Source organism: Brevundimonas diminuta, assembly GCF_022654015.1.
GTDB lineage: Bacteria > Pseudomonadota > Alphaproteobacteria > Caulobacterales > Caulobacteraceae > Brevundimonas > Brevundimonas diminuta_C.
Genome location: NZ_CP073063.1, coordinates 559,910 through 615,259, shown reverse-complemented (window position 1 = coordinate 615,259; position 55,350 = coordinate 559,910). Strand labels below are relative to the sequence as shown.

General features: G+C 67.1%; 55 protein-coding genes and 1 tRNA gene (2 of these 56 only partly in view). 21 read left to right on the top strand and 35 right to left on the bottom strand.

Features of this window, described 5'->3' with window-relative positions; translation table 11 throughout:
- Window positions 1–218, top strand: partial view of a tRNA pseudouridine(38-40) synthase TruA gene (gene truA, locus KAK88_RS02950; RefSeq protein ID WP_242077810.1) — the 3' end only. The gene continues 526 nt to the left of window position 1, outside the view; 218 of the gene's 744 nt are visible here — the last part of the coding sequence; the start codon falls outside the window, past its left edge; its stop codon occupies window positions 216–218.
- A 9-nt stretch (window positions 219–227) separates the two neighbouring features.
- Here the strand turns inward: truA and KAK88_RS02945 are convergent, their stop codons facing one another.
- From KAK88_RS02945 to KAK88_RS02925, 5 genes are all read right to left on the bottom strand, one after another.
- Window positions 228–1,286, bottom strand: coding sequence for an aspartate-semialdehyde dehydrogenase (locus KAK88_RS02945; protein WP_242077809.1), 1,059 nt, complete (start codon window positions 1,284–1,286; stop codon window positions 228–230).
- Between the two features lie 87 nt (window positions 1,287–1,373).
- A complete protein-coding gene (locus tag KAK88_RS02940; RefSeq protein ID WP_242077808.1) occupies window positions 1,374–1,556 on the bottom strand; it encodes a hypothetical protein in 183 nt (60 codons plus the stop codon).
- 62 nt (window positions 1,557–1,618) lie between these two features.
- On the bottom strand, window positions 1,619–2,836 hold the full coding sequence (gene fabB / locus KAK88_RS02935) for a beta-ketoacyl-ACP synthase I (RefSeq protein ID WP_242077807.1): 1,218 nt from the start codon (window positions 2,834–2,836) through the stop codon (window positions 1,619–1,621).
- A 66-nt stretch (window positions 2,837–2,902) separates the two neighbouring features.
- Window positions 2,903–3,436, bottom strand: coding sequence for a 3-hydroxyacyl-[acyl-carrier-protein] dehydratase FabA (gene fabA / locus KAK88_RS02930; protein ID WP_055754351.1), 534 nt, complete (start codon window positions 3,434–3,436; stop codon window positions 2,903–2,905).
- 69 nt (window positions 3,437–3,505) lie between these two features.
- Window positions 3,506–4,078, bottom strand: coding sequence for an SH3 domain-containing protein (locus KAK88_RS02925; protein ID WP_242077806.1), 573 nt, complete (start codon window positions 4,076–4,078; stop codon window positions 3,506–3,508).
- 67 nt (window positions 4,079–4,145) lie between these two features.
- Between KAK88_RS02925 and KAK88_RS02920 the strand changes: the two genes are divergently transcribed.
- Window positions 4,146–5,132, top strand: coding sequence for a 2-hydroxyacid dehydrogenase (locus KAK88_RS02920; RefSeq protein WP_066553016.1), 987 nt, complete (start codon window positions 4,146–4,148; stop codon window positions 5,130–5,132).
- Window positions 5,133–5,144: 12 nt separating this feature from the next.
- On the opposite strand, the gene KAK88_RS02915 is transcribed toward KAK88_RS02920, so the two are convergent.
- Window positions 5,145–6,353: a DUF6880 family protein gene (locus KAK88_RS02915; protein WP_242077805.1), complete on the bottom strand. Its 1,209-nt coding sequence runs from the start codon at window positions 6,351–6,353 to the stop codon at window positions 5,145–5,147.
- Between the two features lie 119 nt (window positions 6,354–6,472).
- Here KAK88_RS02915 and KAK88_RS02910 point away from each other — a divergent pair, with 119 nt between their 5' ends.
- The gene (locus tag KAK88_RS02910; protein WP_039243907.1) at window positions 6,473–6,724 is read left to right on the top strand and encodes a hypothetical protein; all 252 of its coding nucleotides are present in this window, start codon (window positions 6,473–6,475) and stop codon (window positions 6,722–6,724) included.
- 3 nt (window positions 6,725–6,727) lie between these two features.
- Here KAK88_RS02910 and KAK88_RS02905 read toward each other — a convergent pair whose 3' ends face one another.
- Window positions 6,728–7,465, bottom strand: a complete 738-nt coding sequence (locus KAK88_RS02905; RefSeq protein WP_242077804.1) for a HesA/MoeB/ThiF family protein — start codon at window positions 7,463–7,465, stop codon at window positions 6,728–6,730.
- Window positions 7,466–7,519: 54 nt separating this feature from the next.
- Window positions 7,520–7,891, bottom strand: coding sequence for a BLUF domain-containing protein (locus KAK88_RS02900; RefSeq protein ID WP_242078549.1), 372 nt, complete (start codon window positions 7,889–7,891; stop codon window positions 7,520–7,522).
- A gap of 165 nt (window positions 7,892–8,056) precedes the next feature.
- On the opposite strand from KAK88_RS02900, the gene hslV reads away from it, so the two are divergent.
- Window positions 8,057–8,617, top strand: coding sequence for an ATP-dependent protease subunit HslV (gene hslV / locus KAK88_RS02895; protein WP_017504950.1), 561 nt, complete (start codon window positions 8,057–8,059; stop codon window positions 8,615–8,617).
- Window positions 8,618–8,630: 13 nt separating this feature from the next.
- Here hslV and KAK88_RS02890 read toward each other — a convergent pair whose 3' ends face one another.
- Together KAK88_RS02890 and KAK88_RS02885 are read right to left on the bottom strand one after the other, a co-directional pair.
- Window positions 8,631–9,212 carry a ClpP family protease gene (locus KAK88_RS02890; protein ID WP_242077803.1) on the bottom strand — a complete coding sequence of 194 codons (582 nt, stop codon included), beginning with the start codon at window positions 9,210–9,212 and terminating at the stop codon, window positions 8,631–8,633.
- The gene (locus tag KAK88_RS02885) at window positions 9,212–9,418 is read right to left on the bottom strand and encodes a hypothetical protein (RefSeq protein WP_242077802.1); all 207 of its coding nucleotides are present in this window, start codon (window positions 9,416–9,418) and stop codon (window positions 9,212–9,214) included. The genes KAK88_RS02890 and KAK88_RS02885 overlap by 1 nt, the downstream gene beginning before the upstream one ends.
- A gap of 152 nt (window positions 9,419–9,570) precedes the next feature.
- Here KAK88_RS02885 and hisS point away from each other — a divergent pair, with 152 nt between their 5' ends.
- The gene (gene hisS, locus KAK88_RS02880; protein WP_242077801.1) at window positions 9,571–11,061 is read left to right on the top strand and encodes a histidine--tRNA ligase; all 1,491 of its coding nucleotides are present in this window, start codon (window positions 9,571–9,573) and stop codon (window positions 11,059–11,061) included.
- 364 nt (window positions 11,062–11,425) lie between these two features.
- Here the strand turns inward: hisS and KAK88_RS02875 are convergent, their stop codons facing one another.
- Window positions 11,426–13,549, bottom strand: coding sequence for a M13 family metallopeptidase (locus tag KAK88_RS02875; RefSeq protein WP_242077800.1), 2,124 nt, complete (start codon window positions 13,547–13,549; stop codon window positions 11,426–11,428).
- Window positions 13,550–13,705: 156 nt separating this feature from the next.
- Between KAK88_RS02875 and KAK88_RS02870 the strand changes: the two genes are divergently transcribed.
- Window positions 13,706–15,541 (top strand): cation:proton antiporter, encoded by a 1,836-nt coding sequence (locus KAK88_RS02870; protein WP_242077799.1) that lies wholly within the window; start codon window positions 13,706–13,708, stop codon window positions 15,539–15,541.
- Window positions 15,542–15,732: 191 nt separating this feature from the next.
- Window positions 15,733–16,374, top strand: a complete 642-nt coding sequence (locus KAK88_RS02865; RefSeq protein ID WP_039243898.1) for a TetR/AcrR family transcriptional regulator — start codon at window positions 15,733–15,735, stop codon at window positions 16,372–16,374.
- 66 nt (window positions 16,375–16,440) lie between these two features.
- Here the strand turns inward: KAK88_RS02865 and KAK88_RS02860 are convergent, their stop codons facing one another.
- From KAK88_RS02860 to KAK88_RS02850, 3 genes are read right to left on the bottom strand one after another with little or no spacing between them, the layout of a single operon-like run.
- Window positions 16,441–17,022 (bottom strand): Smr/MutS family protein, encoded by a 582-nt coding sequence (locus tag KAK88_RS02860; protein ID WP_242077798.1) that lies wholly within the window; start codon window positions 17,020–17,022, stop codon window positions 16,441–16,443.
- The gene (locus tag KAK88_RS02855) at window positions 17,019–17,258 is read right to left on the bottom strand and encodes a helix-turn-helix domain-containing protein (protein ID WP_017504942.1); all 240 of its coding nucleotides are present in this window, start codon (window positions 17,256–17,258) and stop codon (window positions 17,019–17,021) included. Before KAK88_RS02855 ends, KAK88_RS02860 begins: the two co-directional genes overlap by 4 nt.
- Before the next feature lie 24 nt (window positions 17,259–17,282).
- Window positions 17,283–17,900 (bottom strand): DUF2975 domain-containing protein, encoded by a 618-nt coding sequence (locus tag KAK88_RS02850; protein ID WP_242077797.1) that lies wholly within the window; start codon window positions 17,898–17,900, stop codon window positions 17,283–17,285.
- 454 nt (window positions 17,901–18,354) lie between these two features.
- Here KAK88_RS02850 and rdgB point away from each other — a divergent pair, with 454 nt between their 5' ends.
- A complete protein-coding gene (rdgB, locus tag KAK88_RS02845) occupies window positions 18,355–18,957 on the top strand; it encodes an RdgB/HAM1 family non-canonical purine NTP pyrophosphatase (protein WP_242077796.1) in 603 nt (200 codons plus the stop codon).
- Window positions 18,950–20,110: a radical SAM family heme chaperone HemW gene (gene hemW / locus KAK88_RS02840; protein WP_242077795.1), complete on the top strand. Its 1,161-nt coding sequence runs from the start codon at window positions 18,950–18,952 to the stop codon at window positions 20,108–20,110. Before rdgB ends, hemW begins: the two co-directional genes overlap by 8 nt.
- Here the strand turns inward: hemW and KAK88_RS02835 are convergent.
- Window positions 20,107–21,762, bottom strand: coding sequence for a GNAT family N-acetyltransferase (locus KAK88_RS02835; protein ID WP_242077794.1), 1,656 nt, complete (start codon window positions 21,760–21,762; stop codon window positions 20,107–20,109). The genes hemW and KAK88_RS02835 overlap by 4 nt on opposite strands.
- Window positions 21,763–21,915: 153 nt before the next feature.
- Between KAK88_RS02835 and KAK88_RS02830 the strand changes: the two genes are divergently transcribed.
- The gene (locus KAK88_RS02830) at window positions 21,916–22,407 is read left to right on the top strand and encodes a hypothetical protein (RefSeq protein ID WP_242077793.1); all 492 of its coding nucleotides are present in this window, start codon (window positions 21,916–21,918) and stop codon (window positions 22,405–22,407) included.
- A gap of 142 nt (window positions 22,408–22,549) precedes the next feature.
- Here the strand turns inward: KAK88_RS02830 and KAK88_RS02825 are convergent, their stop codons facing one another.
- The gene (locus KAK88_RS02825) at window positions 22,550–22,804 is read right to left on the bottom strand and encodes a GlsB/YeaQ/YmgE family stress response membrane protein (RefSeq protein ID WP_039243891.1); all 255 of its coding nucleotides are present in this window, start codon (window positions 22,802–22,804) and stop codon (window positions 22,550–22,552) included.
- Window positions 22,805–22,992: 188 nt separating this feature from the next.
- Here KAK88_RS02825 and KAK88_RS02820 point away from each other — a divergent pair, with 188 nt between their 5' ends.
- The 3 genes from KAK88_RS02820 to KAK88_RS02810 all read left to right on the top strand — a co-directional run bounded on the left by KAK88_RS02820 (window position 22,993) and on the right by KAK88_RS02810 (window position 24,857).
- Window positions 22,993–23,373 (top strand): helix-turn-helix domain-containing protein, encoded by a 381-nt coding sequence (locus KAK88_RS02820; protein ID WP_372342831.1) that lies wholly within the window; start codon window positions 22,993–22,995, stop codon window positions 23,371–23,373.
- 53 nt (window positions 23,374–23,426) lie between these two features.
- A complete protein-coding gene (hisN, locus tag KAK88_RS02815; protein WP_242077792.1) occupies window positions 23,427–24,212 on the top strand; it encodes a histidinol-phosphatase in 786 nt (261 codons plus the stop codon).
- Between the two features lie 75 nt (window positions 24,213–24,287).
- On the top strand, window positions 24,288–24,857 hold the full coding sequence (locus tag KAK88_RS02810; RefSeq protein ID WP_242077791.1) for a hypothetical protein: 570 nt from the start codon (window positions 24,288–24,290) through the stop codon (window positions 24,855–24,857).
- Between the two features lie 4 nt (window positions 24,858–24,861).
- Here the strand turns inward: KAK88_RS02810 and KAK88_RS02805 are convergent, their stop codons facing one another.
- From KAK88_RS02805 to KAK88_RS02795, 3 genes are all read right to left on the bottom strand, one after another.
- Window positions 24,862–25,896: an alpha/beta fold hydrolase gene (locus tag KAK88_RS02805; RefSeq protein WP_242077790.1), complete on the bottom strand. Its 1,035-nt coding sequence runs from the start codon at window positions 25,894–25,896 to the stop codon at window positions 24,862–24,864.
- Window positions 25,893–26,813, bottom strand: a complete 921-nt coding sequence (locus KAK88_RS02800; protein ID WP_242077789.1) for a class I SAM-dependent methyltransferase — start codon at window positions 26,811–26,813, stop codon at window positions 25,893–25,895. The genes KAK88_RS02805 and KAK88_RS02800 overlap by 4 nt, the downstream gene beginning before the upstream one ends.
- Before the next feature lie 95 nt (window positions 26,814–26,908).
- Window positions 26,909–27,715, bottom strand: a complete 807-nt coding sequence (locus tag KAK88_RS02795) for a class I SAM-dependent methyltransferase (RefSeq protein ID WP_242077788.1) — start codon at window positions 27,713–27,715, stop codon at window positions 26,909–26,911.
- A gap of 271 nt (window positions 27,716–27,986) precedes the next feature.
- Here KAK88_RS02795 and KAK88_RS02790 point away from each other — a divergent pair, with 271 nt between their 5' ends.
- Entirely contained in the window at window positions 27,987–28,466 is a 480-nt protein-coding gene (locus KAK88_RS02790) for an Hsp20 family protein (protein WP_242077787.1), read from the top strand.
- 49 nt (window positions 28,467–28,515) lie between these two features.
- On the opposite strand, the gene KAK88_RS02785 is transcribed toward KAK88_RS02790, so the two are convergent.
- Together KAK88_RS02785 and KAK88_RS02780 are read right to left on the bottom strand one after the other, a co-directional pair.
- The gene (locus tag KAK88_RS02785; RefSeq protein WP_242077786.1) at window positions 28,516–28,992 is read right to left on the bottom strand and encodes an RNA pyrophosphohydrolase; all 477 of its coding nucleotides are present in this window, start codon (window positions 28,990–28,992) and stop codon (window positions 28,516–28,518) included.
- Window positions 28,992–30,182 (bottom strand): divergent polysaccharide deacetylase family protein, encoded by a 1,191-nt coding sequence (locus KAK88_RS02780; RefSeq protein WP_242077785.1) that lies wholly within the window; start codon window positions 30,180–30,182, stop codon window positions 28,992–28,994. Before KAK88_RS02780 ends, KAK88_RS02785 begins: the two co-directional genes overlap by 1 nt.
- A gap of 202 nt (window positions 30,183–30,384) precedes the next feature.
- On the opposite strand from KAK88_RS02780, the gene ppc reads away from it, so the two are divergent.
- On the top strand, window positions 30,385–33,084 hold the full coding sequence (gene ppc, locus KAK88_RS02775) for a phosphoenolpyruvate carboxylase (protein ID WP_347265341.1): 2,700 nt from the start codon (window positions 30,385–30,387) through the stop codon (window positions 33,082–33,084).
- Here the strand turns inward: ppc and KAK88_RS02770 are convergent, their stop codons facing one another.
- Window positions 33,085–34,050, bottom strand: coding sequence for a magnesium and cobalt transport protein CorA (locus KAK88_RS02770; protein WP_242077784.1), 966 nt, complete (start codon window positions 34,048–34,050; stop codon window positions 33,085–33,087). It abuts the gene before it with no gap.
- 174 nt (window positions 34,051–34,224) lie between these two features.
- Window positions 34,225–36,411, bottom strand: a complete 2,187-nt coding sequence (locus KAK88_RS02765; protein WP_242077783.1) for a M3 family metallopeptidase — start codon at window positions 36,409–36,411, stop codon at window positions 34,225–34,227.
- A 129-nt stretch (window positions 36,412–36,540) separates the two neighbouring features.
- Between KAK88_RS02765 and KAK88_RS02760 the strand changes: the two genes are divergently transcribed.
- On the top strand, window positions 36,541–37,398 hold the full coding sequence (locus KAK88_RS02760) for a glutamate racemase (RefSeq protein ID WP_242077782.1): 858 nt from the start codon (window positions 36,541–36,543) through the stop codon (window positions 37,396–37,398).
- 4 nt (window positions 37,399–37,402) lie between these two features.
- Here KAK88_RS02760 and KAK88_RS02755 read toward each other — a convergent pair whose 3' ends face one another.
- The 5 genes from KAK88_RS02755 to argH all read right to left on the bottom strand — a co-directional run bounded on the left by KAK88_RS02755 (window position 37,403) and on the right by argH (window position 42,119).
- A complete protein-coding gene (locus tag KAK88_RS02755) occupies window positions 37,403–38,392 on the bottom strand; it encodes a cation diffusion facilitator family transporter (protein ID WP_242077781.1) in 990 nt (329 codons plus the stop codon).
- A 78-nt stretch (window positions 38,393–38,470) separates the two neighbouring features.
- The gene (locus tag KAK88_RS02750) at window positions 38,471–39,127 is read right to left on the bottom strand and encodes a hypothetical protein (protein ID WP_242077780.1); all 657 of its coding nucleotides are present in this window, start codon (window positions 39,125–39,127) and stop codon (window positions 38,471–38,473) included.
- A gap of 49 nt (window positions 39,128–39,176) precedes the next feature.
- A complete protein-coding gene (gene lysA / locus KAK88_RS02745) occupies window positions 39,177–40,451 on the bottom strand; it encodes a diaminopimelate decarboxylase (protein ID WP_242077779.1) in 1,275 nt (424 codons plus the stop codon).
- A gap of 1 nt (window position 40,452) precedes the next feature.
- Window positions 40,453–40,683, bottom strand: coding sequence for a hypothetical protein (locus tag KAK88_RS02740; RefSeq protein ID WP_066628127.1), 231 nt, complete (start codon window positions 40,681–40,683; stop codon window positions 40,453–40,455).
- Complete coding sequence (argH, locus tag KAK88_RS02735) at window positions 40,680–42,119, bottom strand: argininosuccinate lyase (RefSeq protein ID WP_431307202.1); 1,440 nt, start codon at window positions 42,117–42,119, stop codon at window positions 40,680–40,682. Before argH ends, KAK88_RS02740 begins: the two co-directional genes overlap by 4 nt.
- Between argH and KAK88_RS02730 the strand changes: the two genes are divergently transcribed.
- Window positions 42,118–42,783, top strand: a complete 666-nt coding sequence (locus KAK88_RS02730) for a TlpA family protein disulfide reductase (protein WP_242077778.1) — start codon at window positions 42,118–42,120, stop codon at window positions 42,781–42,783. The genes argH and KAK88_RS02730 overlap by 2 nt on opposite strands.
- A 6-nt stretch (window positions 42,784–42,789) precedes the next feature.
- Here the strand turns inward: KAK88_RS02730 and KAK88_RS02725 are convergent, their stop codons facing one another.
- Together KAK88_RS02725 and KAK88_RS02720 are read right to left on the bottom strand one after the other, a co-directional pair.
- A complete protein-coding gene (locus tag KAK88_RS02725; RefSeq protein ID WP_091750925.1) occupies window positions 42,790–43,101 on the bottom strand; it encodes a hypothetical protein in 312 nt (103 codons plus the stop codon).
- 76 nt (window positions 43,102–43,177) lie between these two features.
- Window positions 43,178–43,254: transfer RNA gene (locus tag KAK88_RS02720), tRNA-Met, on the bottom strand.
- 188 nt (window positions 43,255–43,442) lie between these two features.
- Here KAK88_RS02720 and KAK88_RS02715 point away from each other — a divergent pair.
- From KAK88_RS02715 to KAK88_RS02700, 4 genes are all read left to right on the top strand, one after another.
- On the top strand, window positions 43,443–44,678 hold the full coding sequence (locus tag KAK88_RS02715; RefSeq protein ID WP_242077777.1) for a PQQ-dependent sugar dehydrogenase: 1,236 nt from the start codon (window positions 43,443–43,445) through the stop codon (window positions 44,676–44,678).
- A gap of 58 nt (window positions 44,679–44,736) precedes the next feature.
- Window positions 44,737–44,958: a hypothetical protein gene (locus KAK88_RS02710; RefSeq protein ID WP_039243873.1), complete on the top strand. Its 222-nt coding sequence runs from the start codon at window positions 44,737–44,739 to the stop codon at window positions 44,956–44,958.
- 204 nt (window positions 44,959–45,162) lie between these two features.
- Window positions 45,163–46,368, top strand: a complete 1,206-nt coding sequence (locus tag KAK88_RS02705) for an acetyl-CoA C-acetyltransferase (protein ID WP_161639913.1) — start codon at window positions 45,163–45,165, stop codon at window positions 46,366–46,368.
- Between the two features lie 17 nt (window positions 46,369–46,385).
- Window positions 46,386–48,578, top strand: coding sequence for a 3-hydroxyacyl-CoA dehydrogenase NAD-binding domain-containing protein (locus tag KAK88_RS02700; RefSeq protein WP_242077776.1), 2,193 nt, complete (start codon window positions 46,386–46,388; stop codon window positions 48,576–48,578).
- A 413-nt stretch (window positions 48,579–48,991) separates the two neighbouring features.
- Here KAK88_RS02700 and recA read toward each other — a convergent pair whose 3' ends face one another.
- From recA to KAK88_RS02675, 5 genes are all read right to left on the bottom strand, one after another.
- Complete coding sequence (recA, locus tag KAK88_RS02695) at window positions 48,992–50,074, bottom strand: recombinase RecA (protein WP_242077775.1); 1,083 nt, start codon at window positions 50,072–50,074, stop codon at window positions 48,992–48,994.
- 169 nt (window positions 50,075–50,243) lie between these two features.
- Window positions 50,244–51,884, bottom strand: a complete 1,641-nt coding sequence (locus tag KAK88_RS02690) for an MHYT domain-containing protein (RefSeq protein WP_242077774.1) — start codon at window positions 51,882–51,884, stop codon at window positions 50,244–50,246.
- A 79-nt stretch (window positions 51,885–51,963) separates the two neighbouring features.
- Entirely contained in the window at window positions 51,964–53,814 is a 1,851-nt protein-coding gene (locus KAK88_RS02685; protein ID WP_242077773.1) for a M20/M25/M40 family metallo-hydrolase, read from the bottom strand.
- Window positions 53,815–53,879: 65 nt separating this feature from the next.
- Complete coding sequence (locus tag KAK88_RS02680; RefSeq protein WP_242077772.1) at window positions 53,880–54,830, bottom strand: right-handed parallel beta-helix repeat-containing protein; 951 nt, start codon at window positions 54,828–54,830, stop codon at window positions 53,880–53,882.
- On the bottom strand, window positions 54,830–55,350 hold the 3' portion of the coding sequence (locus tag KAK88_RS02675; RefSeq protein WP_242077771.1) for a phosphatase PAP2 family protein. 277 nt of this gene lie beyond the right edge of the window; 521 of the gene's 798 nt are visible here — the last part of the coding sequence; the start codon falls outside the window, past its right edge; its stop codon occupies window positions 54,830–54,832. The genes KAK88_RS02680 and KAK88_RS02675 overlap by 1 nt, the downstream gene beginning before the upstream one ends.

Below are 55,350 nucleotides of genomic sequence, written 5' to 3'. Positions count from 1 at the left end.
GCGTGTCCCGCTTCGGCGAAGAGGTGCATCTGGTGTTCCAGGCGCGCAGCTTCCTGCACCGCCAGGTCCGATCCATGGCCGGCACCCTGGTCGAGGTTGGGCTGGGTCGCTGGAGCGCCCACGACGTCAAGGCCGCGCTGGAGGCGAAGGACCGCGCGCGGTGCGGCCCCGTCGCCCCCTCGGCAGGGCTCTATCTCAGCGGCGTGCGCTACGATTGAACTCGCCGGTCAGCCGCGCTGCTGGACCAGAACCTCGGCGATCTGGACCGCGTTCAGGGCCGCGCCCTTCCTCAGATTGTCGTTCGAGACGAATAGGGCGAGACCATGCTCGACCGTCGGATCGGGGCGAACGCGACCGACGAAGACCGGGTCCTGACCCGACGCCTCCAGCGGATTCGGCACGGCCGTCACCACCACGCCGGGCGCCTGGGCCAAGAGGTCCAGCGCCTGAGCCGCCGACAGCGGGCGCTCGAACTCGACATTGATCGACAGAGAATGGCCGGTGAAGACCGGCACCCGCACGCAGGTGCCCGAAACCGGCAGGCCGGGGATCTCCAGGATCTTGCGGCTCTCGTCGCGCAGCTTCAGCTCCTCGTCGGTATAGCCGTCCTCGCCGAGCGTATAGTTCAGGGCCACGACATTGGCGGCGATCGGCACAACCCACTTCTCTGGCGCGCCAAAGTCCACGGCCCGGCCGTCGTGGGCCAGGGCCGCGCCCTGCCCCACGGTCGCACGCGACTGCTCCTCCAGCACGCGGATGCCCTCGATCCCGCCGCCCGAGACGGCCTGATAGGTGGAGACCGTCAGACGCTTCAGGCCGGCCGCATCGTGCAGGGGCTTCAGCACCGGCATGGCGCCCATGGTGGTGCAGTTGGGGTTGGCGATGATCCCCTTAGGCAGGTCGGCCAGGGCGTGGGGGTTCACCTCGGCGACCACCAGCGGCACCTGGGGGTCAGACCGCCAGGCCGAGGAGTTGTCGATCACCACGGCCCCGGCCGCCGCCACCTTTGGCGCCAGGGCCCTGGACGTCTCGCCGCCAGCCGAGAAGAAGACGATGTCCAGACCGGCGTAGTCGGCGCTCGCCGCATCCTCGACCACGATGTCGGTCTGGCCGAAGCGGATGGTCTTGCCCGCCGACCGGGCCGAGGCGAACAGCCGCAGCGAGGCCAGCGGGAAGTTCCGCTCGGCCAACAGGCTGCGCATCATCTCGCCGACCAGGCCGGTGGCGCCGACTATTCCCACATGGACGGGGCCGACATGGGGAGTATTGGACGGGGAAAAGGACATTGAGGCGTCTCCTGGGAAGGGCGGAGGCGCGGGGTTCAGCCGGATCAACCGCCCCGCGCATCGGCGGGGCTTGGGATCGGGTTGTCGCTAGATCGCGCGCGCACCCGAAACCGCCCCGCCGAAGCCGGTGGTTTTCGAGGTCATCGCTTTAATCGGGCGCTTGATCACGGCGACGCTCTCTAAGGGTGAGAAACGGTCGTGTAAACGGCCGAGTTCGAAAAAATCGACGCAGCAAGCCTGAGATCTGACTTGTTTGCGCAATAAAGCCATCGACTTCGCTTCCGTCCCGTCATCCGCGGGTCAAGCCCGAGGATGACGGACGCGTGGAAACCTCAGACCTTCGACAGGATTAGCGTGCCGTTGGTGCCGCCAAAGCCGAAGCTGTTGGACATGACGTGGGTCAGTTCGCCGTCTTGGCGCTGGCGCAGGATCGGCATGCCTTCGAACGCCGGATCAAGATTTTCGATATGGGCGCTTTCGGCCGCGAAGCCGTTCTGCATCATCAGCAGGCAGTAGATGGCTTCCTGGGCGCCGGCCGCGCCGAGCGAGTGGCCGGTCAGCGACTTGGTCGACGAGATCATCGGCATTTGGTCGCCAAAGACGGCGCGCACGGCCTCCATCTCCTTGGCGTCGCCCACGGGCGTCGAGGTGCCGTGCGGGTTCAAATAGTCGATCTTGGGATTGCCGGCCTGTTCCAGCGCGATCTTCATGCAGCGCTGGGCGCCCTCGCCCGAGGGGGCGACCATGTCGTAGCCGTCGGCGTTGGCGCCATAGCCGGTGACTTCGGCGTAGATGGTCGCGCCGCGCGCCTTGGCCCGCTCATACTCTTCCAGCACCACGATGCCGGCGCCGCCGGCGATGACGAAGCCGTCGCGGTTGGCGTCATAGGCTCTCGAGGCGACCGACGGATTGTCGTTGAAGTCCGACGACATGGCGCCCATGGCGTCGAACATGTTGGACATGGACCAGTCGATGTCCTCGCAGCCGCCGGCGAAGACCACGTCCTGCTTGCCCCACTGGATCTGTTCGACCCCGGCGCCGATGCAGTGGGCGCTGGTCGCGCAGGCCGAGCTGATCGAATAGTTGATGCCGCGCATCTGGAACCAGGTCGACAGCACCGCCGACGGGCCCGACGCCATCGCCTTAGGCACGGCGAACGGGCCGATGCGCTTGGGCGCGCCCTTTTCGACCGTGGTCGCGGCCGCCTGCAGGATCACTTGGGTCGAGGGGCCGCCCTCGCCGACGATCAGGCCGATCCGGTCATCCTTGATCTCGTCCGCCGTCATGCCCGACGACTTCAGCGCCTCTTCGAAGGCGATGTGGCCCCAGGCGGTGCCGTTGGCCAAAAAGCGCGCGGCGCGACGATCGACCAGTTCTTCCCACGGGCCGATCTTGGGCGGCGCCCAGACCTGGCTGCGGAAGCCGTATTTGGCGTGGTCGGGGGCATGAACGACGCCCGAACGGGCTTCGCGCAGGGACTGGGTCACCTCCTCGGCGCCATGGCCGATGGAAGAGACGATGCCCAGGCCGGTGACGACGACACGACGCATGGTGTTTCCTTCTCGATGCTTCCTGGTCCGAGGACCGTCCGCCTTGTTCGCGGTTATATAGGGGCGTTAGCCGCCCGCCGCCTCATCCTTGGCGCCGAACAGGCCGACCCGCATGTCGTTGCAGGTGTAGATGACCTGGCCGTCGGCCTCCAGCACGCCGTCGGCGATGCCCATGACCAGCTTGCGGTTGATGACGCGCTTCAGGTTGATCTTGTAGACCACCTTCTTGATGTCCGGGGTGACCTGGCCGGTGAACTTGACCTCGCCGACGCCCAGGGCGCGGCCGCGGCCCGGACCGCCGATCCAGCCCAGATAGAAGCCGACCAGCTGCCACATGGCGTCCAGGCCCAGGCAGCCCGGCATTACCGGGTCGCCGATGAAGTGGCACTGGAAGAACCAGAGGTCGGGATGGATGTCGAGTTCGGCCTCGACATAGCCCTTGCCGTGCTCTCCGCCGTCCGCATTGATCGTGGTGATGCGGTCGAACATCAGCATCGGCGGGGCGGGCAGCTGGGCGTTGCCGGGACCGAACAGCTCGCCGCGGCCCGAGGCCAGCAGGGCCTCATGATCGAAGGACGAAGGATATTGGGACTGGGTCAAGGCGCTTCCGTTTCTTGATACGTTGCGCGCGGGTTACACGACCGCGCCGCTTCGCTCAACAGCGTGCGGTCAGTTGCGACCCGTGCCTGCGGGGCGATTTGCGTTGCACAGCGCCCGCTCTTGGGCGCCGAACACGGCCCGCTGGGCCACAAAACCCTCCAGCCGTCGCGCCCGGACCTTGCACCAGCCCTCTTCGCATTCGTCCAGCATCACCAGGGCGCGCGGCGACAGGCGCGCGCGAACCGACGCCGTCTCGGATCGGCCCGACCGGATCGGCACTTCCTCGGCGGTCGTATTGAAGACGTAACGCCGGCCCGACGACACCGTGCGGTGGATCCAGGCCACGGCCCCGTCGGGATCGCAGATCTTGCGCCATTCCGTCGTCTCGGCGATCACCTGAACCGGCAGGCCGGCGGCCCGATATTCCCACAGGATCGGATAATCCAGGCCCGGCCCCTGGCGCGCGCGAACGTGCGAGGACTTCAGCGAAATCCAGCGCGGCACCTCAAGCCCCGTGGGTGTCGGACGCCCATCAGGCATGGTCGCGCCGGCGCTGGCCATCACGCCGAGGCCGAGAATGGCTCCAACGAGAGCGATGCGACGTCGCAGGCTTTGGAAGATGGCGGCGGCTTTGCTAGACACTGATTGAAACGACCCGTCGTGCGGGCTTTGATCCGTCTGAATCGCCGCCCGCTAACCAAGGCCGAGAATGTCCCCCCGCAAGCTTAAGGTCGTATTAACCAGACGCCTGCCCGACGCGGTCGAAACGCGCATGCGCGAGCTGTTCGACGCCGAGCTGAACCTGAAGGATCAGCCGATGGACCGCGCCGCATTGCAGGCCGCCGTCCAGCGGGCCGAGGTTCTGGTGCCTACGATCACCGACGTCATCGACGCCGACCTGATTAATGGCGCGGGCGAGCAGTTGAAGATGATCGCCAATTTCGGCGCGGGGGTGGACCATATCGACGTCGAGGCGGCCGTGGCGCGCGGCATCATCGTGACCAACACGCCCGGCGTCCTGACCGAGGACACCGCCGACCTGGCCATGAGCCTGATCCTGGCCGTCAGCCGCCGCATCGTCGAGGGCGCCCAGGTGGTGGCCGAAGGCCGCTTCGAAGGCTGGACCCCGACCTGGATGTGCGGTCGCAAGCTGTGGGGCAAGCGGCTGGGCATCGTCGGCATGGGCCGGATCGGCCAGGCGCTCGCCCGCCGCGCCAAGGCCTTCGGGCTTCAGGTCCACTATCATAATCGTAAGCCCGTCCCCGCCCTGATCGAGGAAGAGCTGGGCGCGACCTACTGGGACGATCTGGACCAGATGCTGGCCCGGATGGACATCGTCTCGCTGAACTGTCCGGCGACGAAGGACACCCACCATCTGCTGTCGGCCGAGCGGCTGGCCCGGCTCCAGCCCCACGCTATCCTGATCAACACTGCGCGCGGCGAACTGATCGACGAAGCCGCCTTGGCCCAGGCCGTAGCCATGCGCGCCCTGTCCGGCGTCGGCCTGGACGTGTTCGAGAACGAGCCCGCGATCCATCATGGCCTGCTGGGCCAGTCCAATGTCGTGCTGCTGCCCCACCTGGGTTCCGCGACGCTGGAGGCGCGCCAGGACATGGGTGACCGCGTCATCGCCAACGTCATGACCTACCAGAACGGCCACCGCCCGCCGGATCGCGTCATACCGGCGATGCTCTAGGCCGGCGATGCTTTATGGCGCAGCTAGCAACTGCTCGGCCGCATCGGGATGTTTCTGCGCCAGCCGCGCCGCCCAGTCGGCCTTGAGCGGCAGCGGCGCGCGCACCTCGCGAATGCGGCGTTCGACCAGGGCGGCCGCCTCGCGGTGCGCTGGCCAATCCATCAGAAACCCCAGCGCCGTTTCGAAGTCCGCATAGGTCGCGGCGTGGGCCAGGGCGCGGTCCAGCGCCTCCACATCGTCGAAGTCCGGCAGGCGCGCCAGATAGGCCCGCAGCACCGGCGCGGACAGGTCGCGCTCGAACATCGCCCAGCGCAGGTCTTGCGCCTCGTCCTTGCGGCCCTCGGCTTCCAAAAGGTCGATCGAGGTCGCCTCCCACGCCGCCGTCAGGACCGGCGGTCCGGCCTGCGGCGATCGCCCGAAGGTCCAGCGCCGGTTGCCCGCCGACGGTTTCAGCGCCGCCTCCAGCGCCTGCCGCGCTTCTGGAATGCGATCGGCGACCAGCAGCCGCTTGGCCATCACCGCCGCAAAATCCGGCGAGCCCCGCTCCTCCGGCGTCGTCATCGACAGCCACAGGTCCAGATCGCCCGCCCGATCTGCCAGCCGACGCACGACCGTCCGCATGCCGCGCGCCATGGATGCGGTATCGAGACGATCCAGCAGCCGCCTGGCCAGGTCCGCCGTCAAATCATCGCCGCCCGCGCCGATCCACCGAGCGTATTCGAGCGGTTGCCGCGCCACCGCCTCCGCCAGCAAATCCACTGTGTTTTCATCCGTCCGAACCGCGTCCTCAGCGATCCGCCAAAAATCCTGGGCCGCCGTTTCGAAGGCTGCGGCCAGTTCGCCCTTCTGATCCTTGACCCGCGACGCCAAGCCGCGAAACAGATCGAACCAGCCGATCAATCGCTCCAACCCCATCGCCGGCGCGGCCTCGGCCAGATCCTCGACGATTGCAGCCCGCAGAATTTCCAGATCGCGCAGCAGGTCCGGCCGCTTTCGCCACGACACCCGCGCGCGGCTGGCGGCGATGGTCGTCAATCGCTTGTCGATCTCCAGGGCCAGCAGGTCCGGCCCGGCCTCGGCCGCCATCACCAGCCTGAGCCGCCGCTTCAGGATCGCATCCGCATCCGCCGCCTGCATCAGCAGTTCGCCCAGACGCTCAGCCCCCAAGCCGCTAAGATTTGCGGCGTTCAGGCGTTTGGGCGAGGCGGGACGTCGGGCCATCGGGCCTCCTTTTCACAAGTCTGTCGGACCGAACTCACACGGCTGTCGAAAACCGCTGGCAGGGGAGGAACCGTCGTAAACGCGCTTCGTTTCCGGCGTCCTGTTCGAGGAAGTGTGCGTTGGACTCCTACTACTGCATCGTCAACCTGCCCGGCGTTCCGGTGCGGGACATCTGCGTCCTCGACGCGGCGAACGACACGGCGGCCAATCAGGCGCTGGAGGGGATCGCCCGCAACTGGGTCGGGTTCGAAACCCTGTATCTCTATTGCGGCGAGCGTCTGGTGACGGTGCTCAGCAACCCGGCGCTGGGCTTCGCTCCGCCGTTGGCTGACCTGGATTTGGCCGACATCCGTTTCGCGACGGCCGCCTGAGCGTCAGCCGCCGCAGACCGGGCATTCTGGATCGGAGGCGACCCGCACGGTCCGCGCCGTGCCCGCCAGACCATCATAGAGCATCAGTCGTCCGGTCAGCGCCTCGCCCGCGCCGGTAATCAGCTTGATGACCTCCAGCGCCGCCATCGACCCAATCACGCCGGTCAGGGCGCCCACGACGCCGACCCGCGCACAGGTCTCCGCATCCGGCGGGATCTCGGGCACCAGGCATTGATAGCAGGGCTGGCCCGCAAACACCCCGATCTGCCCGTTCCAGCGGCCCAGCGCGCCCGACACCAGCGGCTTGCCCTCTGCAACACAGGCCCCATTGACCCACAGCCGGGTCTGGAAATCGTCGGTCCCGTCCAGCACGATGTCGAACGCCCCGATCCGCACCCCCGCATTCTCGGCGGTGATCCGCTCGGCGAAAGTTTCGACCGCGACATGCGGATTGAGGCCGACCAGCCGTTCCGCCGCCGCCTCGACCTTCGACCGGCCGACCTGCGCCGTCGAAAAGGCGATCTGCCTCTGCAGATTGGACACACCCACAACATCGTCGTCGATCAGGCCCAGCGTCCCGACGCCCGCCGCCGCCAGATAGAGCGCCGCCGGCGACCCCACGCCGCCCGCGCCGACGATCAGAACCCGCGCGCGCTTCAGCGCCTGCTGCCCCGGCCCGCCCACTTCGGACAGGACCAGATGGCGCGCATAGCGTTCGACTTCGTCTTCGGAAAAGATCACCACCCTATCTAGCGCCGCAGAGGTTCGGGCGCGAGGGGCCTGCCGCCTATCGTCTCAGGCGGCCATCCGCACGTGTTCGCACGACAGCAGCTTTTCCAGACCCGCGCTGGACAGATCGCTCAGGCGCCGTCCGCGCAAGATATCGGCGGCCTGCCGGTCGCTGAGGGCGCAAAGCCGTGCGGGTTCGCGCATCCGCCGCTGCATGACGGGCCGATCGTCCAGGACGCGTATTTTGTGATGACGCGGGTCGTTCCAGAGGCGCGACAGCAACCGGTCCACGTCCGCACGGGCCCCTTCGATGACCTGGGCCGCCTCGCCCTCGTGGAACAGCATGGCGCTGCCGATCTCGTCGCGGCGGTTGTTTCGCTCCGACGCGCCGAGGATTTCGGCAAGCGATTGGGTCGTGTGGTTGGCGCCACCGATCATTTCACTCACGAAAACGACGCGATAAAGCAAAACCTGTCCCTCGATTTCAAAGAAACCGCGAAAGCGGATTGCGCCTTCTAGCCAATATTGGGGTCAAAATAAGACAGCGTTATACCGAGGTGCGGCAGACTTGATGCCGGCGCCCGGCCGCGCCATCTGATCGTCATGACCCAGACCGCATCCAACTTCCCCGATTGGCACGGCACCACCATTCTGGCGGTGCGTAAGAACGGACGCACAGTAATCGCCGGCGATGGCCAGGTTTCGATGGGCCCGACCATCGTCAAGGGCGCGGCCCGCAAGGTGCGCACCCTGGCGGGCGGCAAGGTGCTGGCCGGCTTTGCCGGCGCCACGGCCGACGCCTTCACCCTGATTGAACGGCTTGAGGCCAAGCTGGAGCAGTATCCGGATCAACTGGCGCGCGCCTGCGTCGACCTCGCCAAGGATTGGCGCACCGACCGCTATCTGCGCCGGCTGGAAGCTATGCTGCTGGTGGCGGACAAGTCGTCCATCTTCACCGTGACGGGCGTCGGCGATGTGCTGGAGCCGGAGTATGGCGTCGCCGCCGTGGGTTCGGGCGGCAACTACGCCCTGTCAGCCGCCCGCGCCCTGATCGAGGAAACCGATCTGGACGCCGAACAGGTCGCGCGCAAGGCCATGAAGATCGCCGCCGAAATCTGCGTCTACACCAACGGCAATCTGACCGTGGAAACGCTCCAGGCCTGATCCGGCGGTTTGGTCAGATCACTTCGGCGATCAGGCCCAACGCCTTGGCCTCCTGGGCCTCGATATACCAGTTGGCGGGGGCGCGTTTCAGCACCTCCTCCATCGTCACCGACGATCCGCGCACTAGGTTCTCGAACCCCTCGTTCTGGATGGCGATGGAGTGTTCCAGCTCGTTCAGCATGGCGCGAACCGAGGCGATGCAGGTCGTCAGCGGCCCCGTGACGTGCAGTTGCTTGTCCATCTTGCGCTCATGGATCATCACCCGGGCGCCGCGCGTCAGATAGCGGTTCTCCACCGCAAAGAAGCTCATGAAGGTGGCGCCGGCGGAATAGATCGCCGCCTTGCCCAGAAAGACCAGCCGGCGGGACGGATTGATGTCGCTTTGAAAGCGCACGTCTTCGCCCATCATCCGCGCCACCTCCGGATCACCGCCCAGGGTGGACAGTTCGATGACGGTCAGCCCGGTGTCGGGCGCCTCCGCCATCTGCTGGCGGAAGCGGTCGTACATGGCGTAATCGACCGCGCCGGCGAGCAGGATGCGCGGCGTATCGAAAGCTTCGGCCGTCAGTATGCCGCTCGGCGCCGCCTCAGGCATCAAAGCTCGGCCGCGGCGGCGGCGTCGTCGCTGACGGGATAGCCCTGGGCCGACGCCCAGGATCGGGCTTCTCGGATCGAGAAGAAGGCTTGGTTCTGCATCCGCCGCGACCCCGCGTCATCGACCAGCTCGCACTCCCACCACCGGATCGTGCGACGATCGGAGGTGTTGCAGGTGCGCGGAACGAGAAGGGCGTGGGGCATCATGCGCCACTAACGAAACATTGTCCCGGCGGTTCCTTCGAAGCCGAGATTTCGCCTTTAGGAACAAATCATTGTGCGACGCACGAGGGCACGGCACCCGCACCGAGGTGATGGGACAATTTGCGATCAAAGGCCCCTTGGCTTAAGCGCGCGCCATGACCGACGCCGCGCCTCCCCGCCCCCTCGCCCGCAACCCGCGCGGCTTCGCCGACAAGCGCGGCCGTGACCTGACCGCCGAACGGCGCATCGTCGCCAGGGTGTCCGAGGTTTATGAGCGTTGGGGCTTCGAGCCGCTGGAAACCCCGGCCTTCGAATATGCCGATGCGCTAGGCAAGTTCCTGCCCGACGCCGACCGCCCGAACGAGGGCGTCTTCGCGCTTCAGGACGACGCCGGATCGGACGAGCCTGGCGAATGGATGGCCTTGCGCTACGACCACACCGCGCCCCTGGCCCGGTTCGCGGCCCAGACCTGGGAAACTCTGCCCAAGCCGTTTCGCCGCTATGCCTATGGTCCGGTCTGGCGCAACGAGAAGCCCGGCCCCGGTCGCTTCCGCGAGTTCTGGCAGTGCGACGCCGACACTGTCGGCTCGGACCGGCCCGAGGCCGACGCCGAGATCATCGCCATGGGCTGCGAAGGCCTGCGCGCCGCGGGTCTGGACGCCGGCCAGGCGCAGATCCGCGTTTCGAACCGCAAGCTGTTCGACGGCCTGTTCGACGCCGGCGGCGTGACCGAGGCCGGTCAACGGCTGACGGCGCTTCGCGCCATCGACAAGTTCGACCGCCTGGGCTGGGAAGGCGTGGTCCAACTGCTGGGCGAAGGGCGTCTGGACGACTCGGGCGACTACACCAAGGGCGCCCAGCTGCCCGCCAAGGTCACGGTCGCTATCGAGGCCTTCCTGGCCTCGGCCAACACCCCCGGCCTGTCGCGGGCCGAAACGCTGGACGCCGTCGCGCGCTCCGGCGACCTTGGCGCAGCGGGCGAGGCGGCGCTGAACGAGCTGGCCGCTATCGACCGTGCCCTGGCTGCCATGTCGGTCGGCCAGGACGCCGTGAAGTTCGATCCGACCATCGTGCGCGGCTTGGAATATTACACCGGCGCCGTGTTCGAGGCCGAGCTGCTGCTCGACACGGTTGACGACAAGGGCCGCCCCGTCCGCTTCGGCTCCATCGGCGGCGGTGGTCGCTACGACGATCTGGTCGCCCGCTTCACCGGCCAGAGTACGCCGGCGACTGGCTTCTCCTTCGGGGTTTCGCGTCTGGCCTCGGCCCTGCGCGCGGCGGGACGGGGCGCCGAGGACGCCGTGCGCGGCCCCGTGGTCGTCATCGTCTTCTCCGAGGACGACATGGCCCATTATCTGACCGCCGTCGCCGAACTGCGCGCCGCCGGGATCGCCGCCGAGCTTTATCTGGGTCGCGCCGGCATGAAAGCGCAGATGAAATACGCAGATCGACGCGGCGCCCCGGCTGTCGTCATCCTGGGCGGAGACGAGATCGCCGCCGGAGAGGTCACGATCAAGGATCTGGACGCCGGCCGCGTCGCCGCCGCCGCCATCACGGACAACGACGCCTGGAAAGCCCAACGTCCCGGCCAGATGAAAATCCCCCGCGAAGGCCTGGTTGCCGCCATCAAGTCCATTATCGAATAAGCTTCGATAATGACCGGCCCTTGAAATGGGTTATCAGTGATAAGTCGAAGAAAGTTCGACTCTTGCCAAACCGGGCGTTGACGACCGACCGGCCCTCGCGTCAAATGACCTCACTCGAGGGCAAGCGTTGCTCAAGCGCGCAGCACTCGAAGGCGTTTCGGGGAGGAAACGTCCGCTCTTTAAAGAGCGCGAAAGCCCGCTGCGATGTATCCCCCGCAGCGGGCTTTTTCGCGTCTGGCGCTCAGACAAACGCTTATGAAACCTCGACCAATTCTAGATACGGCGTCGAGATCGAGCAGCCCGGTCTCGATATGAAAAAGGCCGGGGCGAACCCCAGCCTTTTTATTCTCTAACAAGCGTCGCCCTACCAGAGGCGGACGCGTTCCTCGGGCGTCAGATAGTATTTCGTGCCCGGCTGAACGTCGAAGGCGTCATACCAGGCGTCGACGTTGCGCAGCGGGCCGATGACGCGGAACTGGGCGGCCGAGTGCGGGTCGGTGGCGACCTGCTGCTTCAGCGCCTCGTCGCGGTACTTCGACTGCCAGACCTGAGCCCAGCCGTAGAAGAAGCGCTGGTCGCCGGTCGCGCCGTCCAGAACCGGCGCCGGCTGGCCGTTCAGCGACAGGTGATAGGCCTCGAGACCGACAGCCACGCCAGATGCGTCGCCGATGTTCTCGCCCATCGTCAGGCCAGGGTTGATGTGATAGCCGGCGATCGGCTCATAGGTCGCATATTGCGCGCCCAGACGCGCCGTCAGGGCCTCGAAGTTGGCCTTATCCTCAGGCGTCCACCAGTTGCGCAGCACGCCGTCGCCGTCGGATTTGGAGCCCTGGTCGTCGAAGCCGTGGCCGATCTCGTGCCCGATCACGCCGCCGATGCCGCCATAATTGACCGCCGCATCGCCATTCGGATCGAAGAAGGGCGGCTGCAGGATCGCCGCCGGGAAGACGATCTCGTTGTTGGCCGAGTTGTAGTAGGCGTTCACGGTCTGCGGGGTCATGCCCCACTCCGACTTGTCGACCGGCTCGTTCAGACGGGCCAGATCATAGTTCCACTCGAACAGTCCGCGGCGCTCGGCGTTGCCGACCAGGTCGTTCGCGCGGATGTCCAGGCCGGAGTAGTCGCGCCACTTGTCGGGATAGCCGATCTTGACCGTGAATTTGCGCAGCTTCTCCTGCGCCGCCGCCTTCGTCTCGGTCCCCATCCAGGTCAGGTTGTCGATCCGATGCGACAGGGCGGTGCGCAGATTGGCGACCAGTTCTTCCATCTTGGCCTTGGATTCGGCCGGGAAATACTGGGCGACGTAGAGCCGGCCCGTAGCCTCGCCCAGCGATCCTTCGGCGAAGGAGATCGCGCGCTTTTCGCGGGTGCGCTGCTCAGGCTGACCCGACAGATCGCGCGAACGGAACTCCCACTGGGCGTCGGCGAAGCGTTTGGACATCAGCGGCGCCATGTCGTCGGCGGTGTGGAAGGCCTGCCAAGCCTGCAGCAGTTCGACCGGCGTCTCGGCGTAGATGGCCGCGATCTTGGGCATGGCCGTATCCTGACGCACGATCAGGCGCGGCACGTCGCCCAGCTTGGCCGCATCGTAGTAGGCCTGCCAGGCGAAGCCCGGCGCGTCCTCGGCCAGTTTGGCGATGGTGAACTCGTTATAGGTCCGGTCGCGGTTGCGGTTCTCGACCGGGGTCCAGTGGGCCTCGGCGATCTTGGTTTCCAGCGCGACGATCTGGGCGGCGGTCTCGGTCGGGTTGGTCCAGCCGATCATCTCCAGCATCCGGCCGACATAGGCCTGATACTTCTCTTTCTTGTCGGCAAAACGGGCGTCCAGATAATAGTCGCGGTTCGGCAGGCCGATGCCCGACTGGCCCGTCGAGACGACGTAGCGGGTCGGTTGCTTGGAATCGATCGTGATGCCGGTGCCGAAGAAGGACGAGCCGAAGCGGCCGGCCGTCTGGCCCATATAGACGGCCATCTTGTCATGGCTGTCGGCGGCGCGGATGGCGGCCAGATAGGGTTGCAGCGGCTGGGCGTCCAACTGCTCGATGCGCGCCTCGTCGATGTAGGAGCGATAGGCGTCGGCGACCTTGGCCTCGTCCGATCCTGGCGTCAGGTCGGTACGGTTGGCCAGGCCCAGCACCAGTTCCTTCATGCGGTTATCCGACAGTTCGCGCAGCAGGGCGAACGAGCCGTAGCTGGTGCGGTCCGACGGAATGACCAGTTTGTCCAGCGCCTTGCCGTTGGCGTACTGGAAGAAGTCGTCGCCCGGCTTCACCGAGGTGTCGCGGCCGGCCATGTCGAAGCCCCAGGTTCCGTAGCGGGGCGCGTCGACGCCCTGCCAACCGGCCGCCGTCTCTTCGCCCGAGAACAACGAAACGAGGGTGCAGGCGTCGTCGATGCAGGCGTGGTCGTGACCGATATCCTGAGCCAGAACCGAGCTGGCGGGCAGAAGAAGGGCGCCGACGGCGGCCCCGATAAGCAGACGTTTCATCACTATGTCCCTGTTCCCACCCGGCATCTGGATGGTTCGGCGCAGACCCTAGTCCGGCGAGGGGGGGTGTCGCCTTAAAAAAAGTTCATGATTCCGATGCGACCTCTCGCCACGGCGCGGGGATCAGGGTCAGATACGCCGAAGCGAGGAGGGCGGATGCACGGTCAGGGCGGCGACTATAAGGATCTGGTGGTCTTTCTGGCGGCCGCCGGCGTCATCGTGCCCCTGGTCAATCGGCTGAAGGTCAGCCCCGTTCTGGGCTTCCTCGCTGCGGGCGTTTTGCTGGGGCCGGACGGCCTGGGTCGATTGGCGCAAGGCCTGCCCTGGCTGTCGTGGCTGACCATCGGCGATCCAGACCAGCTGGCGCAGCTGTCGGAACTGGGCGTCGCCTTTCTCTTGTTCATGATCGGTCTGGAGCTGTCATGGGAGCGGCTGCGCGCCATGCGCCGGCTCGTGTTCGGCCTGGGAATGATGCAGGTCGTCGTCTGCACCGCCGTGCTGGCGGGCGGTTTCATGCTGATGGGACAGACCCTGGCCAGCGCCGTCGTGCTGGGCATGGGTCTCGCCCTGTCCTCGACCGCCGTAGTCATGCCGGTGCTGGCAGAGCGCGGGCGGTTGAAGGGGACGGTCGGCCGTTCCACCTTCGCCATCCTGCTGGCTCAGGATCTGTCGGTCGCGCCGATCCTGATCACCGTCACCGTCCTGGCGGCCCTGGCCCAGCAGGGCGGCGCGCTGGATCCCGTCGTGCTTGGGCGCGCCCTGTTCACCCTGGTTCCGGCCGCCATTGGTCTGGGTCTGCTGGTGCTGCTGGGGCGCGTGGTTCTGCGGCCGATGTTCCGGTCGGTGGCCAAGGCGCGCAAGGCCGACCAGGGCGGCGAACTGTTCGTCGCCGCCTCCCTGCTGGTGGTGGTCGGCGCCGGTCTCGCCGCCCAGGCCAGCGGCCTGTCGATGAGTATCGGCGCGCTTGTCGCCGGCGTGCTGCTGGCCGAGACCGAGTTCCGGCGCGAGGTCGAGGTTTCCATCGAACCGTTCAAGGGGCTTCTGCTGGGCGTCTTCTTCGTCGGCGTCGGCCTGGGTCTGGACCTGGACGCCATCGCCGCTGATCCGGTCGGCGTCTTCGGCCTGGCCTTGGCCCTGACGGTCGTGAAGACCGGCGTCATCTTCAGCCTGGCGCGTTTATGGGGCCTGGGCGCCCGCCCGGCGCTGGAGACGGCGCTCGTTCTGGCGCCGGCGGGCGAGTTCGCCTTCGTGGTCTTCGCCACCGGCCTGGTCGAGGGCCTCGCACCGCCGCAGTTGACCAACACCGTGGCCTTGTCGGCGACCGTCAGCATCTTTTCGATCCCCCTGCTCGCCCTGCTGGGTCAGAAGCTGGCGCGCAAGTCGTCCGCCGCAGGCCAGCCGGTCGCGCTTCCAAAGCTGGGGGCGGCCGACGGCGCGGTCATCATCGTCGGCTTCGGGCGTGTCGGCCGGCTGATCGGGGAAATGCTGAAGGCGCACGATCAGCCCTTCATCGCCCTGGACACCGACGCGGGCGCCGTCGCTGCGGGCCGACGTGACGGATTCGATGTTTTCTATGGTGATGCAGGGCGGCGAGAGATGCTCCAGCACTGCGGCGTCCAGTCCACCCGCGCCCTGATCGTCACCATGGACGCGCCGACCAAGGTGGACGAGGTCGTCACCACGGCGCGGTCGATGCGCGACGACCTGATCCTGATCGCCCGCGCCCGTGACGACCAGCACGCCATCCGGCTGTATGGGCTGGGCGTCACTGACGCCGTGCCGGAGACGACCGAGGCCAGTCTGCAACTGGCCGAAAACACTCTGGTCGATCTGGGCGTGCCCATGGGCCTGGTGCTCGCCTCGGTCCACGAACGTCGCGATCAGTTTCGCAAGGCCTTCCAGTCAGCCATCCCGATCGAGCGTCGCAATCGCCCCAGCCGCGCACTACGCCGCACGCTGCGCCCGACGCGGGTCGATCCCGCGCCGGAGTAAGGGAAGCCCCTTACAGACGGTCGCCGGACCCATTTTCGTCATGGTTCCGTGATGCAAGCGCGCCTCTCCATGACTGCATCTGCGGAGCAGAAGCGCCCTTTCGGTTCGATCCAGGGGCTCAGACATTCATTCGAGGTTGCTGCCGGGCTCGCCCCGACCAGAGACCGAAAGTAGAGTAAAAGCCTGATTATATGACAGATACCGTCGCCTCCCTCGCTGTCGAGCCCCGCTTGAACCGCCGCCAGGCCGCCAAGATCCGCACGCGACAAAAGGTTCTGGACGCCGCCCGCTCGCTCTTCGCCGAGCGCGGCTATGAGCCCGCCACGATCCGCGACATCGCCAAGGGCGCGGGCATGTCCACCGGCGCCGTGTTCGCCAACTTCCAGGACAAGGCCGAACTGTTCGAAGCCGTCCTGACCGAAGACATGACGCGTCTGGCAGAGGTGGTCGAGGCCGCGGCGCCCGAAGGCGAACCCGTCCGCCAGCGCCTGGTCAGCGCGCTGAGCGCCGGCTACCACTCGTCGCTGGACCAACTGCCCCTGTTCCAGGCCATCGTCGCCCGCTCGTGGTTCCAGCCCCTGGCCGCCGAAATGCGCGCCCGCGCCGCGACCAAGAACCTGCTGCTCGCCATCAGCAACATCCTTCAGGATGCGGTGGCCAAGGGCGAACTGTCCAAGGACGCCGACAGCCGCCTGCTGGTCGAGCTGATCTGGGACGCCTATCTGTCGAACTACCGCCGCGCCGCCTATGACGAATGGGACGCGCAGGCCCTGTCGGACCATATGGGCAAGCAGATTGACGTGATCCTGGCCGGCGCCATCGCCGCCAAATAGGCCAAAGCAAAGCCGCTTTTCGAAAGGCCGGCTCCGACAGCGCGGGTCCGGCCTTTTTCGTGAGCGTCAGGTCCGGCGTTTCAGGGTGACGTAGAAGGCGCCGTTTCCGCCGTGCTTCTGGTGGGCGATGGTGAAGCCCGACACCACGCCGCGCAATGCGGGCGAATGCATCCATTCCGCAAAGGCCGAACGGATCACCCCGCCGCCCATCCGACCCTGACCGGTGATGACCAGCACCGCCCGCATTCCGCGCGCCTGGCAGGATGTCAGGAAGCCTCGCAGCTGATCCTCGGCCTCGAACCGGCCGAAGCCATGCAGGTCGATGCGCGCCTCGATGGGGTCGCGTTCGCGCGACAGCCGCTGCTTGCGGCGTGGCTCCAGATCCTCGGGCGCGGGCTTGGGCTTGTTCGGCGATGGTCGCTTTTCCGTCGGCGGCGCGACAGCGGTGCGTTTGGGAGACGCCTTGACCAGCGGGCGCGGACGCTCGATCGGCGTCACTACGATCTCGGGCGGCGTTTCGGCGCCGGACGTGACGCGGGCGGCCTTGCGCGTCCTTGGCGTTACGACCGATCCGGCCACGCGGGTCCAGATGCGACGGTCCTCGGGCGTCAATCCGTTCTCGTCACGGCTCGGGCCCTTTCGCCTCATGCCTCGCCGTCGTCCTCGATGGTGTCGCCGGGGCCGGGCTCGTGCGCCAGTAGATCTCCCGGCTGGCAGTCAAGCTCGCGGCACAGGGCGTCCAGGGTCGAGAACCGCACCGCACGGGCCTTGCCGGTCTTCAGGATCGACAGGTTCGCCACCGTCACCCCGACCCTGTCGGCGAGTTCGGTCAACGACATGCGGCGTTCCACGAGGACGCGGTCGAGCTGGACGCGGATGGCCATGCGCAAATCCTACTTCGAAACGGCTCAGATCGTCAGTTCGGATTCGCGGCGCAGGCGCGCACCCTCGCGGAACACCTCCGCCAGCACGAAGACGATGAGCACGGAAAAGATGGGGGTCAGCAATTCGCCGAAGCCCTGCGGATCCATGACGCCGGGCGCCAGCCGCTTGGCGACGAAGCCCTGGGCCACCCAGACGCCGCCGGTCACGACCGCCAGCGTCAGGCCGATCTGGCGCAGACGGCGCACATTATCGGGCTGAAACGGATCGCCCACGGTCAGGGTGCGAATGATGCGGCGCAGGCTGCGCAGGATCAGCATGAACCCGCCGAAATAGGCGGTCGCGGCGCCCAGGCCGAACAGCAACAGGGTGCGCGTCAGCGGCAGCTGCTTGCCGCCGGAATCCCCGCTGACGGTGATGTTCACATTGTCCAGGGGAATGAAGATCGCGGCGATGACCAGCAGAAGCAGAATGCCGGTGATCAACCAGAGAAGGATGTAGGCGACGTCCAGAATCACCTTCAGCACGCTGGACACCGAACCTGGGCCCAAGGCTCTGAACGGGGCCTTGATCGGCGCGCCCAGCCAGTTCGGAACGCTTGCCTCGCCTCGCTTCAGCGGATTTGGCGGCAGGGGCAGGCGCATGGTCTTTTTGATCTCAAGCCGGGGAAGGCGGGGCGATGGCCACGCGGGGTCCGGCGAACCCGCGCGCGGCTCTATACATCGCGGTCTTCATGCAGGTCGTCAAAGCTCCAGTGATCGAAAAGAATGGGATCAAAGGGCTTGGAGCAGGGTGACGACCAGGGCGGTGGGCAGGGCGGCGATCAGAACGGTGGTGACAAAAGCAGCGCCGACCTTGTCGAGCCACATCGAGGTGTTCATCGTATGCATTGTGGTTCTCCGTCTTTCTTGTTTGGGCGATTATCGCCGTTTTGGATTTGTTAGCCGCATGATCATTCCCGGTTTTCCGGAAATCCTGAACGCTGCGACCTCGTTCCTGACGATCAATAGATAGGCCGTGCGGGCGAAAAAGGCACGTTACATATCGTTTAACGATATTAAACTTTGGCAATAGACTGTTTCAGGAGCGTGATCGACGATGAATCTCAAGCTTATCAAGGGGATGCGGATCGTCGTGGCGACGCATAACGCCGGCAAGGTTCCCGAAATCTCGGCGCTGCTGGGCGGAAGTTACGAACTCGTCACCGCCGGTCAGCTGAATCTGCCCGAACCCGACGAAACGGAAAGCACCTTCACCGGCAACGCCATGCTGAAGGCGCGCCACGCGGCCGAACTGTCGGGCGAGGTTTCGCTGGCCGACGATTCCGGTCTGTCGGTCGCCGCGCTGGATGGCGCGCCGGGCATCTTCTCTGCGCGCTGGGCCGGGCCGGGCAAGGATTTCGCCGTCGCCATGAAGAAGGTCGAGGAACGGCTGGAAGAGATCGGCGCGACGGACCGCACCGCCTGGTTCACCTCGGCCCTGGCGGTCGCGTGGCCGGACGGCCCCTGTGTGGTGGTCCAGGGCGAGGTTCACGGCCAGCTAACCTTCCCCCCACGCGGCGATCGGGGGTTCGGCTACGACCCGCTCTTCATTCCGAATGGCGGCGATCAGACCTTCGGCGAGATGGAGCCGGCGGCCAAGGACGCCATCAGCCACCGCACCGTCGCCTTCGCCAAGCTGAGAGCCGCCCTGATTGACTGATCCGCTTGATCCGGGTTCGGACGTCGGCCTCTACGTCCACTGGCCCTATTGCGCGCGCATCTGCCCCTACTGCGATTTCAACGTCGTGCGCGATCGCGGGCGCACCGAGGAACAGGCCGGGCTGGTCGAGGCGATCCTGACCGATCTGCGCGCCCAGAGGGCTCTGACAGGCCCGCGACGGCTGGCCTCGATCTTCTTCGGCGGCGGCACGCCGTCGCTGATGGCGCCCGACGCCGTCGCGCGGATCGTGGCGGCGGCCCGCGACCTGTTCCCGCCCGCCGGCGACATCGAGATCACGCTGGAGGCCAATCCCACGGACGCCGAGGCCGGTCGGTTCGCCACCCTGGCCGACGCCGGGATCAACCGCCTGTCGATGGGGGTTCAGGCGCTGGACGACGCCGCCCTGCGTTTTCTGGGTCGCGACCATTCGGCGGCCGAGGCCCTGCGCGCGGTCGATCTGGCCCGAGGCGCCTTCGACCGACTGTCCATCGACCTGATCTACGCTCGCCCGAACCAGACGCCTGAAGATTGGGCCGCCGAACTGACGGCGGCGCTGGCGCTGGGGTTCGAACACGTCTCGCCCTATCAGCTGACCATAGAGCCGACGACTGCCTTTGGTCGGGCCTTCGCACGCGGAACCCTGACCCCGCCGGACGAGGACCGGGCCGCCTCCCTCTACGAAACCACCCAGGATGTCCTCTCGGCCGCCGGCTTCGACGCCTATGAGGTGTCCAACCACGCGCGCGGTCCCGCCGCCCGATCAGCGCACAATCTGCATGTGTGGCGCGGCGGCGACTATCTGGGTGTCGGCCCCGGCGCCCATGGCCGGCTGACGCTGAACGGCGTCAGGACCGCGACCGTCACCCACCGCCGCATCGCCGACTATGTGGCGGGCGTCTCGGACCGCACGCCCTGGTCCGAGCGCGACGCCCAGACTGCGGCCGACGCCGCCGAGGAACGGCTGCTGCTGGCCTTGCGCACCACCGAAGGCGCGCCTGCCGCCCTGCTGTCGGCGCTCGGCCTGTCGCCTGAAGGCGCGCCGGTCGCGGACCTGATCGGCGATGGATTCCTGACGCTTAAGGCCGACCGACTGATCGCCACCGAGCGCGGCCGTCCGGTGCTGGACGGCGTGCTGAAGGCGCTGCTGACCTAGGCCTTCTTCAGCCCCAGCATCCCCAACCAGCCGCCGCTCGTCAGCAGAGCGACATCCAGCAGGGCTAATGGCAAGGGCGTGGAAACGGGCGCCGCGATGAAGCGCGAGCGCCAGTCCGGGCCGAACTTGGCCTTGTAGCTGCGCAGACCCTGGAAGCCGTAGAGCGCCCCGCCCTCTTCGAACACCAGGGCGCCGACGCGGGCGAAGACCGGGGCGATGCGACGATCCTCCAGCCCGGCCAGCGGCGCCATGCCCAGGTCGAAGCTGGCCAAGCCCTCCGCCTTGGCCCACTGGGCGCAGCGGATGAACAGATAGTCCATCACCCCATGCGGCGCGTCCGGCCGATGGCGCATCAGATCCACCGCCGCCTCGTCGGGCGAAGTCAGCAGATTGGCGAAGGCGACGATGCGGCCGCCCTCCTTGACCACCGCCAGCGGCGTCAGGTCCAGGTAGTCGATGTCGAAGCGCCCTAGGGAGAAGGATTTCTCCGAGCCCTCGTGCATGGCCAGCCAGGCGTCCGAAATCTCGCGCAGTTCGTCCGCGATCGCTGCGGCCGAACCGGGCGGCAGAACCTCGAACGAGGAGCCTTCACGCTCGGCGCGATTGATGGCCGTGCGAAGGTTCTGCTTGCCCTTGCCCTCGATGGAGAAGCGGTGGGCGTCGATCACAGCCGTTTCGCCAACCTTGCGCACCGCCAGCCCCATGGTCGCCAGATCGCCCAGCACCTCTTCGCTGACCGAATAGAAGACCGCCGCCCCGCCATAGCTGTCGGCCATCTCGGCAAAGGACCATAGCAACTCCAGCCGTTCGCTCTTCAGCCCCGCCGGTTCGCCCATGGCGATCCAGCGCCGTCCCCGCACGCGATAGGCCAGGAAGCTGGAACCCGACGGGCTGAACATCAGCGCCTTGTCGCCCAGCATGGCCAGCCAGGCCTCGGGCGTGGCCGTGTCGGCGGTCTGCAGCGCTTGCAGCGCGCGGTCGATGTCAGCCTTGTTGGCCGGACCGTGACTATGGGCGCCGGGCGAGCTCAGCAACGAGCGCCCGGCCACCACCAGCGTCAGGATCGCCAGAACCAGCCCGGCCCGCAGGAAGCCGGACGCCTGGCGATCGCTGAGGAAGCGCCACCACAGCTCGTCATTATAGGCCACGTCGCGATAGGCGAAGAAGCCTAGCCACAGCATGGCCGCCACCACCGCCGTCAGCAGCAGCAGCCAACTGGGCCGCAGCGGCTCGCTGAGACGCGAGCGCCGATTGAAGGCCGTGCGGCACGGCGCCAGAAGCGCGGCGACGACCAGCAAATCCGTCGCCTGTTCCCAATCCAGACCCTTCAGCACCGAAAACACCGCTCCGGCCGCCAGGACCAGCAGGGCCGCCCAATAGGCGCCGCGCCGACGCCGCCAAAGACCGGCCGACAAGAGCAAAAGAAGGAAACCGGCGATGCTGCCGACGAAGTGCGACAGGTCGATCAGGATCGGAGAGACGACGCCCGTCAGCTGGCGCAACCGACTGTCGAACTCGGGCGTCACCGCAGAGGCTAGCATCAGCGCGCCTGCGCCGAAGGCCAGCACCGCAAAGATCTGGGGCGTCAGCTCGAAGGCCAGACCCGCCAGTCGGCGGAGCAGACCGGATGTGTGCCGGGGGCGGCTGGACAAGCGTGGCCTCTCGAATCGCGGATCGCCCGAACATAGACCAAGAATCGTCCAACCGGGGCGCTGCCAAGGTCATTTCGGGGCATACGAAACAATCCGTAACAGAGGGAGTATATAGGGGTGCGGGCGTCGGGTCCGCGTAACTGGGGATGACCCATGAATATCAAGACCGTTCTTCTGGCTGGCGCTGCAGCCGCCTTCATGACCGCCGCGCCGGCTCTGGCGCAAGAAACCACGCCCGCTCCCGCCGCCGCGCCTGCCGCGGCCGCCTCGTCGCAGCAATCGCTGTCGCTGAACCCCGGATCGAGCGTTTCCGGTCCTGACGGCGAGCTGGGCAAGCTGGAAGGCGTTCAGAACAATGCCGAGGGCAAGCAGGAGCTCACCGTTCGCGGCGCCGACGGCCAGCTTCGCGCCGTTCCGCTGAGCGGCATCCGTCAGGAAGGAACCGGCGTCGTGGTGGCCTACACTAAGGCCGAGTTCGACGCCGCCGCTCCGATCGCCGGCGCTCCTGCGGCCCCTGCCGCTGATCCGGCCGCCGCTACCGCGCCGACAGCGGAGCCTGCGGCTGAACCGACCGATCCGGCGACCACCGAACCGGCGACCCCGGCTCCGGACAGCGCCACGCCGGCTCCGACCGAGCCGCAATAAGACAGTCTCCTCAGGCTGAATGACCAAGGGCGGCCGGGTTTCCCGGCCGCCCTTTCGTCTGTCCGCAACCTGCGGCGAAAACGGCGCAGCAAAAAGGGCGGCTCGTGAGAGCCGCCCTTTTCCTTATCTACCTACCGTCGGATCAAGCGCGACGCTTGACCAGTCCCAGAAGGAACAGCAGCAGGCAGGCGCCCAGGAACGCCACGATCAGGGTGACGAAGTTGAAGCCGCCAACCGGCGTACCGAAGACGTTGTTCGAGATGAAGCCGCCGAGCAGAGCGCCGATGACGCCGACGATCAGGTTCGTCAGCAGGCCGTGATTGCGACCCATGACCTTCTCAGCGAGCCAGCCGGCGACGATGCCGATGACGAGCCAACCAATGATTCCGAGACCCATGCTGTGGTTCCTTCCTTTAAAAGCCAAGCTGTTGCAGTAAATGCGGCTCGGGCCATACGGTTGCGTGCTCGTTCCCACCTCGCCGCAATAAGGCCGAATTCGCCCGAGACGCGATCCGGCACGGCGATTGCCGTGATCGACGTGTGTCGTCCCGCATCGGGACAGACGTTGAGACGAGGATCACCGTCATGGCCGACGACATCGACCTTCATCTGGGCCGCCGCCTGCGCCGCCGTCGCCGCCTGCTGGGCCTAACCCAGCAGCAGTTGGCCGTTCAGGTCGGCATCCGCTTTCAGCAGATCCAGAAGTACGAATGCGGCGCCAACCGCATCTCCGCCGCGCGCCTGTGGCAGTTGGCCGAGGCGCTGGAGACGCCCGTCGCCTATTTCTACGATGGTCTGGCCGAGGCGATGGAGGCCGACGCCCCGCCGCCCAAGGGCGGCGAAGTCTTTTCGCGCAAGGAAACGCTGGATCTGATCCAGGCCTATTATCAGCTGGACGAACGGCCTCGCCGGCGTTTGCTGGATCTGGCCAAGTCCCTGCACGCGGGTGACGCGGCCGCCGCCTGATCGGCTCGTCTCAAGGGGCGCCCATGCCGGCGAAAGCGCGGTAAGGGAGGCCCATGACCGAATACGAAGCCTTCGCCATCGAACTGGCGCGCGAAGCCGCGCGCGTGAGCCTGCCCTTCTTCCGCTCGGACATCGGGCATGAGGACAAGGGCGGCGCGGCCGGCTTCGATCCCGTTACAGAGGCCGACAAACAGGCCGAGGCCGCCATCCGCCGCCTGATCGCCGCCCGCTATCCCGACCACGGCGTCATCGGCGAGGAGTATGGCGAGGATCGGCCGGACGCCGAGCACGTCTGGGTGCTGGACCCCATCGACGGCACCCGCGCCTTCATCTCGGGCCTACCGCTGTGGACCACGCTGATCGCCCTGCGCACCGGCGGAAAGCCGACAGTGGGAGTCATCGCCCAGCCCTATCTGGACGAAATCTTTATCGGCGGCCCGTCCGGTGCGCGCCTGTTGCGCGGCAATGGCGAGACGCCGCTGGCCGTGCGGTCCTGCGAGAAGTTGACCGACGCCGTCATCTCGACCACGGACCCCGACATCTTCAACGGGGCCGAACTGGGCGCCTGGACCCAGGTGCGTGCGACCGCCCGCCTGGCGCGCTTGGGCTGCGACGCCTACGCCTACGCCATGGTGGCGGCGGGCAAGATGGATCTGGTCGCCGAGACCAGTTTGAAGCCGTGGGACTGGTCCGCCCTTGTGCCCGTCATCGAGGCGGCGGGCGGCAAGGTCGTGAACTGGCGCGGCGCAGCGCCGGACGACAGGGGCCAGGTCCTCGCCGTCGGCGACGCGCGCCTGATCGACCAAGCCTTGGTAACGCTGAAACGCGCGGCCGCATGAACCTTCAACCTGGCGCATATTGACGCAGGTCGAGAGACGGCGTCAGGGTGCGGACGGTTGAGGGGACGGATTTCGATGGCTGGGCTGTCCAAACTGGTTGTCGGCGTCGATGTGCCCTGGGTCACCAGCTGGAGCGGCGAGGAGATTACGGGCGCCGCGCCGTGCCGAACTGTCGGCGGCCGTCTCGCCTTGATGCAGGCCAGCGCGCCCGGCAGTGGCAAGCCGCAATATTCGAAGAACCATCTGGTCCGACAGCGCCTGACAGTCGCGCGCATGCTGTGTCCGATGTGCGGCGAGCCGACCGAGGACGGAGATCGCTGGACCCAGATCGCCGCGCGACGGTGCGCCGGTCAGCTCAGGGCGCGCGGCGGTCAGGTTCGCGCCGACATCGCCGACGACCGGGTGATGATCGACGCCGGCTCGATCGCGCCCCTGCACCGCCGCTGCATCGACCGCTCGATGAAATACTGCCCGCACCTGCGCGCCAGCGACGACGTGATGGTGATGCGCTTCCCGCGCGAGTGGATCGTTCTGCCCCTGCTGATCAAGGCCGAGACCGGCCCCGGCGTCGCTGTCGCCTTCCTGCAGCTATGCGGCGTCACCCAGACGATCGACCGACGCTGGCGCGCCGAAACCGCCGCCTGATCGATCAACCCGCCGTTACGTCCGCCGTCCTCGCCGACGGATCGGTGACCGCGTCCGCCGCAGGCGCGACCATATCGGCCATGGCGTCGAACTCGTTCAGGAAGACGGCGCGCAGGTCGTCGGCCTCCATGATGACCTCATGCTTGGCGCCGGCGACCTCGACGTAGCGGCCGCGCGGGATGCGTTTGGCGGCCCATTGGTTGGTCTGTTTCCACACCACGTCATCGGCGCTGGCCTGGACGATCACGACCGGCGCCTTGACCGCCTTCAAGGCCTTGGGCTTCAGCGCGCGCTCGCCGGCGTCGAGCGCAAAGGCCAGCCAGCCGTAGGTCGGACCACCGATGGCCAGGTGCGGGCAGGCGTAGAGCTGCTGTCGCCACATCTCATAGCGGGTCTCGTCCGAGGTCAGGGCGTCTTCGGCGAAGTTGTGGTCGAAGGGATCGTCGGGGTCGCCCAGGATATAGTCACCCGCCTGGCCGTGGCGGATATTCCAGCGCACCACCAGCTTGACCGACCACATCGACCGTTTGCCGGTCTTGATGCGCAGCATGGGGCTGGACAGAACCGCGCCGGCGAACCGGTCCTCGCCGCTTTCCAGCGACAGCAGGTTCAGGCAAGCGCCCATGGAGTGACCGACCATGATCCAGGGCTTGGGGCACTGGTCCTCATAGGCGTTCAGCAGGCGGTTGTAGTCGTCCAGAAACTCCTCGACCGCACGGGCGTGCCCCTTCAGCCGATCCGGCAAGAGCCGCGCCGACAGCCCCTGGCCGCGCCAGTCGTGGGTCAGCACGCACCAGCCGCGCGCCAGGAAGTTGCCGATCACCTCATAGTATTTCTCGATCGGCTCGGTGCGGCCGGGGCTTAGCACCACGGTGCCGCGCACCTTGTCCGCAGCGAGATGCGACGGCTTCCACAGACCGGCGCGCAGGCGCATTCCGCCCGCGCCGCGAAACCAGTCGCCCTTTCCGCCGGGCGGCGGATAGGCGCCGGGAACCCCCATCAGCGGGGCATTGGCGGCGAAGGCTTGGGCGCGGTTCACTCGGGCTTCCTGAACTTCAAGGTCATGCGATCGCTCTCGCCGATCGCGTCATATTTGGAGCGGTCGAAGGCGGGGTCCGCCGGTTCGCCGCGCGGCGCCGTCAGGCGCGTGGGCGCCAATGTGTCGACGCCGAACGGGTGGTCCTTGGTGTCTTCCGGATTGGCGTTGATCTCGGACGCCTCGACGAAGACGAAGCCCGCCTCGGCCGCCAACTGGCGTACGAAGGCTTCCTGCACATAGCCGTTGGCCGCGACCGGATCCTGATCCTCCGCCGGGGACAGTCGATGTTGCTCGACGCCCAGGATGCCGCCGGGGCGAAGGGCGGCGAAGGCGTCGGCGAAGGCCTTTTCCGCAATGCCCGCCGCCATCCAGCCATGCAGGGTCCGCATGAACAGGCACATCTCGGCCGTGCCCGCCGCGATCACCGGTCCGGACGCCGCGCCGAAGACTGAAAACTGCGGCTCGCCATAGAGCTTCTTGTCGCTGGAGAACCGCGTGCGGAAGGCGGTGTTCAGCACGGCCTGCGCCGGATCGGCGGTCGGTCCCTCGGGGAACAGGGCGGCGACATAGGTGCCCGCCCCCTTGGCCAGATAGGGGGCCAGGATTTCGGTGTACCAGCCGCTGCCGGGCCAGAACTCGACCACCGTCATCTTCGGCTGCAGGCCGAAGAAGCGCAGCGTCTCCATCGGATGGCGGAAGGCGTCGCGCGCCTTGTCCTGGGCCGAGCGCCACGGTCCCTCGACCGCCCATTCCAGCGAGCCTTCCGGCGGCCCGGCCGGCGTGGGCGGCGCGGCGGGCGCCTTTGCGGCCTCGTCCTTGCGCCCGCAAGCCGCCACGCCGGTCAGTCCCAGCGCCGCAGCGCCGCTCAGCAGGAACCGACGCGACAATCCGCTCGCGCTCGCCAGACGATCAGCCATTCAAAACCTCCGCAGGACGCCGGGACCCGCGTCCGACGCACCCTGACGCCTTGGGCTTAATCGGGTTCGCAGGTCCGGTCAAAACGCAAGACAGCCTATTCGGGCTTGCGGAAACGTAGGGTCATCCGATCGCTCTCGCCGATGGCGTCGAAGGCGGCGCGTTCCTCGGGCGTCAGGGTGCGGCCCGACGGGTCGTTGCGCGCGGCCGACTGGCGGATCGGCGGCAGGGTCCAGACCCCGAACGGATGATCGTGGTCGTCCTTGGGATTGGCGTTCAGCTCGCTGCGCGCCTCCAGCACGAAGCCGGCGTTGCGCGCCTCATGGATTACAAAGCTCTCGGGCACATAGCCGGTGGAGGCGACGTCAGCGACATTCAGACCCTCCGCGCTGCGGTGCTGTTCGACGGCCAGCACGCCGCCGGGCTTCAAGGCCTTAAAGAAGGCCTGCAGATACGGCTGGGTCCGGCCGTCGCGCGACCAGTTGTGGAAGGCGCGGGCCACCAGGATGAAGTCGGCGGTTCCATCCGCCACGCCCATGCTTTCCAGCGGGCGATTGACCGGCACATAACGCCCGCCGGTCGCCGCCGCATAGGGTTCGAGGATGTGCCGCCACCAGCTGGCGCCGCCCGGCTCGATCTCCACAACCGTCATGCCCGGCGTCAGCCCCCAGAAGGTCAGGGATTCATACGGATGACGATAGACGTCGCGCGCCCGGTCAGCGGCGGGTCGCGTCTCGGCGGCGATGGCGGCCTGCAAAGCCGTGTCGTCGGAGAAGGTCGGCATGGCGCTGGACAGGGCCGAACGCGGCGGCGTCCACGCGCCCTGGGTCTGGGGCGACTGTTGGGCCAGGGCGGGGGCGGCGGACAGCAGGACGGCGGCGAGGCCGTAGACGGCAAGGCGCATGATCGAGGGCTCCATGTTCAGGTCGTTCTCCATAGGCAGGCAGGCCGTCCGCGCAAATGAACTTCGCGAGACACAGGCGGATTTGACGCAAGCAAAATCGTGCGGGCGACGCCCTTGACGCCGTTTCGCCGGTTCCCATCTTGGCTTTCGAGGACGCCGATTTCGGGTTCTCCAGACTGACGGCGCCGGTTTCGGGTCGTCGATCTGATCTCTCACCGTCCGGGCCAAAACGCCGGGCGGCTCAACCTTGCTGATCCTCAGGAGGATGCTGATGCGTACCTATGATTTCACCCCGCTGTACCGTTCGGCCGTCGGCTTCGACCGTCTGGCCAATCTGTTGGAAAACGCCTCGCGCGCGACCAGCCAGGACACGGGTTATCCCCCCTACAACATCGAGACCACGGGCGAGAACGCCTATCGCATCGAGATCGCCGTCGCCGGCTTCAGCCGCGACGAGCTGAATATCGAGGTGAAGGAAAACCTGCTCACCGTGACCGGCCGCAAGACCGCCAACGACGATACGGCGACGCAGAAGACCTATCTGCATCGCGGCCTGGCCGAGCGCGATTTCGAGCGCCGCTTCCAGCTGGCCGACTATGTCGTTGTCAACGACGCCAACCTAGTCAACGGTCTGCTGTCGATCTCGTTGAAGCGCGAGCTGCCCGAGGCGCTGAAGCCCCGCCGTATCGAGATCGGCGCAGGCCAGCCGCTGATCGAAGGCCAGGCCGAGAAGAAGGCCGAAGCGGCCTAAGCCGCTTCAAGGCGAACTATCAAAGGGCGGCGTTCGCGCCGCCCTTTTTCTATGTCGCCAAGTGCGAGAAGGCGGCGACGACCTGTTCATAGGCCGGGCGTTTGAACGGCACGATCAGGTCACAGGCATCCGACAGCGGCCCCCAGCGCCAGGCGTCGAACTCGACCTCGTCGTCGGCCGCCAGATCGATTTCGGCTTCGTCGCCGGTGAAGCGGAAGGCGAACCACTGCTGCTTCTGACCCTTGAAACCGCGCCAGGCCTTGGCGTTGTTCATGGCTTCAGGCGGGAAGTCGTACAGGATCCAGTCGTCCGTGCGCGCCAGCAGTTCGATCGAGGTGACGCCGGTTTCCTCATGCAGTTCGCGGCGGGCGGCGGCTTCCAGATCCTCGCCCGCATCGACGCCGCCTTGCGGAAACTGCCAGTTATGCGGGCCGGGCGTGGCGTGGCGCTGGCCGTACCAGACCAGGCCTTCGCGGTTGAACAGCACGACCCCGACATTGGGCCGATAGGCGTCGAGATCGGACACTAGCGCCCCGGCCGCATCGACATGGAAGAGGCGGGCGCCAGTTGCAGGCCGCGCTGTTCCAGACCGGCGGTCCAGCGGGCGGCGGCCTCGACCGTCACCGGATAGCTGAAGCCGGCCCCCAGGGCCGAGCCGCGCAGCTTGGCCTGGGCCTCCAGACCATTCAGCGCGGCGACGATGGCGGCGGGCGACTGGGTCCGGTCGATGACGCGGTCCGCGCTGGCCCGCGCCCAGGCGCCCGGCCGACGCTGGAACGAGCCGTCGTCCAGGAAGGCGACGCCGCGCTGGCGCAGGACACTCAGGAAGGCGTTCATGCCCGTGTCAGAGCCGGCGAACCGGTCGCCCAGGTAGTTGGTCACGCCGAAATAGCCAGTGGCGCGGCTCAGCAGCCAGTCCATCTTGGCGGTCACGTCGTCGGCGCCGCCGTCGGCCAGCAGCGTATAGGGGCCGGGGTCGTTGTCGGGATAGCCGGTCGGCTCCATCGGCATTTCCAGCATGACCTCATGACCCTGTGCGCGCGCCTGATCGATCCAACCCTGCAGATTGTCGGCATAGGGCACGAAGCTGAGCGTAACCTCCGGCGGCAGGCGTTCGATGGCCGCACGGGTGGTGACGGCGTTCAAACCCAAGCCGCCGACGATCAGCGACACGCGCGGCTTGCCGTTCGGTCGGAACGGGCGAGCATAGGCCTGGGCCGGCACGCGGCCGTCGGGCGCGATCATCGGCAGGGGACCGTTGGATCCGGGTTGCGAGAGGCCAGCGATGGGAGCCTTGGCCAAGGGCGAGGCGGCGTGGACCGGCGCGGTGATGGGCGCGCCCTGACCTGAGACGCTGCCGCCGTCCGGCAGGGTGATGACGGCGTCGCCGCCTGCGGTCGGATCGGCGCCGCCCGCCAGATTTTGATACAGCCCCATCGCGCCCATGGAGAAGGCTTCGAAGCCCGCCGGGGCCGGCGCTTGCGGTGCCGGCGCGTCGCGTTCCAGCGCGACATGGGCCGAGGGCGTTCCCGCCTTGGGATCGCCCAGCACTGTCAGGAACAGGGCGCTGGCGCTGAGCAGCAGCAAGCCCGCCAGACCCGCCGCGACCGGCGGCTTCTTCAGGGCGTCGACGACAGGTTTCAAGCTCGGGCCGTCCTTGGCGCGCGGGGCGGTCCCGGCGGTGGCGGCGAGTGCGGATTGGCGTTTGGCGAACATGGGCAAGAGTGGAACCGATCTGGAATCCTACGCCCGCATCATCGCGCGCCGTCGGTTAAGAAACCCTAACGGGCGGTTCACCATGATCGACGCGGTGATTTCTGGGGGCGGCTGTCACGGATCGTGCGTTGACGTGGGCGACTTCGCCCTTCCAGATGCCGATCTCCCCGCGCCGACCCCAAGCCGTCCCAGGATATTTCAGATGATGAGCCCCGCCGCCGACGACGCCCTGCGTGACGAAGTTCGACTGCTGGGCGGCATTCTGGGCGACATCATCCGCGACGAGGGCGGTCAGGCCCTGTTCGACCATGTCGAGGCGGTGCGCCAGGCGTCAATCGCCTATCACCGCGACCCGGCCTCGCACCCCGCCAAGCGGCTTGAGAAGCTGCTGACCGCCATGTCGGTGGATCAGGCGGCCGGTCTGGCCCACGGCTTTGCCCTGTTCTCCCTCTTGGCCAATATCGCCGAAGACCGCTCGACCCGCAGGCGCGCCCAAAGCCAGGCCGAGGCCGGCGCCCGTCCCGACACGCCCGAAGGCGCGCTGAAGCGTCTGGCCGACCAGGGCGTGGATCGCGAGGCCGTACGCGCCCTGCTGGATCAGTCGCTGATCTCGCCCGTCCTGACCGCCCACCCGTCCGAGGTCCGGCGCAAGAGCGTCATCGACCGTATCGCCGCCATCACCGACCTGCTGGACGCCTGCGACAAGGCCGGCGACGCCTGCACCCTGGAGGCCATCGCCGAACCGCTGCGCCGTCAGATCGTCATCCTGTGGGCCACGCGTCTGGTCCGCACCCAGGGCCTGGTGGTGCAGGACGAGATCGACACGGTCGTCTCCTTCCTGGACCGCATCTTCCTGCACGTCGCGCCCAAGCAGTTGTCGGCCTGGCGGCGGCTGCTGGACGCGCCCGAGCTTAAGCCCTTCATGCGCGTCGGCACCTGGGTCGGCGGCGACCGCGACGGCAATCCCAACGTGGACGCCACGATCATGGCCGCCGCCTTCCGCACCCAGGCGCGGGCCGTGCTGACCTTCTATCTGGACGAGGTCCACGCCCTGGGCGCCGAACTCAGCCTCGCGGCCGAACTGGCTCAGGTGTCGCCCGAGCTTCAGGCCCTGGCCGACGCCGCCCACGATCCCTCGCCCCACCGCGCGGACGAGCCCTATCGCCGCGCCCTGACCGGCGTCTATGCCCGCCTGGCCGCCACCCACGAGAAGCTGGGCGAAGCCCCGCCGCCCCGTCGCCCGGCTGTCCAGGCCGAACCCTATCCCGGCCCCGACGCCTTCGAGTCTGATCTGAAGACGCTTCACGACAGCCTGGTGTCGCACCACGGCGGCGTCTTCGCCGACGACCGGCTCAGCGACCTGATCACGGCGGTCGAGGTGTTCGGCTTCCATATGGCGACCCTGGACATGCGCCAGAACGCCGACGTCCACGAGCGCGTCGTCGCCGACCTGCTGAAGGTCGCGGGCGTACAGTCCGATTATCTGGCGCTGGACGAGGAGGGCCGGCTGAAGGTGCTGGCCGCCGAACTGGCGTCGTCGCGCCTGCTGTTCAGCCCCTATGCCGACTATGAGCCGGAAACGCTGAAGGAGCGCGCCATCCTTCAGGCGGCGGCGACCGCCCTCGCCGCCTTCGGCCCCCAGGCGATCCGCACCCACATCGTGTCCAAGACGGACGCGGCGTCCGACCTGCTGGAAGTCTATCTGCTGCTCAAGGAGGTCGGTCTCTACCGACCCGAAGACCCCACCGCCTGCCCCATCCAGGCCGCGCCTCTGTTCGAAACCATCGAGGACCTTCGCGCCGCCCGCCCCACACTGGAGCGGCTGTTGCAGGAGCCGTCGGCCCTCGCCGTCGCCAAGGCGCGCGGGGTGCAGGAGGTGATGATCGGCTATTCGGATTCGAACAAGGACGGCTCCTACCTGACCTCGGGCTGGGAGCTGCACGAGGCCTCGCGCGCCCTGGTCGAGGTGACGCAGAAGCACGGGCTGAAGCTGCAGCTGTTCCATGGGCGCGGCGGCACGGTCGGGCGCGGCGGCGGTTCGTCCTTCGCCGGCGTCCTGGCCCAGCCGGAAGGCACGGTCCAGGGCCGCATCCGCACCACCGAACAGGGCGAGGTGATCGCCAACAAATACGGCGAACCGGAAATTGCGCTTCGCAATCTGGACGCCCTGACCTGCGGCGCCATGCTGGCCTCGCTGGGCAAGGGGACAGATCACGCCTTCACCGCCGAACATGGCGCGACCCTGTCGGACCTTTCGGCGCGTTCGATGGCCGCCTATCGCAAGCTGGTCTATGAGACCGACGGCTTCGTCGACTACTACCGCGCCGCCACCCCCATCGCCGAGATCGCCGATCTGAAGATCGGCTCGCGCCCGTCGTCGCGCACCGCCTCGACGCGGATCGAGGATCTGCGGGCCATTCCCTGGGTGTTCAGCTGGTCGCAAAGCCGGGTCATGCTGCCCGGCTGGTTCGGCTTCGGCTCGGCGGTGCAGGGCAAGGACATGGGCGAGTTGAAGGCGATGGCCGAGGCCTGGCCCTTCTTCAAGACCCTGGTCCAGAACATGGAGATGGTCATGGCCAAGTCCGATATGACCATCGCCCGCCGCTACGCCACCCTGGTCCCCGATGCGTCGCTGGCGTCTCGCATCTATGGCGAAATCCGCGAGGAGTGGCAGCGCACTCACGACGCCATCCTGGCAATCACCGGCCATGACGCCCTCTTGGGCGGTCAGCCCGAGCTGGACCGACTGATCCGGCTGCGGATGCCCTATGTCGAGCCGCTGAACCACGTCCAGATCGAGCTGATCCGCCGCCGCCGCGCAGGCGACGACGACCCCCGCGTCCGCGAGGGCATTCTTCTGGCCATCAACGGCGTGGCGGCGGGGTTGAGGAACAGCGGCTGACTACAGCCACTTCGTCCGTTTGAACGTCACATACAGCGCCGCGCAAATGGCCGCGATCACGACCAGAACCGCATAGTATCCGTATTCCCAGCGCAGCTCGGGCATGTGTTCGAAGTTCATGCCGTAGATGCCGGCGATGGCAGTCGGCACGGCCAGAATAGCGGCCCAGGCGGCGAGTTTGCGGGTGATCAGGCCCTGGCGTTGCTGCTCCAGCAGATTGGCGACCTCGAACACCGACGACAGGATGTCGTTCAAGCCCCCCAGCCGGCTGTTCACCCGCCGCACGTGGTCGCCGACGTCGCGGAAATAGGGCCGAACGTCCGGATCGATACAGGGCAGGTCCAGCGACTGAAGCCGTCCCAGCACCTCTTCCATCGGCCCCAGGATGCGCCGGAACTTCAGCAGCTCGCGGCGCAGGGTGAACAGCCGGCGGATTTCCAGCCGCGACAGGAAGGCGTCCAGCGTCCGCTGTTCCATCTCCAGAACGCTGTCCTCGACATCGTCGACGATGGGAGCATAGGCGTCGACGATGAAGTCCAGAATGCCATGCAGAACGAAGTCCGGACCCTTCTTCAGCTGCAGGGGCGAGGCTTCCAGCTGTGTACGCAGATGGTTGTGGGCGCGAGCCGAGCCGTGCCGGATGCTGACCACATGGTCGTCGCCGACGAAGACGTGCGTTTCGCCATAGGCCAGCCGGTCATCGATCTTCATCGCCGTGCGCGCCACGACGAACAGTTCGCGGCCATAGACCTCGACCTTGGGCATCTGGTGCGCCGCCAGGGCGTCCTCGACCGCCAGCGGATGCAGCTTGAACCGATCGACCAGGATCTCGATCTCGGCGTCCGTGGGATCGTAAAGGCCGATCCAGACGAACTCACCCGGCTTCAACGCCAGCCCCTCGGGCGTCAGCGGCGCCTCACGCACGCGCTGACCGTCGCGATAGACGTAGGAGGCGACGACGGTCATGCGGGGTTCCGGGATCTGCGCGGGTCTCGACCTGCTCTAGGCCAGGTTTCAGCCAAACGAAACGGCCGGCGGATCGCTCCGCCGGCCGTCAGCTCATTCAGTCACCAATCGGCCTCAGGTCACATGACGGCGATAGCTCACCGCCCTCAAGTAGGCCGAAGGCCGGTAGGGCGCTTAGGAAACAGGGAAGCCCCGGACCTTCAGCAGGGCCGCCACGTCCGGGTCGCGACCGCGGAAGGCGCGATAGGCTTCGGCGCGATCGGTGGTGTTGCCCGGCGCCAGCATGATCGACTTGAAGCGGCCGGCGATGTCCGGATTGAACACGTCGCCCGACTCTTCGAAATAGGCCCAGGTGTCGGCGTCCATCGTCTCGGACCACAGATAGCTGTAGTAGCCCGCCGAATAGGCGTCCGACGTGAACAGGTGATTGAACTGCGGCAGGCGGTGCCGCATCACGATCTCCTTGGGCATGCCAATCCGCGCCAGGCTGGCCTTTTCGAACGCGTCGATGTCGGTCGGCGGCACGGCCTGCGTGTGCAAATCCATGTCCACGATGGCCGAGGACAGATAGCTGACGGTCGCATAGCCCTGGTTGAAGGTGGCTGCGGCCTCGATCTTGTTGACCAGTTCGGCCGGCATGGCCGCGCCCGTCTGATAGTGCTTCAGATAGCCGTCCAGGATCGGGCGGCTCAGCACCCAGTGCTCGTGCACCTGCGACGGATATTCCACGAAGTCGCGCGGCGTATTGCCGTACGACGGATAGGTCACCACCGACGACAGATAGTGCAGGGCGTGGCCGAACTCGTGGAACAGGGTCTCGGCGTCGTCCAGCGAGATCAGCACGGGCTCGCCCGGCTCCGGCTTGGTGAAATTGTTGTTGTTCGAGGCCAGGATGACCTTGGAGCCGTCCAGCTGCGAGAACGACCGATAGGTGGTCATCCAGGCGCCCGAACGCTTGCCGGGGCGGGCGTAATCGTCGGTGTAGTAGAGACCGATCAGGCGGCCGTCCCGGCTCTTATCATAGACCTCATAGGCCTCGACGTCCGGCTCGAAGGTCGGCACCGACCCCTTGGGCAGCTTCTTGAACTGGAAGCCGTAAAGGCGCTCGGCCATGGCGAAGGAGCCGGCGCGGACCGCGTTCAGCTCGAAGTAGGGCTTCAGCTGGTTCTGATCCAGGTCGTACTTGGCCTTACGCACCTTCTCGGCGAAGTAGAGGTAGTCCCATGGCTCGATGTCGAAGCCGGCGATCGCCTTCATGTCGGCGACTTCCTCGGCGACGCGGGCCTTGGCCGGCGCCCAGACGCGGTCCATCAGGGCCTGAGCATTGGCCGGGGTCTTGGCCATCGTGTCCTGCATGCGCAGTTCGGCGTGGTTGCGATAGCCCAGCAGCTTGGCGCGTTGGTCGCGCAGCTTCACGATCTCGGCGATGGTCGCGTTGGTGTCGTTGGCGTCGCCGTTGTCGCCGCGATTGACGAACTTCTTCCAGACCTGCTCGCGCAGGGCCCGATCGTCGGCGAAGGTCAGGAAGGGATCGACCGCCGATCGCGTGTTCAGGATCGCCCAGCCCTGCAGATTGCGGCTGCGCGCCGCGCTGGCGGCGGCCGCCTTGTTGGAGTCCGGCAGGCCTCGCACGCCCGCCTCGTTGGGGATCAGCGTCCAGGCGTTCTCATCGGCGACAACCTTCTGGCCGAAGCGGGTGAAGGCGTTGGACAGGGCGGTGTTGATCCGGCCCAGCTCGGCCTTGCCGGCCGCGTCCAGATTGGCGCCCGAACGGATGAAGGCGTCGCGGCGACGCTCGGCCAGACGCTTCTGTTGGGCGCTGAGGCCCGCCGCGTCCGCGGTGTCGGCGACGGCCTTGACCCGCTGGAACAGCTTCTCGTTGAAGGTGATCTCGTCGGAAGCCGCGGACAGCAGCGGCGACAGCTCGGTGTCGACCGCGTCATAGGCTTCGCCGCCGATGTTGGAGGTCATAACGCCATACACATTGGACGCCCGGTCCAGCGGCTCGCCGGCCAGCTCCAGCGCCGCCATGGTGTTGGCGAAGGTCGGGGCCTCGGGGTTGTTGGCGATGGCGGCGATATCGGCGCGTTGCAGTTCGATGCCTTCCAGCATGGCTTCGCGCAGCTTGGCCGGCGTCACCTTGTCGAAGGGCGGAACGCCGTCATACTTCCCGGTCCAGGCCTGCAGCAGCTCGGCGCGCGGCGTCTGGCGGGGCAGGACGGCGCGGGCGATGCGCGCTTCCTCGGCGACGCTGGCGGCGGACGGCGCCGCAGCAGACCCGCCCGAGGTCGCGCCCGTGGAAGCGCAGGCCGACAGGGCCATCAGGCTGCCGCCCGCGATGAGAAGCTGGCGTCTATGCATGGAATGCTCCGAAACAAGATCATGGTTGCGATACACTTAGGCGCACGGATCGCCCCCGTCACCTGACGCGGGGATAAACTTGTCGCCAATCCGGTTGGATACGTCGTCGCACTGTTCTAAAGCCGGGCCATGGCTATTGGCGTTTTCGACTCCGGCGTGGGCGGCCTGACCGTCCACCGCGAACTGACCCGACGCTTCCCCCAGCGGGACTTCGTGTATCTGGCCGATCAGGCCCACGCCCCCTACGGCGGGCGCGGCGGCGAAGACATCGTCGAACTGACGAAAACCGGTTGCGAGCGTCTGTTCGATGCCGGCGCCTCCGTCGTCGTCCTGGCCTGCAACACCGCCAGCGCCATCGCGCTTCGCCGCCTGCAACAGACCTGGATGCCAGGTCTGCGCGAGCGTCTGGGCCGCCCGGTCAACATCCTGGGCATCATCGTCCCGACCATCGAGGCGGCGACCGGCAAGCCCTGGAGCTTCGAGGCCGAGCGCCCGCAGGAGGGCGAAAAGGTCGCCTCCATCGACATCACCGGCGTCTTCTGCACCGCCGCCACCGCCATCAGCCGCGTCTATGAGATCGAGATCGACAAGCGGCGCGAGGACATCGCCGTCTTCTCTGAACCCTGCCCCGGCCTGGCGGGTCTGATCGAACTGGGCGCGCCGCCGGAGGAGCTGAAGGTGGTGATCGACGACCACGTCGATGCGCTGCGTCGCCGCATCGGCCGCCACCCGGACAAAGCCATCCTGGGCTGCACCCACTATGAGATCGTCGCCGAACTGTTCGCCCAGGCCCTGCCGGCCGGCACCGTTCTGATCGAACAGCCGACGGCGGTGGCGGATGCGCTGGAGCGCTATTTCAAGGCGCACCCCGAATACGATCTGGGCGACAGCGGGCGTCGCGACTTCCTGACCACCGGCCAGGCCGGGCCGCAGTCGGAACTGGTGTCCCAGTTCTGGGGCGCGCCGGTGACGTTCGAACAGGCCTGATAGCTCAGCAGCCCGGGCAATCCGGCAGCGGCTCGGTCTCCAGCTGCAATGTCGTGTGGCCGATGGCGTAGCGCTTCGCCACGGCCTGGGCCTCGCAGATCAGGGCCGCCGTGTCGGCGCGGTCGTGCACCAGGTGGGCGGTCAGCGCCGTCTCGGTCGTCGACAGTCCCCAGACGTGCAGATCGTGCACGGCTCGCACGCCCGGCAGGCCGACCAGCGCCTGTTCCAGAGCCGGCACGTCCACGCCCGTCGGGGCGCCGTCCATGGCCAGATTGACCGAGTCCTTCAGCAGGCCCCAGGTCGACCACAGGATCACGACGACGATCACCAGGCTGACCAGCGGATCGACCACCGACCAGCCGGTCATCATGATCAGCCCGCCGGCCAGCACCACGCCCAGCGACACGCCCGCGTCGGCCATCATGTGCAGATAGGCGCCGCGCGCATTCAGGTCGTGTTGCGACCTCATGAACAGCAGCGCGGTGCCCAGGTTGATGACGAAGCCGATGCCCGCGACCGCCATGATGACGCCCGACCCGACCGGGGCGGGCTCGTTGAACCGCCGCACGGCCTCGAACGCGATGGCCCCGCAGGCGAAGATCAGCAGCAGCGCATTGGCAAGCGCCGCCAGCACCGTCGCCTTGCCGAAACCATAGGTGCGCCGACCGCCCGCCGCCCCATGTGCGCCGCGCCGCGCCAGCCAGGCCGCGCCGCCCGCCATGGCCAGACCCAGCACGTCTGACAGATTATGCCCGGCGTCGGCCAGCAGAGCGGTCGAATCCGCGATCAGCCCCGCGCCGAACTCGCACGCGACGAAGGCCAGATTGACCACCAGGCCGACGGCATAGCGCCAGTCGCCGGTGTCCACCGGACCGTGGCTATGGCCGACGTGGCCGTGGCTGTGTCCGTGGTGACTGTGAGAATGCCCATGGCCGTGATCCGCATGATCGTGGTCATGCCGGTGGCTGGGGCTGTGGTCGTGCGCGGCGTTCATGGCTCGCCTATACGCCCTCTGGTGAAACAGCCAAGCCGCTACATGATAACGCATTGAATGTTATCATGTAATATCGCCTCAGTGTTGGTGCATGGCGACAACGAGGCCGAGAGCGATCAAAGCCACGCCCAGCACCGCCCCCTCATATCGCGCCCATCGCTCCAGCCGCAGGATCGAGGCGCCGGCGCTGGCCAGGGCCGTGAAGACCGCCATGCCGGCGATCGTCCCCGCCGCGAACACCACCGTCAGCAGCGCCAGGGCGCCAAGACCCGCCGAGGCCGAAGACAAATAGATGGGCAGCAGAACTTCGCCCGGCGAGACCGCCATCATGGCGACCAGACCGAGGAAGGCGGCCTTGTCGGACACGGCCGGCTCGGGCGTCTCGACCGCAGGACCACCGGCCATGGCCGGGCGCTTCAGGGTCGCGCGCGCCAGATAGAAGGCGCCGAACAGGAACAGCAGCACCGCCGCCAAGTGGGGCAGAACGCCTTGGATCCACTGATCCAACGCCAGACCCGCCGCCACGATCAGAGCGCCGACCACCGCCGTCGTGGCGATATGGGCCAGGCCCGCGACCGTCACCGCCATCAGGATCCGCGACGGCCGCCAGCCTTGCGCCCGTCCCACCAGGGTGAAGGGCAGCCAATGGGTCGGCAGAGCCGCATGCAGAAAGGCCGCAACGAAGCCGCCGCCCAGCAGGGAAAGCATGACGGACTGTTCGGGACCGGGAGACATGATCGGCCCTATAGCGTGTTACTTTATAACAGTCGAGAAGAATCGGCGATCAAAGCCAATCGGCGAACGGCTCGCGATCCAACATCTCTTCATAGGTCGGGCGTGGCCGGATCACGGCCCACTGATCGCCATCCACCAACACCTCGGGGATCAAGGGCCGGCTGTTGTATTCGCTGGACATCACCGCGCCGTAAGCCCCGGCGCCGGTGAAGACGATCAGGTCCTCGGCCTCCAGCGGCGGCAGCGCGCGGTCGCGCGCGAAGGTGTCGCCCGTCTCGCACACCGGCCCGACCACATCATAGGACGTCGCCCCGCCCCCGCGCGGATTGACCGGCTGGATGTCGTGGAAGGCGTCGTACAGCGCCGGCCGCATCAGGTCGTTCATCGCCGCGTCCAGCACCAGAAAGCGCCGTCCGTCCGAGCGTTCGTTGACCTGGATCACCTGGCTGAGCAGCACACCGGCGTTGGCGGCCAGCAGCCGGCCCGGCTCGAACGCCGCCTCGACATCCAGCCCGTTCAGAACCCGGGCGGCCATGGCGACATATTCGGCCGGCGATGGCGGCTCGGTCCCGCCGGAATAGGGCACGCCCAGCCCGCCTCCCAAATCCAGCCGGGTCACGGCATGACCCTGCGCCCGCAGTTTGCGCGTCATGTCCGCCAAGACCTCGAAGGCGGCCTTCAGCGGCTTAAGGTCGGTGATCTGGCTGCCGATGTGGCAGGCCAGTCCGACGGGCGTGACATGGGGCGAGGCCGAGGCGCGGGCATAGAGATCCATCGCCTCCTCAACCGGCACGCCGAACTTGTCGCCCTTGCCGCCCGTGGTGATCTTGGCGTGACCGCCGGCGCCCACGTTCGGATTGACCCGAACGGCGATGGCGGGCGACGCGTCCATCATGGCCGCGACGGTGATCAGCCGATCCAGCTCGGCGCCGGATTCGACGTTGATCTGACGCACGCCGACGCTGATGGCGAAGGCCATTTCCACATCGGTCTTGCCGACGCCGGAGAAGATGATCCGGTCGGACGGCACCCCGGCGGCCAAAGCGCGGCGAATTTCGCCCTCGGAGACGGTGTCCGCGCCGGACCCCAGTTTCGCCAGGGTCGCCAACACCGACAGGTTGGAGTTGGCCTTGACCGCAAAGGCGATCAGGGCCTCGCCCAGAGCGTCCCGATGCGCATCTGCGGCGGCGCGCAGCAGGCCGTAATGCCGCTTCAGCGTCGCGGTGGAATAGACATAGGCCGGCGTGCCGACCTCGTCCGCGATCAGCTCCAGCGGCACGCCCTCGGCATGGAGGGCGCCGTCCTTCAGGTCGAAATGGTGCAACTTACCGCGGGTCGTTCTGGGCGGCGCCGGCGCCGATCGGGTTGGACGGGCCGCCGTCGATCGGCACGCTGCTGGACGGACGGTTCATGGTCGCCGGCTCGGGCAGACCCGGCGCACGGCTGCTGCGCGGCGCACGCTCGGTCTCGCGCACCGGCGATTCCAGATCAGCCATCCGGCCGCAGGCGGAGGTCAGAAGGGCAAGCGCGCCCGCGACGATGAGTGTCTTTTTCACAGGCGGTCTCTCCAGTCGGCGATGCGCGCACGGACCTGTTCCGGCGCGGTTCCGCCATAGCTTTGGCGGCTTTGGCACGAAGCCTCGGCGGTCAGCACCTTGTAAACCGCTTCGGTGATCCCCGGCTCCAGTTTCTGCATTTCTTCCAGCGGCAGTTGCGACAGATCCACGCCCAGCGTCTCTGCCTGTTTGACCGCCGCTCCCGTCACATGGTGCGCCTTTCGGAACGGCAGGTTGAGTTCGCGCACCAGCCAATCGGCCAAATCCGTCGCGGTCGAAAATCCCGCGCCCGCCGCCTGGGCCATCCGCTCGGTATTCGGTTGCAGCGCCGATACCATCGCCGTCATGGCGACCAGGGCCAAGTCCAGGGCGTCGAACGCCTCGAACACCGGCGGCTTGTCCTCCTGCATGTCCTTGGAATAGGCCAGCGGCAGGCCCTTCATCACCGTGGACAGGGCGACCAGCGAACCCATGATCCGCCCGGTCTTGGCCCGCACCAGTTCGGCGGCGTCGGGGTTGCGCTTCTGCGGCATGATCGACGAGCCGGTGGTCAGGTCATCGGGCAGTCTGGCGAAACCGAACATCGGCGTCATCCACACCACGATCTCCTCGGCCAAGCGCGACAGATGCCCCGCGGTGATCGAGGCGGCCGCCAGGCTTTCCAGCGCGAAGTCGCGGTCCGACACGGCGTCCAGGCTGTTGGCCATCGGCCGGTCGAATCCCAGATCCGCCGCCGTCGCCTGACGATCGATGGGGAAGGGCGAACCGGCCAGGGCCGCCGCCCCCAGCGGGCTTTCGTTCATCCGGGCGCGGGCGTCGGCGAAACGTCCGGCGTCGCGCCCGAACATCTCGACATAGGCCATCAGATGGTGGCCCAGGGTCACGGGCTGAGCCGTCTGCAAATGGGTGAAGCCGGGCATCAGGTCGCCGGCATGCTGTTCAGCGCGCGTCAGCAGGGCGCCCTGCAAGGCCCTCAACTGCGCCACCGAGCGATCGCAGGCGTCGCGGACCCACAGGCGGAAATCGACCGCGACCTGATCGTTGCGGCTGCGCGCCGTGTGCAGCCGGCCGGACGGCTCGCCGATCAGTTCATTGAGGCGCGCCTCCACATTCATGTGGATGTCCTCGAACTGATCGCGGAAGGGGAAGGTCCCGGCCTCGATCTCGGACTGGATGGCGTCCAGCCCGCCCAGGATCGCGTCCGCATCGCCCTGCGCAATGATGCCCTGCTTGGCCAGCATGCGGCAGTGGGCCCGTGACCCGGCCAGATCCTGACGCCACAGGCGCTGGTCAACGCCGATGGAGACGTTGATCGCCTGCATGATCTCGGCGGGGCGCGACGAAAAGCGTCCGCCCCACATGTCTTGACCCGCGGGCTTCACCGGCGCAGTCGAACCGCCGGATGGATTGGCGTCGGAAGAAGGTGTTTCGGTCATGAGCGGCTCAAGAAAGGCGATCTGGGCGGTCGTCGGCGCGGTCGTCGTCGTCAGCACCATCGCCGGCGCCGGCGGCATGGCGATGTCGCTATACGCCAATCATCGCCAGAAGGCGCAAGTCGAACAAACCACAACCGCCGCTGCGGCGCCAAAAAGCGACCTGGCGCGCTTCGCGGTCGGATCCCTGGCCGCGCTGTCGACCCCGGCCGAGGCCAAGTCAGCGCCCGAATACGCGTTTCGCGACCGCACCGGGACGGCCGTTCGTTTCTCGGTATTTCAGGGAAAGGTCGTGGTCGTGAATCTTTGGGCGATGTGGTGCGCGCCGTGCAAGGCGGAGATGCCCACGCTCCAGGCGCTGGCGAAGGCTTATGAGACGAAGGAGGATCTGGTTGTCCTGCCGATCAATGTCGACGCCACGCCCGACGCCGCAGCCGAGGCGAAACGCTTCTTGGCCGACCACGCGCCCCTGCCCTTCTACAGCGACGTCAAGTTCCAGTTGCCGTTCGAGTTTCCCGGCAAGGGCGCCATGCCGCAGACCATCGTCCTGGACCGTCAGGGCCGCATCCGCGCAGTCATGAGAGGCGAGGCGGACTGGTCCAGCCAGGAAGCCCGCGCCCTGATCGATGCGATCCTAGCGGAGGGCGCAGCGCCGCCCCCCGCCTGATCGACTTCAGTTGTTATTGGCCGGCACGCGCTGATCGGTCGCGGGATTAATCGCGCCCGGCTTGCCCTCGGCCGCCGCTTCCGCCTGTTCGTTTTCCAGCTTGTCGGCGACCTTGCCGGCGCCGCTCTCGACCGCCTGCGCCGCCTTCATCGCGCCGCCCTCGATCACTTCGCCGGCCTGAGACGCCACATCGGCCGTCTTGTCGGCCGCAGCCTCGGCATGCGCCTCGGTCTTTTCCTGCTCGGCCTGGGTGCAGGCGGCCGCGCCCAGCGTCATTGCGGCGACGGCCGCCATCAGGGCTTTGGTTCGGATCGTCACGACGAAACTCCGGTCAAGGTTGAAAGCTCGACCGAAAAACGCAGCACAACGGCGCAGGTTGCAGTCAGGCGTGAGGTGGTGACTGGAGGCGGGATCGAACCGCCGACCTGTGGGTTATGAATCCACCGCTCTAACCATCTGAGCTACCCAGTCCCGGACCCTGCGCGCGGCCGGGGCCAGCGCGAAAGAGGCGTGCCTATATCGCCGTCGGGCGCGCGGTTCAAGTCGTCTCGGACCAGAACCTGCGGCGATAGAGCGCAAGACGCCTTGCGGCAGGAACGGTAACGCTGGCCTCGCCGTTTCCTAACGACTGCCCTGAGCCCAGCCGGAGTTCGCTCTTCATGCGCTTGATCGTCGCCGCCGCCTCGACATCCCTGCTCGTTCTCGCCGCCGCCTGTGGCGCAAATAGCGAAAGCCCCGGCGCTGCGCCTCAGGCCGGGGCCCCGCTGGAAACCCGTCCGGCGAACAATCCCGATCAGCAACCGGCCTTCGCCGGCCAGACCCGCGCGCCGGGCGTCAAGACCGAACAGGCCATGACCCACACGGTGGTCGCCTCGGGCCTTGTCCACCCCTGGGGTCTGGCGGCCCTGCCCGACGGTCGCTGGCTGGTGACTGAAAAGCCGGGCCGTCTGCGCATCATCACCGCCCAGGGCCAGGTCGGCGAACCGGTCACGGGCCTGCCCGCCGTCGATGCGCGCGGTCAAGGCGGCCTGCTGGACGTCGTCGTCGGACCGAGCTTCGCGCAGGATCGTATGATCTATTGGAGCTATGCGGAACCCCGCGAGGGCGGCAACGCCACATCGGTCGCGCGCGGGCGTCTGTCGGACGACGGATCGCGCGTCGAGAACGTCCAGGTCATCTTCCGCGCCTTGCCCGTCTATGACGGCGACAAGCATTTCGGGTCGTCCCTGGCCTTCACGCCGGACGGCAAGCTGTTCATCACCCTAGGCGAACGCTCGGACAAGCCGATGCGGCCCCAGGCGCAGGATCTGGGCTCGCACATGGGCAAGACCATCCGCATCAACGCCGACGGCACAGTCCCGCAGGACAACCCCTTCGTCGGCCGCGCCGGCGCCCTGCCGGAAATCTGGAGCCTTGGACACCGCAACGTTCAGGGCGTCGCCGTCCAACCGAGAACGGGCGCCATCTGGACCATCGAACACGGCACGCGCGGCGGCGACGAGGTCAATCTGGACAAGGCCGGCGCCAACTACGGCTGGCCGGATGCGGCCTACGGGGTCGAATATGCGGGCGGCGCGATCAACAGCGGCGCGACGAAAAAGGACGGCACCGAACAGCCCGTCTATTACTGGGATCCGGTGATCGCGCCCGGCGGCGCCACCTTCTATCAGGGCGCTATGTTCCCCAGCTGGGACGGCAACCTGCTAGTCGCAGGCCTGAAGGAAAAACATATCGCGCGTCTGGTCATCCAGAACGACCGGGTGGTGGGTGAAGAGCGCCTGCTGACGGACCTGGGCGAACGCATTCGCGACGTGGCGGTCGGCGCCGACGGATCGGTCTGGGCCATCACCGACGAGCAGAACGGCAAGCTGGTCAGGCTGGCCGCAGCGCAGTAGTCTTCGAGGGCCGGGGGGCTATGCGGAGCGGTTGACGCTCCAAAGGGAGCACCAAACCATGCGTATCCTCATCCTTTCCGCCGCCGTCGTCCTGCCGCTGCTTTCGGGCTGCGGCACGATGGGGGCGACCAATAGCTATCAGCAGGAACTGAACGCCCTGGAAGCGGCCTGCACGCGGGACCAAGGCATTCTAACGCCGACGGGCGTTCAGACCGGGCGTCCGCAGACCGAGTACGCCTGCAAGATCACCGGCGCAGCCACTCGTATTCCGCCGCGCTGACCGCGGGCGCTCGGCCGGCGTTCCCACGCTCTCATACCGTCAGTCCGTCGAAGCATCCGCCTCAAGCGGCCGCGATCACGCGGCTTATTACTTGACGTTGACGTAAACGTAGGGTTCTTGGCGTCCACGCTTGGAACCGCCCTGTCCGTCGTGCCGCGACCTGCCGCACGTTGAGGATGGGCCCAAAGATGGAGACGCACTTCCATGGCTGACGCCTATATCTACGACGCCGTCCGCACGCCGCGCGGCAAGGGCAAGAAGGACGGCTCGCTGCACGAGATCACCGGCCTCAGCCTGGCGACCCAGGTGCTGGAAGCCCTGCGCGACCGCAACGACCTGGACACCTCCAAGGTCGATGACGTCATCCTGGGCTGCGTCACGCCCGTGGGCGAACTGGGCGCCGACATCGCGCGCACCGCCGTGCTCTCGGCGGGATGGTCGCAATATACGGCCGGCGTCCAGATCAACCGCTTCTGCGCCTCGGGCCTGGAAGCCGTGAACATGGCGACGGCCAAGGTGAAGTCCGGCGAGGCCGACTTCGCCGTCGGCGGCGGCGTCGAGGTCATGAGCCGTGTGCCGATGGGTTCGGACATGGGCGCCTGGCCGACCGACCCCTCCTCGGCCTTCCCGACCTATTTCGTGCCGCAGGGCGTCTCGGCGGACATGATCGCCACCAAATACGGCTTCAGCCGCGACGACGTGGACGCCTATTCGGTCGAAAGCCACAAGCGCGCCGCCAAGGCCTGGGCCGAGGGCCGGTTCAAGAATTCGGTGATCGGCGTCAAGGACCAGCTGGGCCTGACCATCTTGGATCATGACGAGACGATCCGTCCGAACACGGACATGCAGGCGCTCGGCGGCCTGAACCCCTCCTTCGCCATGATGGGCGAAATGGCCTTCGACGGCGTGATCAACCAGCGCTACCCCGAGGTCGAACGCGTCAATCACGTCCACACGCCGGGCAACTCGTCCGGCATCGTCGATGGTTCGGCCGGCGTGCTGATCGGTTCGCTGGAAGCCGGCCAGGCCCTGGGCCTGAAGCCGCGCGCCAAGATCCTGGGCGGCGCCTCGATCGGCTCGGAGCCGTCGATCATGCTGACCGGCCCTGAATATGTGACCCGCAAGCTGCTGAACAAGCTGGGCATGACGCCCGACGACATCGACCTGTGGGAGCTGAACGAGGCCTTCGCCGCCGTCGTCCTGCGCTACATGCAGGCGCTGAACATCGACCACGCCAAGATGAACGTGAACGGCGGCGGCATCTCGATGGGCCACCCGCTCGGCGCCACCGGCGCCATGATCACCGGCATCGCGCTGGACGAGCTGGAGCGCTCGAACAAGTCGACCGCTCTGGTCACCCTGTGCATCGGCGGCGGCATGGGCACCGCCACCGTCATCGAACGCGTCTGATCCGGGAGCAAATGGATATGGAAAACTTCAAGATCGACGTCGACGCCGACGGCATCGCCCTGATCACCTTCGACGTTCCGGGCCGTTCGATGAACACCCTGACGTCCTCGGTGATGAAGGAAATCCCCGAACTGGTCGAACGCATCAAGACCGACGACGCCATCAAGGGCGCCGTCATCACCTCGGGCAAGGCCTCGGGCTTCTGCGCCGGCGCGGACCTGGGCGACATGGCCGGCGGCGTGCTGTCGGGCGGCGGCGACCTGCAAAAGGCGTTCGACGCCGGCTGGAAGCTGAACGGCGCCTTCCGTGCGCTGGAGACCTCGGGCAAGCCGATCGCGGCCGCGATCAACGGCCTGGCTTTGGGCGGCGGCCTGGAGTTCACCCTGGCGGCCCACTACCGCGTGGTCGAGAACGACAACAAGATCCAGCTGGGCCTGCCCGAGATCAAGGTCGGCCTGTTCCCCGGCGGCGGCGGCACCCAGCGCCTGACCCGTCTGGTCGGCGTCCAGAGCGCCATGATGGCGATGAGCGAGGGCAAATCCTTCCGACCAAACGACGCCAAGGGCGCCGGCATCGTCCATGAAGTCGTCGAAAAGGGCCAGTCGGTCGAGGCCGCCAAGGCTTGGATCAAGAACGGCGGCAAGGCCGTCCAGCCCTGGGACGAGAAGTCGTTCAAACTGCCCGGCGGCGGCCCCTATCACCCGGCCGGCATCCAGAACTTCATGGTCGGCAACGCCATGCTGCGCAAACAGTCCTACGGCAACTATCCGGCCGTGGTGAACCTGATGAAGGCCGTTTACGAAGGCGCTCAGGTGCCGATGGACGCGGCCCTGCGCATCGAGACCCGCTACTTCATCAAGACCCTGATGACGCCGCAGGCCCAGGCCATGATCCGTTCGCTGTTCCTGTCCAAACAGGAACTGGACAAGGGCGCCGTTCGCCCGGCCGGCGTGCCGAAGTCCGATCCGAAGAAGGTCACCGTCATCGGCGCCGGCATGATGGGCGCGGGCATCGCCTATGTGCAGGCGCTGGCCGGCATCGAAACCATCCTGATCGACCAGACTCAGGAAGCCGCTGACAAGGGCAAGGCCCACGTCGAGGAACTGCTGAAGAAGCGCCTGTCGCGTGGTCAGCTGACGCAGGAGAAGTATGACGCCCTGCTGGGTTCGGTCACGGCGACGACCGACTATGAGCTGATCAAGGGTTCCGATCTGGTCGTCGAGGCCGTGTTCGAAAACCGCGAGATCAAGGCTGACGTGACCAAGCGCGCCGAGGCGCAACTGGCCGAGGGCGCCGTCTTCGGCTCCAACACCTCGACTCTGCCGATCACCGGCCTGGCCGAGGCCTCGGTGCGGCCCGAGGACTTCATCGGTATCCACTTCTTCTCGCCCGTCGACAAGATGATGCTGGTCGAGATCATCCTGGGCGAAAAGACGGGTCAGGCCGCCATCGCCAAGGCGCTGGACTATGTGCTGAAGATCAAGAAGACGCCGATCGTCGTCAACGACAGCCGTGGTTTCTACACCTCGCGCTGCTTCTCCACCTTCCTGATGGAAGGCATGGCGATGCTGGAAGAGGGCTACGGCCCGGCCCTGATCGACAATGTCGGCCGCATGACCGGCATGCCGCGCGGCCCGCTGGAGATGCACGACGACGTCGCCCTGGACCTGTCCTACAAGATCGCCAAACAGACGGCGCTGGACCTGGGCGACAAATATGTCCCGTCGGAAGGCGCCGACATCGTCGCCAGGATGGTCGAGGGCGGACGCTTCGGCCGCAAGAACGGCAAGGGCTTCTACGACTACGATCAGAAGCCCAAGACGATCTGGAAGGGTCTGGGCGAACTGGCCCCCACCACCAAGGGCATCGACCAGCCGGAAGAGCCGACGGCCTTCGCCCAGATCGACGAGCTGAAGACGCGCCTGCTGTATCGTCAGGCTGTCGAAGTGGCCCGTTGCTGGGAAGAAGGCGTCATAGACGATCCGCGCGAAGCCGATCTGGGCGCCATCCTGGGCTGGGGCTTCGCGCCCTGGACCGGCGGTCCGATCAGCATGATCGACGGCATCGGCCTGGCCAAGTTCGTCGAAACCGCAGATCGTCTGGCCGCGACCTACGGCGACCGCTTCAAGGTCCCGCAGTTGCTGCGCGACATGGCCGCGAAGAACGAGACCTTCTACGGCAAGTTCGCCCCGGAGAAGGCCGCCGCCTGATCGGTCACGGACATCCATACAAGATGGGACGGGCGACCTTCGGGTCGCCCGTTTTCGTTTGGCCCACCTTTCTTTCGTCATTCCGGGCTTAGGGCCGCTTGGCCCGAAGACCCGGAACCCAGCGGCGCGCGAGAGCGTGAACCTGTCGTGGATTCGATCTTCAGCCGTCGTGCGGCGGAAAGATTTCACCTTCGGCGCCGCTGGGTTCCGGGTCTCCGCTACGCTGCACCCGGAATGACGAAAGAAACGTGGGCCAAACCAAAAAAGACCCGCCCGACACGAGGTCGAGCGGGTCGCTCCGCCGCCCTTCGCGGGGTCAGTGGCGGGTCGCTAGGGGCGACGGAGTAGCGGTGAAAAGACCGGACCGAGACCGGGATGAACTCCGACAGTCCGCCCAGCCTCGGAGGCTGGCGTCAGCCTTCCAGGTCCTGGCCTTCGTCCGGCTCGGGCGTGCCCAGCAGTTCGTCGGCGATCTTGTTGGTCGAGGCGCGCACGTTCTTTTCGATCGAGGCGGCGATGTCCGGGTTCTGTTTCAGGAACTCGCGCACATTCTCGCGGCCCTGACCGATCCGGGTGGAGTCATAGCTGAACCAGCTGCCCGACTTCTCGATGATGCCGGCCTTGACGCCCAGGTCGATGATCTCGCCCAGCTTGGAGATGCCCTCGCCGTACATGATGTCGAAGATCACCTCGCGGAACGGCGGGGCGACCTTGTTCTTGACCACCTTGACCCGGGTGGTGTTGCCGACCACCTCGTCGCGGTTCTTGATCGCACCGGTGCGGCGGATGTCCAGACGCACGGAGGCGTAGAACTTCAGCGCATTCCCGCCCGTCGTCGTCTCGGGCGAGCCATACATGACGCCGATCTTGTGACGGATCTGGTTGATGAACAGCACGATGCATTTCGACTTGGAGATCGAGGCCGTCAGCTTGCGCAGCGCCTGGCTCATCAGGCGCGCCTGAAGGCCCGGCAGGCTGTCGCCCATTTCGCCCTCGATCTCGGCGCGCGGCGTCAGGGCCGCGACGGAGTCGACGACCACGATGTCCACGGCGCCCGATCGGACCAGCGTATCCACGATTTCCAGCGCCTGCTCGCCCGTGTCGGGCTGCGACACCAGAAGATCGTCCAGATTGACGCCCAGCTTCTGGGCGTAGACCGGGTCCAGCGCGTGTTCGGCGTCGACGAAGGCGGCGACCCCGCCCTTCTTCTGCACTTCGGCGACGGTGTGCAGGGCCAAAGTCGTCTTGCCCGAGGATTCCGGGCCGAAGACCTCGATCACCCGCCCGACCGGCAGGCCGCCAATGCCCAAGGCCATGTCCAGGCCCAGCGAACCGGTCGAGACGCTCTCGATCTCATTCACCTGCCCGGCCTTGCCGAGCTTCATCACCGAGCCCTTGCCGAAGGCGCGATCGATCTGCGCGATCGCCGCCTCCAGGGCGCGTTGCTTGTCGCCGTCGTCCTTGCCCACCAACTTGAGTGCCGCCTGTGAAGCCATTGCCTTCGTCTCCCTTGCCATGATTCCTGTCATTAAGCTTGGGAGAGACCCGCCTGGACCCGCCCCCGTTTCGTGAGGCCGACTATGTGCATGGTTTGTTCCGGTTCACAAGATGTTCTCGCTGATCAAAACGAGAACATCCAAATCCTGCGACCGTTTTTGACGTAGGCTAGAGCGGAAGCCGGAGGCTGAAACTGGCGCCCCCCGGGTCGTAAGTCATGACCGCCGAGCCGTGCAGCGAACGGTTGATGGTCGAGTCGATCAGGACCGAGCCGAAGCCCTTGCGCTGAGGCGGCGACACCGCCGGCCCGCCGCTTTCGACCCAATCCAGCAGCAGATGGCCTTCCGCCACGGACCAGTCGACCCGCACGCAGCCCGAGGCGTTCGACAGGGCGCCATATTTGGCGGCGTTCACCGCCAGTTCGTGAAAGACCATGCCCATGCCCAGGGTCTGCTGCGCGTTCAGCTCGACGGCCGGACCGGTCAGGCGAACCTGTTCCTCGGCATAGGGGGCCAGTTCCTGAGCCAGCATGGCGCGCAGATCGACACGCTCCCAATTCGCGGCCGTCAGCAGGTTCTGCGTGTTGGACAGGGCCACGAGCCGCGCCTCGAACAGGGCGGTGAAGGTGGCGACATCCGGCGTGCGCCGCGCCGTCTGGTGGGCGATGGACTGCACCGTGGCCAGGGTGTTCTTCACCCGGTGATTCAGTTCGTTGATTAGCAGTCGCTGCAAGCGTTCGCTGTCGGCCAGGGCGGCGAAGGCCTCACGGCGATCGGTGATGTCGGTGATGACGCCCGACATCTTGATCGGCCGGCCCGAACGACTGCGGATCAGGCGCCCCCTCAGATGGATCCAGCGGCCCGAGGCCGGCAGACGCCATTCCTGATCATATTCGCCCTCGCCCGCCAGGGCGCGCTCCAGCGCCTGACGATGCAGCGGCAGATCCTCGGGCGACAGACGGTCGCCGATCTCGGTGGCTCCCAGACGGCTATCCGCGTCGATGGACAGGATTTCGCGCGCGCGGCCTGACATCATCGTCGTCTTCATCGGCAGGGTCGCTTCCCAGAAGCCGATGCCGCCCGCGTCCACGGCCGCCAGGACATTGGCGCGCTGATCCACGATCGAGGCGCCCAGCGCGAGAAACAGCAACGTCACCGCCCCGGTCGTCACCGCGACCGCCAAGACCACCGGCGACGCTCCGCCCTCCACCGGCCCTGCGTCGGCGATGGGGGTCAGGATCAGGGCCGCCATGCCGACATGGTGCATGGACACGATGGCCAGACCCAGGATCACGGCGGCGACCGCGCGCCAGGCCAGGCTCCGCTCCTGGCGGGCCGCAATCAGGGCGGCATAGGCGGCGGCGACCGCAACCAGCACAGACAGGGCGACAAGCACGGGCTGGTAACTCAGGACGGCGTTCATCCGCATCGCCGCCATCCCGACGTAGTGCATGGCGACGATGGACCCGCCCATCAGCAAGGCCGCCGGCGCTAGTCGCAAGGGGCTGGCCTGCGCCGTCCCCGCCGTCAGGAAGGCCGCGGATGTGCCGGTCGTCGCCAGCAGGAAGGAGACCAGCGTCAGGCCGGGATCATAGAAGACGGGTCCTTCGGCCTCGAACCCCAGCATAGCGATGAAATGCATCGACCAGATGCTGACGCCCAACGCCAAGGCGGCGACGCCCAGCCAGCGCAACCTTGTCCCACCGATCTGGTCACGGGTTCGGTTGAACAGATCCAGAGCCGTCCACGCGCCCAGGATCGCAATCGCCAATGACAGGACGGTGAACGGATTGACGTGAAGATGGTGCAAGCGCGCCGAGGCCCCCAGAAACAGCAGCGGTATGCTTAGCCGGGTTTCATCGCTCGGACGACTGCGAAACGCATCCGGATCAAGCGACCAACCTGGCCCCCACGGCGACCACAACAGCCAGCGCCAGGCTGGCGGCGGCGAAGATCGGCAAGGCCCGCCCCGATCGAGGCGCCACCGGGCGGACCAGCATCGCGATCATCAGGGCGATCGGCCCCACCGCGCCAGGCATGTCCATGCCGACGCCCAGGAAGACGCCGTGCCCCTGAACCAGCAACCACCCGCCGACCAGGGCTGTGGCGACGACGGCGGGTGCGAAGGACGCCCACGAGCCGAAGCGGGCGCCGATCACCGCCGTCGACGCGGCCGCCAGGGCGGCGATCAGACCGGGCCACAGCAGCAGGAAGGCGGCTTCCGCCGCCGCCGCCTGCACCCCGCCGCCCAGGATCAGGGCCAGGACGATCAGCCCCAGCCAGCCGCCCCAGACGGCGTCTGCGTCCTGCGGTTTTGGCCGCGTCAGGCTGAGCGCCAGAGCGATCACCGTCGCCCCCAGGACCGGCAGGCTGAAACCGCCCAGCGCCGCTGAAAGTGCGAATGCGGCCAGTATCACTCCAGCTGCGCCCCATTGGCCCAGCAGGCGTCGCCCCGCGGTCAGCATCAGAATCAGGCCGAGCATGGCCAGGGCCACGGCGATTTCGAGAACCGGCAGGCGACGCAGCAAGGTGTAATAGAGGTCGGCGGAATCCACGCGACGGCCGATCGGCCCGGCCAGGACGCGCACCGCCTGTCCCACCACCACCGCACTGGCCAACAGCCACAGGCCATCCGTTGCGCCGCGTACGACCGACAGGGCTCTCAAGCCCGTCGCATGGCGCGCGCCCCAGGCGGCGAAGGTCGTGGCTAGGGCCCCCGCGATCAGCAGCAGCCAGCCGATCGCCGGCGAATGCTGCACGACGAACAGGCCAAAGACGTCGGCATAGACGGCGTTCTGCGTCGCCTGCGGCAGGGCTGGCGCCCGCAGAAGGTCATCGGCCATTTCCAGCGCCTGGGAGCCGATATGCTGCACGCTGCCCTGATCCAGCGCCTGTGGCGTCGAGGACGGCGAATGGTACTGCGCCGGGCGGCCGATGAAGGCCAGATTGATCCCCGCCAGCTTGCGATCCGCCGCCACGGTGAAGTCCGTGCCATTGGGCATCAGCCGATAGACGAAGATGGCCAGGGCGTTGCTGGACGGCCCGCCCGTCGCCCTTTGCGTCGCCTGGGCGTAGCGCGCGATGGTCTGGGCGTTGCCGGGTCCGGTCTCGAACATCATGGCGCGCCCGCCGCCGCCCCGCGCCTCCAGATTGATCACCGCGCCGATGTCGTCACGCAGCGGATGTTCGCTGAAGAAGGCCCGCGCCCCGTCCAGATTCAGTTCTTCGGCGTCGGTGAACAGGACCACCAGCGTCCGCTCTGCCCCGCCCCGCGCCTTGATCGCGCGCACGGCCTCCAGAATGGCGGCCACCCCGGAGGTGTCGTCGGCGGCGCCGGGCGAGGTCGGCGAGGTGTCGTAATGCGCCATAATGGCCACGGCAGGCAGGGCCGAATTCCGTCCCGGCAGGACGCCGATGACATTGACGGCCTGGACGCCGCCCGCATTTCCACCCTCCCGCTCGAGCCGCGCGACGGCGGCGGGCGACAGGGCGCCGGTCTGCAGGCTGGGCTGAAGCCCCAGCGCCGTCAGCCTTTGGACCAGATAGGTCTGAACCTGCCGATGTTCGGCCGAACCGACGGGATGCGGCGCTCGTGCGATCCGGTTCACGTCCATCATCGCGCGCGCGGCCGAGAACTGGACCGCAGGCGTCGAGGCGGGCAGGGGTTTGGGCGTCTGGGCGGCCAGCACCGCCAAACCGATGGCCGCCGCCAGGGAGGCCAGAAACAACACCCAACGCATATCCAATCCCCCGATCGCTCTGTCCCGCAATCATCCCCGAACCGCCGGTGTGCGCAAGGCCTCGATCAGCGTCGCACGATGTTCCGCGCCGTCAGATTGCCCGTGGCCCCGTCGCCGTCGTCCGCGCTGGACCCGAACGGCCAGCCCCGGTCGTCGCCGCAGTAGCGTCGCTCGCCCTCACGCGACCCGATCACCACCGCGCGCGGCCGCAACCAGCCCGCGCCGGTGAACAGATTGTCCGTAATCTGATTATAGGACGGCGTCTGGTGGCGGATCACGCCGTCCTCGCCGCAGTTGCGGTACAGAAAGACCCCGCCCCTGCCGTGCAGCGCCAGACGGTTGCCGACGATGCGGTTGGCGCCCGACCCGTCCACCGCGATCTGTTCGCGCCCGGTGCGAATATCGAAATCGTTGTCCTGGATCAGCGCGCCTGCGCTCTCTCCGTCCAGATAGACGGCGGTGGCGGTCGAGCGCCCCGTAAAGCGGGATCGCGTCACCGTGGTGCGCGTCACCCCCGGCCCGATATAGAGGGGGATGGTCCCCACGCCCTCGAACCGAATCCGATCCAGGGTGACGCGGATTGGCGCGGCGAACTGGGCGGCTTGCGTGTGCCCCGCGGTGCGTGACGAGGCCAGCAGGTCGCGCATCGATCCGCCCGCTCCCATGCCCCAGATCCGTACATTGCCGACGACGGTGCAGTTTCGGATCGTCACATCGACCGGTCGCGACCACCGATCGCCCTCGCGGCGGGACCAGACGGCGAGGGTCGGGGCGGAGGTTGTCGCCGGGCCCGGCGCGCGGATCGTCCCGCCCCCGCAATCCAGTGACGCGCCTGAGCCTTCCGCGCCCTCGATCAGCACGCGGCGGCGAATATCGACGCCCGACAGATCGGCTTGGCAGGTCAGGCGATACGGCTGCGTCGATGGCGCCGTCAGCGCCGCCACCTCTTGCGGCGTGCACGGTCTGTCGGCCGGCGCCTGAAAGGTCAGCAAGGCCAGGGCCAGCGCCGCCGTCATCAGGGCAGAGGAATCGCTAGGGCCGCGCGCTCGGCCGCGCAGCCAGGATTGGTCAGGCCGCTGCGACGCGCAGCCGCCAGCTCGCCCCTCGCCGCCGCCATGTCCGCCTGGAAGGCCGGGCTGGCGACGGCTCTGGCCGCAACATCTCGCCCGATCTGTTCGCCGACCACGACATCGGTCGGATAGTGCATGGCGCAAATCAGGCGGCTGACCCCGATCTCATGGCTGATCCGGCGCACGGCCTTCGCCCGGTCCGGCTCCAGCGCCGCAAAGGCCTCGCCATAGGCCGTCGCGACCGCTGCGCTGCCGGACGGATAGGAGGCGCTGCGTTTCGCAGCCGGTGTCAGGGTCTGGCAAGCGCGCCGGTCGGGATCGTCGCCGACCGGCCGCAAACGCGCCTGGCGCGCCTTGACGCGTTCGGCCGCACTGTTCGCATCGTGGAAGATCCGCGCCATCACCCGGTCCAGCGCCGGCGTCTCGGCCGACCCCATACGAACACCCAAGGCGCAATCGAAATGTT

Excerpts from the sequence above, each read along its gene's own strand:
- KAK88_RS02945 (WP_242077809.1), bottom strand. The coding sequence starts at position 1,286 with ATGTCCTTTTCCCCGTCCAATACTCCCCATGTCGGCCCCGTCCATGTG.
- ppc (WP_347265341.1), top strand. The coding sequence starts at position 30,385 with ATGATGAGCCCCGCCGCCGACGACGCCCTGCGTGACGAAGTTCGACTG.
- KAK88_RS02915 (WP_242077805.1), bottom strand. The coding sequence starts at position 6,353 with ATGGCCCGACGTCCCGCCTCGCCCAAACGCCTGAACGCCGCAAATCTT.
- KAK88_RS02830 (WP_242077793.1), top strand. The coding sequence starts at position 21,916 with ATGAATATCAAGACCGTTCTTCTGGCTGGCGCTGCAGCCGCCTTCATG.
- KAK88_RS02870 (WP_242077799.1), top strand. The coding sequence starts at position 13,706 with ATGCACGGTCAGGGCGGCGACTATAAGGATCTGGTGGTCTTTCTGGCG.
- KAK88_RS02855 (WP_017504942.1), bottom strand. The coding sequence starts at position 17,258 with ATGGCCATCCGCGTCCAGCTCGACCGCGTCCTCGTGGAACGCCGCATG.
- KAK88_RS02780 (WP_242077785.1), bottom strand. The coding sequence starts at position 30,182 with ATGTTCGCCAAACGCCAATCCGCACTCGCCGCCACCGCCGGGACCGCC.
- hisS (WP_242077801.1), top strand. The coding sequence starts at position 9,571 with ATGACCGACGCCGCGCCTCCCCGCCCCCTCGCCCGCAACCCGCGCGGC.
- KAK88_RS02730 (WP_242077778.1), top strand. The coding sequence starts at position 42,118 with ATGAGCGGCTCAAGAAAGGCGATCTGGGCGGTCGTCGGCGCGGTCGTC.
- KAK88_RS02705 (WP_161639913.1), top strand. The coding sequence starts at position 45,163 with ATGGCTGACGCCTATATCTACGACGCCGTCCGCACGCCGCGCGGCAAG.
- KAK88_RS02685 (WP_242077773.1), bottom strand. The coding sequence starts at position 53,814 with ATGCGTTGGGTGTTGTTTCTGGCCTCCCTGGCGGCGGCCATCGGTTTG.
- KAK88_RS02810 (WP_242077791.1), top strand. The coding sequence starts at position 24,288 with ATGGCTGGGCTGTCCAAACTGGTTGTCGGCGTCGATGTGCCCTGGGTC.
- KAK88_RS02890 (WP_242077803.1), bottom strand. The coding sequence starts at position 9,212 with ATGCCTGAGGCGGCGCCGAGCGGCATACTGACGGCCGAAGCTTTCGAT.
- KAK88_RS02710 (WP_039243873.1), top strand. The coding sequence starts at position 44,737 with ATGCGTATCCTCATCCTTTCCGCCGCCGTCGTCCTGCCGCTGCTTTCG.
- KAK88_RS02795 (WP_242077788.1), bottom strand. The coding sequence starts at position 27,715 with ATGCGCCTTGCCGTCTACGGCCTCGCCGCCGTCCTGCTGTCCGCCGCC.
- KAK88_RS02755 (WP_242077781.1), bottom strand. The coding sequence starts at position 38,392 with ATGAACGCCGCGCACGACCACAGCCCCAGCCACCGGCATGACCACGAT.
- KAK88_RS02875 (WP_242077800.1), bottom strand. The coding sequence starts at position 13,549 with ATGAAACGTCTGCTTATCGGGGCCGCCGTCGGCGCCCTTCTTCTGCCC.
- recA (WP_242077775.1), bottom strand. The coding sequence starts at position 50,074 with ATGGCTTCACAGGCGGCACTCAAGTTGGTGGGCAAGGACGACGGCGAC.
- KAK88_RS02885 (WP_242077802.1), bottom strand. The coding sequence starts at position 9,418 with ATGATGCCCCACGCCCTTCTCGTTCCGCGCACCTGCAACACCTCCGAT.
- KAK88_RS02860 (WP_242077798.1), bottom strand. The coding sequence starts at position 17,022 with ATGAGGCGAAAGGGCCCGAGCCGTGACGAGAACGGATTGACGCCCGAG.
- argH (WP_431307202.1), bottom strand. The coding sequence starts at position 42,119 with ATGACCGAAACACCTTCTTCCGACGCCAATCCATCCGGCGGTTCGACT.
- KAK88_RS02800 (WP_242077789.1), bottom strand. The coding sequence starts at position 26,813 with ATGGCTGATCGTCTGGCGAGCGCGAGCGGATTGTCGCGTCGGTTCCTG.
- KAK88_RS02760 (WP_242077782.1), top strand. The coding sequence starts at position 36,541 with ATGGCTATTGGCGTTTTCGACTCCGGCGTGGGCGGCCTGACCGTCCAC.
- KAK88_RS02700 (WP_242077776.1), top strand. The coding sequence starts at position 46,386 with ATGGAAAACTTCAAGATCGACGTCGACGCCGACGGCATCGCCCTGATC.
- KAK88_RS02920 (WP_066553016.1), top strand. The coding sequence starts at position 4,146 with ATGTCCCCCCGCAAGCTTAAGGTCGTATTAACCAGACGCCTGCCCGAC.
- hslV (WP_017504950.1), top strand. The coding sequence starts at position 8,057 with ATGACCCAGACCGCATCCAACTTCCCCGATTGGCACGGCACCACCATT.
- KAK88_RS02680 (WP_242077772.1), bottom strand. The coding sequence starts at position 54,830 with ATGACGGCGGCGCTGGCCCTGGCCTTGCTGACCTTTCAGGCGCCGGCC.
- KAK88_RS02790 (WP_242077787.1), top strand. The coding sequence starts at position 27,987 with ATGCGTACCTATGATTTCACCCCGCTGTACCGTTCGGCCGTCGGCTTC.
- rdgB (WP_242077796.1), top strand. The coding sequence starts at position 18,355 with ATGAATCTCAAGCTTATCAAGGGGATGCGGATCGTCGTGGCGACGCAT.
- KAK88_RS02750 (WP_242077780.1), bottom strand. The coding sequence starts at position 39,127 with ATGTCTCCCGGTCCCGAACAGTCCGTCATGCTTTCCCTGCTGGGCGGC.
- KAK88_RS02820 (WP_372342831.1), top strand. The coding sequence starts at position 22,993 with ATGGCCGACGACATCGACCTTCATCTGGGCCGCCGCCTGCGCCGCCGT.
- KAK88_RS02900 (WP_242078549.1), bottom strand. The coding sequence starts at position 7,891 with ATGATCGGTGGCGCCAACCACACGACCCAATCGCTTGCCGAAATCCTC.
- KAK88_RS02940 (WP_242077808.1), bottom strand. The coding sequence starts at position 1,556 with ATGGCTTTATTGCGCAAACAAGTCAGATCTCAGGCTTGCTGCGTCGAT.
- fabB (WP_242077807.1), bottom strand. The coding sequence starts at position 2,836 with ATGCGTCGTGTCGTCGTCACCGGCCTGGGCATCGTCTCTTCCATCGGC.
- KAK88_RS02825 (WP_039243891.1), bottom strand. The coding sequence starts at position 22,804 with ATGGGTCTCGGAATCATTGGTTGGCTCGTCATCGGCATCGTCGCCGGC.
- KAK88_RS02715 (WP_242077777.1), top strand. The coding sequence starts at position 43,443 with ATGCGCTTGATCGTCGCCGCCGCCTCGACATCCCTGCTCGTTCTCGCC.
- KAK88_RS02770 (WP_242077784.1), bottom strand. The coding sequence starts at position 34,050 with ATGACCGTCGTCGCCTCCTACGTCTATCGCGACGGTCAGCGCGTGCGT.
- KAK88_RS02865 (WP_039243898.1), top strand. The coding sequence starts at position 15,733 with ATGACAGATACCGTCGCCTCCCTCGCTGTCGAGCCCCGCTTGAACCGC.
- KAK88_RS02850 (WP_242077797.1), bottom strand. The coding sequence starts at position 17,900 with ATGCGCCTGCCCCTGCCGCCAAATCCGCTGAAGCGAGGCGAGGCAAGC.
- KAK88_RS02765 (WP_242077783.1), bottom strand. The coding sequence starts at position 36,411 with ATGCATAGACGCCAGCTTCTCATCGCGGGCGGCAGCCTGATGGCCCTG.
- hisN (WP_242077792.1), top strand. The coding sequence starts at position 23,427 with ATGACCGAATACGAAGCCTTCGCCATCGAACTGGCGCGCGAAGCCGCG.